This is a genomic window from Kitasatospora sp. NPDC023120, from assembly GCF_055560835.1.
Map to the genome: position 1 here is coordinate 1 of NZ_JBVHHY010000037.1, position 56,087 is coordinate 56,087.

The 56,087-nt window shown below is 70.6% G+C and carries 51 protein-coding genes and 4 pseudogenes (1 of these 55 running past the window's edge); 31 read left to right on the forward strand and 24 right to left on the reverse strand.

Annotated elements, in window-relative coordinates; all coding sequences use genetic code 11:
• Nucleotides 1–344 precede the first annotated feature (344 nt).
• Nucleotides 345–1,040 carry an alpha/beta fold hydrolase gene (locus tag ACZ3TI_RS35865; RefSeq protein ID WP_465733854.1) on the forward strand — a complete coding sequence of 232 codons (696 nt, stop codon included), beginning with the start codon at nucleotides 345–347 and terminating at the stop codon, nucleotides 1,038–1,040.
• 94 nt (nucleotides 1,041–1,134) lie between these two features.
• Here the strand turns inward: ACZ3TI_RS35865 and ACZ3TI_RS35870 are convergent, their stop codons facing one another.
• Nucleotides 1,135–1,638, reverse strand: a complete 504-nt coding sequence (locus ACZ3TI_RS35870) for a hypothetical protein (protein ID WP_465733857.1) — start codon at nucleotides 1,636–1,638, stop codon at nucleotides 1,135–1,137.
• A 451-nt stretch (nucleotides 1,639–2,089) separates the two neighbouring features.
• Here ACZ3TI_RS35870 and ACZ3TI_RS35875 point away from each other — a divergent pair.
• Nucleotides 2,090–2,902 (forward strand): annotated as a pseudogene (locus ACZ3TI_RS35875) (IS1634 family transposase); the annotation flags it as partial.
• A 597-nt stretch (nucleotides 2,903–3,499) separates the two neighbouring features.
• Here the strand turns inward: ACZ3TI_RS35875 and ACZ3TI_RS35880 are convergent.
• Entirely contained in the window at nucleotides 3,500–4,108 is a 609-nt protein-coding gene (locus ACZ3TI_RS35880) for a TetR/AcrR family transcriptional regulator (RefSeq protein WP_465733859.1), read from the reverse strand.
• 74 nt (nucleotides 4,109–4,182) lie between these two features.
• Between ACZ3TI_RS35880 and ACZ3TI_RS35885 the strand changes: the two genes are divergently transcribed.
• From ACZ3TI_RS35885 to ACZ3TI_RS35900, 4 genes are all read left to right on the forward strand, one after another.
• Nucleotides 4,183–4,764, forward strand: coding sequence for an RBBP9/YdeN family alpha/beta hydrolase (locus ACZ3TI_RS35885; protein ID WP_465733861.1), 582 nt, complete (start codon nucleotides 4,183–4,185; stop codon nucleotides 4,762–4,764).
• An 816-nt stretch (nucleotides 4,765–5,580) separates the two neighbouring features.
• Nucleotides 5,581–5,862, forward strand: a complete 282-nt coding sequence (locus ACZ3TI_RS35890; RefSeq protein ID WP_465733863.1) for a hypothetical protein — start codon at nucleotides 5,581–5,583, stop codon at nucleotides 5,860–5,862.
• Nucleotides 5,859–6,143, forward strand: coding sequence for a hypothetical protein (locus ACZ3TI_RS35895; protein ID WP_465733865.1), 285 nt, complete (start codon nucleotides 5,859–5,861; stop codon nucleotides 6,141–6,143). Before ACZ3TI_RS35890 ends, ACZ3TI_RS35895 begins: the two co-directional genes overlap by 4 nt.
• An 11-nt stretch (nucleotides 6,144–6,154) precedes the next feature.
• A complete protein-coding gene (locus tag ACZ3TI_RS35900; protein WP_465733867.1) occupies nucleotides 6,155–6,475 on the forward strand; it encodes a hypothetical protein in 321 nt (106 codons plus the stop codon).
• 36 nt (nucleotides 6,476–6,511) lie between these two features.
• On the opposite strand, the gene ACZ3TI_RS35905 is transcribed toward ACZ3TI_RS35900, so the two are convergent.
• Nucleotides 6,512–6,877: a hypothetical protein gene (locus tag ACZ3TI_RS35905; RefSeq protein WP_465733869.1), complete on the reverse strand. Its 366-nt coding sequence runs from the start codon at nucleotides 6,875–6,877 to the stop codon at nucleotides 6,512–6,514.
• 774 nt (nucleotides 6,878–7,651) lie between these two features.
• Between ACZ3TI_RS35905 and ACZ3TI_RS35910 the strand changes: the two are divergent.
• A pseudogene (locus tag ACZ3TI_RS35910) lies at nucleotides 7,652–7,756 on the forward strand (IS481 family transposase); the annotation flags it as partial.
• A gap of 429 nt (nucleotides 7,757–8,185) precedes the next feature.
• Here ACZ3TI_RS35910 and ACZ3TI_RS35915 read toward each other — a convergent pair.
• The 3 genes from ACZ3TI_RS35915 to ACZ3TI_RS35925 are packed head-to-tail and all read right to left on the reverse strand — an operon-like array spanning nucleotide 8,186 to nucleotide 11,074.
• The gene (locus tag ACZ3TI_RS35915; protein WP_465733871.1) at nucleotides 8,186–8,965 is read right to left on the reverse strand and encodes an SURF1 family protein; all 780 of its coding nucleotides are present in this window, start codon (nucleotides 8,963–8,965) and stop codon (nucleotides 8,186–8,188) included.
• Between the two features lie 33 nt (nucleotides 8,966–8,998).
• On the reverse strand, nucleotides 8,999–9,622 hold the full coding sequence (locus ACZ3TI_RS35920) for a TetR/AcrR family transcriptional regulator (protein WP_465733873.1): 624 nt from the start codon (nucleotides 9,620–9,622) through the stop codon (nucleotides 8,999–9,001).
• Nucleotides 9,623–9,655: 33 nt separating this feature from the next.
• Nucleotides 9,656–11,074 (reverse strand): MFS transporter, encoded by a 1,419-nt coding sequence (locus ACZ3TI_RS35925; RefSeq protein ID WP_465733875.1) that lies wholly within the window; start codon nucleotides 11,072–11,074, stop codon nucleotides 9,656–9,658.
• A gap of 376 nt (nucleotides 11,075–11,450) precedes the next feature.
• Here ACZ3TI_RS35925 and ACZ3TI_RS35930 point away from each other — a divergent pair, with 376 nt between their 5' ends.
• From ACZ3TI_RS35930 to ACZ3TI_RS35995, 14 genes are all read left to right on the forward strand, one after another.
• Nucleotides 11,451–13,700 carry an MMPL family transporter gene (locus ACZ3TI_RS35930; RefSeq protein WP_465733877.1) on the forward strand — a complete coding sequence of 750 codons (2,250 nt, stop codon included), beginning with the start codon at nucleotides 11,451–11,453 and terminating at the stop codon, nucleotides 13,698–13,700.
• A 171-nt stretch (nucleotides 13,701–13,871) separates the two neighbouring features.
• Nucleotides 13,872–17,513 carry an amino acid adenylation domain-containing protein gene (locus tag ACZ3TI_RS35935; protein ID WP_465733879.1) on the forward strand — a complete coding sequence of 1,214 codons (3,642 nt, stop codon included), beginning with the start codon at nucleotides 13,872–13,874 and terminating at the stop codon, nucleotides 17,511–17,513.
• On the forward strand, nucleotides 17,510–21,520 hold the full coding sequence (locus ACZ3TI_RS35940; RefSeq protein WP_465733881.1) for a non-ribosomal peptide synthetase: 4,011 nt from the start codon (nucleotides 17,510–17,512) through the stop codon (nucleotides 21,518–21,520). Before ACZ3TI_RS35935 ends, ACZ3TI_RS35940 begins: the two co-directional genes overlap by 4 nt.
• A gap of 66 nt (nucleotides 21,521–21,586) precedes the next feature.
• On the forward strand, nucleotides 21,587–22,714 hold the full coding sequence (locus ACZ3TI_RS35945; RefSeq protein ID WP_465733883.1) for an acyl-CoA dehydrogenase: 1,128 nt from the start codon (nucleotides 21,587–21,589) through the stop codon (nucleotides 22,712–22,714).
• A gap of 9 nt (nucleotides 22,715–22,723) precedes the next feature.
• Nucleotides 22,724–23,770 (forward strand): SDR family oxidoreductase, encoded by a 1,047-nt coding sequence (locus tag ACZ3TI_RS35950; RefSeq protein WP_465733885.1) that lies wholly within the window; start codon nucleotides 22,724–22,726, stop codon nucleotides 23,768–23,770.
• Nucleotides 23,767–25,008 carry an aspartate aminotransferase family protein gene (locus tag ACZ3TI_RS35955; protein ID WP_465733887.1) on the forward strand — a complete coding sequence of 414 codons (1,242 nt, stop codon included), beginning with the start codon at nucleotides 23,767–23,769 and terminating at the stop codon, nucleotides 25,006–25,008. Before ACZ3TI_RS35950 ends, ACZ3TI_RS35955 begins: the two co-directional genes overlap by 4 nt.
• The gene (locus ACZ3TI_RS35960) at nucleotides 25,005–25,460 is read left to right on the forward strand and encodes a type II toxin-antitoxin system RatA family toxin (RefSeq protein ID WP_465733889.1); all 456 of its coding nucleotides are present in this window, start codon (nucleotides 25,005–25,007) and stop codon (nucleotides 25,458–25,460) included. The genes ACZ3TI_RS35955 and ACZ3TI_RS35960 overlap by 4 nt, the downstream gene beginning before the upstream one ends.
• 28 nt (nucleotides 25,461–25,488) lie before the next feature.
• Nucleotides 25,489–26,025 (forward strand): flavin reductase family protein, encoded by a 537-nt coding sequence (locus ACZ3TI_RS35965; protein WP_465733891.1) that lies wholly within the window; start codon nucleotides 25,489–25,491, stop codon nucleotides 26,023–26,025.
• Nucleotides 26,022–27,671 (forward strand): condensation domain-containing protein, encoded by a 1,650-nt coding sequence (locus ACZ3TI_RS35970; protein WP_465733893.1) that lies wholly within the window; start codon nucleotides 26,022–26,024, stop codon nucleotides 27,669–27,671. Before ACZ3TI_RS35965 ends, ACZ3TI_RS35970 begins: the two co-directional genes overlap by 4 nt.
• A gap of 26 nt (nucleotides 27,672–27,697) precedes the next feature.
• The gene (locus ACZ3TI_RS35975) at nucleotides 27,698–28,429 is read left to right on the forward strand and encodes a thioesterase II family protein (RefSeq protein WP_465733895.1); all 732 of its coding nucleotides are present in this window, start codon (nucleotides 27,698–27,700) and stop codon (nucleotides 28,427–28,429) included.
• A gap of 56 nt (nucleotides 28,430–28,485) precedes the next feature.
• Nucleotides 28,486–29,814, forward strand: a complete 1,329-nt coding sequence (locus ACZ3TI_RS35980; RefSeq protein ID WP_465733897.1) for a salicylate synthase — start codon at nucleotides 28,486–28,488, stop codon at nucleotides 29,812–29,814.
• A gap of 51 nt (nucleotides 29,815–29,865) precedes the next feature.
• A complete protein-coding gene (locus ACZ3TI_RS35985; RefSeq protein ID WP_465733899.1) occupies nucleotides 29,866–31,527 on the forward strand; it encodes a (2,3-dihydroxybenzoyl)adenylate synthase in 1,662 nt (553 codons plus the stop codon).
• Nucleotides 31,509–32,738: a 3-deoxy-7-phosphoheptulonate synthase gene (locus tag ACZ3TI_RS35990; protein ID WP_465733901.1), complete on the forward strand. Its 1,230-nt coding sequence runs from the start codon at nucleotides 31,509–31,511 to the stop codon at nucleotides 32,736–32,738. The genes ACZ3TI_RS35985 and ACZ3TI_RS35990 overlap by 19 nt, the downstream gene beginning before the upstream one ends.
• Nucleotides 32,739–32,791: 53 nt before the next feature.
• Nucleotides 32,792–33,601 carry an MOSC domain-containing protein gene (locus ACZ3TI_RS35995; RefSeq protein ID WP_465733903.1) on the forward strand — a complete coding sequence of 270 codons (810 nt, stop codon included), beginning with the start codon at nucleotides 32,792–32,794 and terminating at the stop codon, nucleotides 33,599–33,601.
• 39 nt (nucleotides 33,602–33,640) lie between these two features.
• Here ACZ3TI_RS35995 and ACZ3TI_RS36000 read toward each other — a convergent pair whose 3' ends face one another.
• From ACZ3TI_RS36000 to ACZ3TI_RS36010, 3 genes are all read right to left on the reverse strand, one after another.
• Nucleotides 33,641–34,552: a M56 family metallopeptidase gene (locus ACZ3TI_RS36000; RefSeq protein WP_465733905.1), complete on the reverse strand. Its 912-nt coding sequence runs from the start codon at nucleotides 34,550–34,552 to the stop codon at nucleotides 33,641–33,643.
• Nucleotides 34,549–34,917: a BlaI/MecI/CopY family transcriptional regulator gene (locus ACZ3TI_RS36005; RefSeq protein ID WP_465733967.1), complete on the reverse strand. Its 369-nt coding sequence runs from the start codon at nucleotides 34,915–34,917 to the stop codon at nucleotides 34,549–34,551. Before ACZ3TI_RS36005 ends, ACZ3TI_RS36000 begins: the two co-directional genes overlap by 4 nt.
• A gap of 115 nt (nucleotides 34,918–35,032) precedes the next feature.
• Nucleotides 35,033–35,344: a hypothetical protein gene (locus ACZ3TI_RS36010; RefSeq protein ID WP_465733907.1), complete on the reverse strand. Its 312-nt coding sequence runs from the start codon at nucleotides 35,342–35,344 to the stop codon at nucleotides 35,033–35,035.
• 26 nt (nucleotides 35,345–35,370) lie between these two features.
• Here ACZ3TI_RS36010 and ACZ3TI_RS36015 point away from each other — a divergent pair.
• Nucleotides 35,371–35,475: pseudogene (locus ACZ3TI_RS36015) on the forward strand (IS481 family transposase); the annotation flags it as partial.
• Between the two features lie 47 nt (nucleotides 35,476–35,522).
• On the opposite strand, the gene ACZ3TI_RS36020 reads toward ACZ3TI_RS36015, so the two are convergent.
• The 3 genes and pseudogenes from ACZ3TI_RS36020 to ACZ3TI_RS36030 form a co-directional block, all read right to left on the reverse strand.
• Complete coding sequence (locus ACZ3TI_RS36020) at nucleotides 35,523–36,137, reverse strand: hypothetical protein (protein WP_465733909.1); 615 nt, start codon at nucleotides 36,135–36,137, stop codon at nucleotides 35,523–35,525.
• Nucleotides 36,138–36,459: 322 nt separating this feature from the next.
• Nucleotides 36,460–36,738, reverse strand: a pseudogene (locus ACZ3TI_RS36025) (transposase); the annotation flags it as partial.
• Nucleotides 36,739–36,941: 203 nt separating this feature from the next.
• On the reverse strand, nucleotides 36,942–38,192 hold the full coding sequence (locus ACZ3TI_RS36030) for an MFS transporter (RefSeq protein ID WP_465733911.1): 1,251 nt from the start codon (nucleotides 38,190–38,192) through the stop codon (nucleotides 36,942–36,944).
• Between the two features lie 267 nt (nucleotides 38,193–38,459).
• Between ACZ3TI_RS36030 and ACZ3TI_RS36035 the strand changes: the two genes are divergently transcribed.
• Nucleotides 38,460–39,377 (forward strand): recombinase family protein, encoded by a 918-nt coding sequence (locus ACZ3TI_RS36035; protein ID WP_465733913.1) that lies wholly within the window; start codon nucleotides 38,460–38,462, stop codon nucleotides 39,375–39,377.
• 195 nt (nucleotides 39,378–39,572) lie between these two features.
• Here the strand turns inward: ACZ3TI_RS36035 and ACZ3TI_RS36040 are convergent, their stop codons facing one another.
• The 3 genes from ACZ3TI_RS36040 to pdxR all read right to left on the reverse strand — a co-directional run bounded on the left by ACZ3TI_RS36040 (nucleotide 39,573) and on the right by pdxR (nucleotide 42,557).
• Nucleotides 39,573–40,151, reverse strand: a complete 579-nt coding sequence (locus ACZ3TI_RS36040) for a hypothetical protein (protein ID WP_465733915.1) — start codon at nucleotides 40,149–40,151, stop codon at nucleotides 39,573–39,575.
• A 48-nt stretch (nucleotides 40,152–40,199) separates the two neighbouring features.
• Complete coding sequence (locus tag ACZ3TI_RS36045; protein WP_465733917.1) at nucleotides 40,200–40,955, reverse strand: metallophosphoesterase; 756 nt, start codon at nucleotides 40,953–40,955, stop codon at nucleotides 40,200–40,202.
• A gap of 87 nt (nucleotides 40,956–41,042) precedes the next feature.
• A complete protein-coding gene (gene pdxR / locus ACZ3TI_RS36050; protein WP_465733919.1) occupies nucleotides 41,043–42,557 on the reverse strand; it encodes a MocR-like pyridoxine biosynthesis transcription factor PdxR in 1,515 nt (504 codons plus the stop codon).
• Nucleotides 42,558–42,707: 150 nt separating this feature from the next.
• On the opposite strand from pdxR, the gene ACZ3TI_RS36055 reads away from it, so the two are divergent.
• A complete protein-coding gene (locus tag ACZ3TI_RS36055) occupies nucleotides 42,708–43,577 on the forward strand; it encodes a class I SAM-dependent methyltransferase (protein ID WP_465733921.1) in 870 nt (289 codons plus the stop codon).
• A 584-nt stretch (nucleotides 43,578–44,161) separates the two neighbouring features.
• On the opposite strand, the gene ACZ3TI_RS36060 is transcribed toward ACZ3TI_RS36055, so the two are convergent.
• The 7 genes from ACZ3TI_RS36060 to ACZ3TI_RS36090 form a co-directional block, all read right to left on the reverse strand.
• Nucleotides 44,162–44,722: a hypothetical protein gene (locus tag ACZ3TI_RS36060; RefSeq protein ID WP_465733923.1), complete on the reverse strand. Its 561-nt coding sequence runs from the start codon at nucleotides 44,720–44,722 to the stop codon at nucleotides 44,162–44,164.
• 55 nt (nucleotides 44,723–44,777) lie between these two features.
• The gene (locus ACZ3TI_RS36065) at nucleotides 44,778–45,380 is read right to left on the reverse strand and encodes a hypothetical protein (RefSeq protein WP_465733925.1); all 603 of its coding nucleotides are present in this window, start codon (nucleotides 45,378–45,380) and stop codon (nucleotides 44,778–44,780) included.
• Nucleotides 45,377–45,691 carry a hypothetical protein gene (locus ACZ3TI_RS36070; protein WP_465733927.1) on the reverse strand — a complete coding sequence of 105 codons (315 nt, stop codon included), beginning with the start codon at nucleotides 45,689–45,691 and terminating at the stop codon, nucleotides 45,377–45,379. Before ACZ3TI_RS36070 ends, ACZ3TI_RS36065 begins: the two co-directional genes overlap by 4 nt.
• 154 nt (nucleotides 45,692–45,845) lie before the next feature.
• Nucleotides 45,846–46,388 carry a hypothetical protein gene (locus ACZ3TI_RS36075; RefSeq protein ID WP_465733929.1) on the reverse strand — a complete coding sequence of 181 codons (543 nt, stop codon included), beginning with the start codon at nucleotides 46,386–46,388 and terminating at the stop codon, nucleotides 45,846–45,848.
• 385 nt (nucleotides 46,389–46,773) lie between these two features.
• Nucleotides 46,774–47,742, reverse strand: coding sequence for a hypothetical protein (locus tag ACZ3TI_RS36080; RefSeq protein WP_465733931.1), 969 nt, complete (start codon nucleotides 47,740–47,742; stop codon nucleotides 46,774–46,776).
• A gap of 163 nt (nucleotides 47,743–47,905) precedes the next feature.
• Nucleotides 47,906–48,955 (reverse strand): serine/threonine dehydratase, encoded by a 1,050-nt coding sequence (locus ACZ3TI_RS36085; RefSeq protein ID WP_465733933.1) that lies wholly within the window; start codon nucleotides 48,953–48,955, stop codon nucleotides 47,906–47,908.
• A gap of 23 nt (nucleotides 48,956–48,978) precedes the next feature.
• On the reverse strand, nucleotides 48,979–49,776 hold the full coding sequence (locus ACZ3TI_RS36090) for an L-gamma-glutamyl-L-propargylglycine hydroxylase BesE (protein ID WP_465733935.1): 798 nt from the start codon (nucleotides 49,774–49,776) through the stop codon (nucleotides 48,979–48,981).
• A gap of 64 nt (nucleotides 49,777–49,840) precedes the next feature.
• On the opposite strand from ACZ3TI_RS36090, the gene ACZ3TI_RS36095 reads away from it, so the two are divergent.
• Entirely contained in the window at nucleotides 49,841–50,530 is a 690-nt protein-coding gene (locus tag ACZ3TI_RS36095) for a TetR/AcrR family transcriptional regulator (protein WP_465733937.1), read from the forward strand.
• A 177-nt stretch (nucleotides 50,531–50,707) separates the two neighbouring features.
• Here the strand turns inward: ACZ3TI_RS36095 and ACZ3TI_RS36100 are convergent, their stop codons facing one another.
• Complete coding sequence (locus ACZ3TI_RS36100; RefSeq protein WP_465733939.1) at nucleotides 50,708–50,929, reverse strand: DUF397 domain-containing protein; 222 nt, start codon at nucleotides 50,927–50,929, stop codon at nucleotides 50,708–50,710.
• Nucleotides 50,926–51,777: a helix-turn-helix domain-containing protein gene (locus tag ACZ3TI_RS36105; protein ID WP_465733941.1), complete on the reverse strand. Its 852-nt coding sequence runs from the start codon at nucleotides 51,775–51,777 to the stop codon at nucleotides 50,926–50,928. The genes ACZ3TI_RS36100 and ACZ3TI_RS36105 overlap by 4 nt, the downstream gene beginning before the upstream one ends.
• 362 nt (nucleotides 51,778–52,139) lie before the next feature.
• Here ACZ3TI_RS36105 and ACZ3TI_RS36110 point away from each other — a divergent pair, with 362 nt between their 5' ends.
• The 6 genes from ACZ3TI_RS36110 to ACZ3TI_RS36135 form a co-directional block, all read left to right on the forward strand.
• Complete coding sequence (locus ACZ3TI_RS36110) at nucleotides 52,140–52,685, forward strand: ATP-binding protein (protein ID WP_465733943.1); 546 nt, start codon at nucleotides 52,140–52,142, stop codon at nucleotides 52,683–52,685.
• Between the two features lie 351 nt (nucleotides 52,686–53,036).
• Nucleotides 53,037–53,585 carry a hypothetical protein gene (locus tag ACZ3TI_RS36115; RefSeq protein WP_465733945.1) on the forward strand — a complete coding sequence of 183 codons (549 nt, stop codon included), beginning with the start codon at nucleotides 53,037–53,039 and terminating at the stop codon, nucleotides 53,583–53,585.
• Nucleotides 53,582–54,136, forward strand: a complete 555-nt coding sequence (locus ACZ3TI_RS36120) for a dCTP deaminase (protein WP_465733947.1) — start codon at nucleotides 53,582–53,584, stop codon at nucleotides 54,134–54,136. The genes ACZ3TI_RS36115 and ACZ3TI_RS36120 overlap by 4 nt, the downstream gene beginning before the upstream one ends.
• Before the next feature lie 21 nt (nucleotides 54,137–54,157).
• Nucleotides 54,158–54,691, forward strand: a complete 534-nt coding sequence (locus ACZ3TI_RS36125; RefSeq protein ID WP_465733949.1) for a dCTP deaminase — start codon at nucleotides 54,158–54,160, stop codon at nucleotides 54,689–54,691.
• Nucleotides 54,688–55,173 (forward strand): cytidine/deoxycytidylate deaminase family protein, encoded by a 486-nt coding sequence (locus ACZ3TI_RS36130; RefSeq protein WP_465733951.1) that lies wholly within the window; start codon nucleotides 54,688–54,690, stop codon nucleotides 55,171–55,173. Before ACZ3TI_RS36125 ends, ACZ3TI_RS36130 begins: the two co-directional genes overlap by 4 nt.
• Nucleotides 55,174–55,261: 88 nt before the next feature.
• Nucleotides 55,262–56,087, forward strand: partial view of a UTP--glucose-1-phosphate uridylyltransferase gene (locus tag ACZ3TI_RS36135; protein ID WP_465733953.1) — the 5' portion only. 89 nt of this gene lie beyond the right edge of the window; the window shows 826 of its 915 coding nt (coding positions 1–826); the start codon lies at nucleotides 55,262–55,264; its stop codon lies off the right edge, out of view.

Consider the following 56,087-nt stretch of genomic DNA (forward strand, 5'->3'; position numbering starts at 1 on the left):
GCCGCAGGTCCCGCAGCGAGCGACGCGATGCGCAACCGCTACGCAACACGGCAGGCCATCCCCGCGGAAGAGGCGTAAGGCTGCTCGGACAGACTCGAGCCGGGCCGGGAAGGGCCGTACCCGATCCACCAGGCCGCACGACTCATCGCCGACATACGCCTGTCTCCCCGCTCCGCACCCTCCCCAGACCGTTGAACGGCCCAACCAACTGGGGAACCGAGAGCGGACCTGGTCGTTTTCGGGGTTCTGGCCGCGATTCCGTGAATGATCTTCGGCTCCCTGTCGTAACGGCGGCTACGTCTACCGTTGCTCGAAAGGCAGCCTAGGCAGACGTGGAGGCAGCAATGAGGGTCGTGTTCGTGCACGGGGCGTGTGTGCGGGACGGGTCGTGGTGGTGGCACCGCACCGCCGAGCTGCTGCAGGAGCGAGGGGTGCTGAGCGTGGCCCCGGCGCTGCCGAGCTGCGGCGAGGCGGGCCTGCCCGCAGGAGCCAGCGGTCCGGGGTTGCCCGAGGACGTCGCGGCGGTGCGGCAGGCGTTGCTGGACAGCGAAGAACCCACCGTTGTGGTCGCCCACAGCTATGGCGGCATCGTCACCGCGGAAGCCGCCGCAGGCGTCGGGTCGGTACGCCACCTGGTGCTGGTCTCCAGCTACCTGCCCGAGGTCGGGCAGAGCCTGTCGGAGTTCGGAGACGGCAGCCCCGCCCCGTTCCTCGACGTCGACCCCGACGCCGGCACCTTCGGGGTCCGCCCCGAGCTGCTCGTGGACACATTCCTGCAGGACTGCGACCCCGAGGTCCAGGCACAGGCAGCGGACCACCTCGCCCGGCAGAGCGTGCAGGTGACCGGGCGGCCAGTCGGGGCGGCCGCATGGCAGCAGGTCCCCTCGACGTACCTCATCTGCGCCCAGGACCGGGGCACCCCGCCGCAGCTGCAGCGCGAGTTCGCCCGCCGGGCCAACAGCGTTGTCGAGCTCGACGCCGGCCACCACCCGTTCCTGTCCCAGCCCGCCGCGGTCCGGGACCTACTGCTGAGCCTGTGACGGCAGTGACGAGATCATTCACGAAATCGCGGACAGAACCGTTTTCGGGGATCCTCATCACCCCGATCGGCCAACCACCCCGGCGGGCACCAGGTCACCGCCAGTCGAGACCCAGCTCCGCGAGCGCGGCCAGCTGCTCCCCGGTGAGCTTGGCCCGGCGGCTCTTCGTGTTGGAGATCCAGACCCCGAGCTTCACCGCACGCTCGCGCAGCTGGGCCTCCTCGCCCCGCTCGATCCGGGGCGGGGCCGCTTCCTCGGAGAGGAGGTCTCCGGAGTCCGCGAACCGCTGCTCGGTCACGGGGGTGACCTGGACGCCCCCTCGCGCCGATGCCGCCGCGAGGAAACGCCCGTCCGGGCGCAAGGCCAGCGCGGGGTATGTCCCGGAGTATCCGGGGTCCGGGGCGAGTTGCTCCGGGGCGGCCGGGTCCGTCGTGTTCCAGGCGACGAGGTAGCCGTCCCTTCCGCCCGCGACCAGGGTCCGGCCGTCCGGGCTGAATGCCGGGCCGTGGACGGTGCCGTGGTCCGCCGCGACGCGGGCGAGTTGCCGCGCCGGGCCTGGGCCGCTCGCCTCCCAGACGGTGACGCCGTGCTCGTCCACGGCGACCAGCTCGTTCCCGTGCGGCGACGTCCCAAGTCGGACAGTGCCGTCGGCGGCGGAGCTGGCCAGGGATTTCCCGTCCGGCCGGAAACGCTAGTCCCGTACTTCGCGGGTCGTTGAATCGGATGGAGTAGTGGGCTCGGCGGTATCCGGGGCGGGGTTGTGGGCGTTACTTGGGCGTGTCGATGACTTCCCGGTCCCCGCGGCCTCGGTCCCAGCGTCAACGCCTTGAGTGTGTGGTGACGTCTGTGGTGGAAAAGCGTCTGGGCGCTCTGCCTGTCGCTGCCGAGTTTCTGCGCCGCCTGGACGTGGCAGGGATCGTCGATGGACTGTGCCCCGGTGGTGCGAGCGCGCACCTGACGCATGGCCAGGTTGTTGAGGCGCGGGTGGCGAACCGGCTGACCTCGCCGGCGCCGTTGATGCGGGCCGCGGACTGGGTCGGACCTGGGCGATGGAGGAAGAGCTGGGCATCGAGGCCGGCCAGCTCAACGACGACCGCCTGGCGAGGGCTCTGGACGCGCTCGCCCCGAATCTGGAGCAGATCGCGGGCACGGTCGGGGCGCGGGCGATCACCGAGTTCGGTATCGATGTCTCCCAGTTGCACTGGGACATGACCTCGATGTCCGTCCACGGCGCCTACCGCGTCGAGGACCAGGACGAGCAGTACCCGGTCATCAAACACGGACATCCCAAGGACCGCAGGGTGGACCTGAAGCAGGTCCAGGCCGGGCTGGCGGTGTCCGGCGACGGCGGGATCCCGGTCCACGCCCGGGTCTTCGGCGGCGGCGCGGCCGAGGTCTCCCAGGTCGTGGGGGCGATGAGGGACCTGCGGAAGCTGGCCGGCGAGCAGGAGTTCCTGCTGGTCGCGGACTCCAAGCTGGTCTCCTACCCGAACGTGGCCGCGTTGCTGCAGGCCCAGGTGCCGTTCATCGCCCCGGTCCCCGCCGCACAGGTCAAGGACGGGTTCTATGCCGCTCTGGACCTGGAGAGGGCCACAGTCGTGGACTGGATCCCGGACCGCGACGCGGGCAAGGACCCCGGTCGGCGCGAGGTCTACCGGGTGCTGGAGGACGTTCACACCCTGAACGGCCCCCGCAAACGGGACCCGGTGCTGACCGTGCGCCGGATCCTGGTCCACTCCACCGGCAACGCCGCAGGCCAGCAGGCCGCTCGCGCCAAACGTCTCGCCCGCGCCACCGAGGACCTGGAGAAAGTCTGGCGCGGGGCCGGCGGCAGGTACTACAACACCCCGGAGAAGATCACCGCCCGCATCGCAGTGATCACCAAGACCCGCCGAGTCGCCTCCTGCCTGCGCACCGAGGTCGGCCAGGACGACACCGGGAAACCCACTCTGGCCTGGCACTTCGACCAGCAATCCTTCCCCGGCCGCAGCGCGGGCCAGCCCCTCCACGAGAGCCTGCTGCGGCGGCGGTTGAACGCGGTCGGCGTGAAGACCCGGCAGGGTCGATGCCGCGGCCATCCCGTCTTCCGGGTAGACCGCGACCGTCACCGCGGTGACACCGGGCCACACCGGCCCGAGCTGGACAGGGAAAGGCTGCATGCCGACGAGCTCGTCACGCAGGGTGCTGCGGAACTGAGCCAACTGCCCGGCGTCGAGGGCGTGGTGGATGCCCTGAACGGTGGAGTACAGCCACTGCTCCGGGATCACGCCGAGCTGCTCACCGTACTGGGAGAGCAGCTCGGCGTGGGCCCGGGCGTAGGCGCGGAACTCCTCGTACTCGCTCAGCAGGACGAGGACGTGCGGAAAGGGCCGCCGTTCCAGACCTTGGCAGAGGTGAAGAAGCTCTCCAATACGGTGTCCTTAACTGAGGCCTCACTGGGTTGGGTGTCCGTCGACGGCCTACCGGCTGTGCCGGGGGCGAAGACCGTGCAGCAGTTGGTCGACGTGGTCCGTGGCCTGGGCGGGTTCGAGCGGCTGGTGGCCGACCAGGAGGCGGTACCAGAAGAGGCCGAAGAGCTGGTCGGTTGCGGCGTCCAGGTCGGCGGTGGGCGGAAGTTCGCCGCGCTGCACGGCGCGGGCGAGCATGGTGAGCACGACGGCCCGCCTGCTCTCCACCCACTCCCGGAACGGCTCGGCGAAGGCGGGGTCGAGCTGGGCCTGCGCCATCAGGCCGCGCAGGGTCTGGAGTCGGAGCGGGTGTGTGGTGACGCCGTACAGGGCGGTGGTGAAGGCGGTCAGGTCGTCGGCGAGTGAGCCGGTGTCGGGTTCGGGCATCCGTTGTTCGACGGCCGTGCGGTAGGCATCCATGACCAGGGGCGCCTTCGACTTCCACCAGCGGTAGATGGTGCTCTTGGCGACGTCGGCGCGGGCGGCGATCCGTTCGATGGTGACGGCCTGGTAGCCGAGTTCCTCGACGAGTTCGATCGCGGCGGCGAGGACGGCGTCGTGGGCGTCCTCGCTGCGGATCCGGCCGCCAGTGCGGCGGGTTGGGGATTGTCCGGTGGGCACCCGAGAACGCTAGCAGTGTGCTACGTTCAATCGAAACGCGACGGATCGTTTTGATTTAGGGGAGTGGATCGATCATGAGCGAGATCGTGGTGTCGCACGGCTACGGCGCAAGCGACGACAGCGTCTGGTTTCCGTACCTGACCGAACGGCTCGCGGCTGTCGGGCACCGGGTCACCGTGCCCCGCCTGCCGCAGACCGCAGCCCCGCGGCTGGAGCCCTGGCGCAGGACCTTCGGCGAGGCCGCCCTGGCCGCCGGCCCCGCGGAGTCCACGGTGCTGGTCGGGCACAGCATCGGTGGTGTCAACGTGCTGCGCTTCCTGGAGCAGCACGATCCCGAGGTGGACGGGGTGTTCGCGGGCGTCCTCCTGGTGGCGACCTCCGCCCACGAGGTCGGCTACGACGAACTCGCCGAGTTCTTCGAAGGCGGCTTCGACTGGGCGCGGATCCGCCGCTCGGCCCGGCAGTTCCGGGTCCTCCAGTCGATGGACGACCCGGTCAACCAGCCCGACCCGACCGAGCACGTCCGACTGCTGGTCGACGGCCTCGCCGCGACCGCCGTGGTGACGCCGAGTGGCGCCCACTTCGGGGCCGCCCCGGACGACCACGTCGAGGTGCCGGAGGCCGTCCGACTGGTCACCGAGCTGCTCGCCGCCTGACTGGCCAGCACCCGAAGCAGGTAAGGATCCGCGTCACCCACATTCCGTGGGGCGCCCCGCTCGGGAGCGTCCCACGGAAACGTGCCGATGACGGCGACCCTTCGGGCCAGGGCAATGGCGGATCTCCGCCGCGGCGCCACGTCTGCCACGGAGTTCCCGGTTCACACGGCCCCTGCAGGTGCTGTCCGAACCCGTGAACATTTCGACTCACCCGCTGGCCTCAGGTGACTCCCGAAGCAGTGAACATCTGCTGTTCGTTCTCGTGGACAGAGCCACCCGCCGGTTCTGGGAGGGCGGCAACGCTGCACACTCCGCTGCGTGCCGGCAGGTGAACGCGCCGCCCATCGTCCCGGATGAGAAGGCCCGCACGGTGACCGCGCGACAGCGGTAGCCATCAGGGCATCAGCGTGTACGTCGCCGCCCGGTGAACCAGGGGCCGAGTCGAGGCTGCCGGAGAGGGACACTGGTACCGGTCCCGCCCATTCTGATCCCCGACTACCACGCCGCCTTACTCAAGCCGGTTGCCGCTCCTGGCTATGTCGGCAACGCCTGAATCTGCCCCATCTGATCCAGCAAGCAGGCCGACACAGTGCACCGAACCATATGGTGCACTGCTCGCACCTCCCGCGAGTGCGGGGCCCACCTACCAAAATTTGGTAGGTGGTGCGACCAGCACACGCACCGGCCGCCGCGCTCGGTCCCCAAGGAGGTCCACCGGCGGATCGTCGGTGCTGGAAGGACCCGGGTACCGGCCGGAGCCTTCGAAGGGGGACACTGGTACCGGTCCCGCCCGCACGAGACTTCCCGGAGGACACGGTGAGCGCAGCGCCCCTGCACGGCCACCACGACGGCAGCCAGCCCATCCCGCGTACCCAGGACGGCGTCGCCGCGGCGTTGCCGCCGGCGCAGCGGATGGAGTTCTACCGGGAGATGGGTGAGGCCGACGTCGAGACGATCGGCGGTGTGTTGAAGCGGTGGTGGCTGCGGGCCGAGCTGTACCGCGACCCGGAGGGCGACCGGATCCATGCCGCCGTCCAGGCCGGCACCGCACCCGGTACCTCTGCGTCTGCGGTTCTGCGTCGTCTCGGGGCCCTGTGAGCGACTACAGCGAGTACGAGGAGGATCCGCTCATCCTCTCCCCGGCTGTCGAGGAGTTCCTTGGTGACCCGGGAACGCCGGCCGACGTGTTCTCCGCTGTGGTGGCGATCTTGGTCGACCTGCGTGAGAACGCCTTCCCCCACCTGAGCATGCCGGTCCCGGGCCGGCCCGGGATGCACTCGGCGCCGCTGCGCCGGGATCTGGGGCTGGTGGAGTACGCCGTGAACGAGGATTCGGACCCGCCGCGGATCTATGTCTCGCGGATCCTGCGGGCGGACTGACCGTGCGAGGTATGACGGAGGTCCGGGACCTGCTGTACGGGCACACCCAGGTGCTGAACGCGATCCGTGAGGACCAGATCGAGCAGCGCCAGACGATGACGAAGCTGGCCGAGGCGGTCGGTGCGCTGGTCGTCGGGCAGGGCGAGCAGACGCGCGTTCTGGCGGAGCACGGCAAGGCCCTGGCCGAGCACACCCGGGTCCTGGAGAGCCAGGGGCAGGCCCTGGAGTCGCAGGGCCGGATGCTGGCGGCGCAGGGGCATGTCCTGGAAGGCCTGGTGGCCGGGCAGGCGGCGGTTCTGGAGGAGCTGCGCCGCTTGGGCAGGAAGCAGTAGAGGCAGAGTGTGGAGCGAGGCCGGCCTCGCTGTCTCTCAGCGTGTCCGCAGATGTTCCCGGCGGGTAGTGACGAGGGCGGTGTAGTCGAGCTGGCCCTGCAGCGCGTCGTCGGCCCACTGCAGCAGGCTGCGGCCGGTGATGATGAACAGGGCGTTCGGCATCAGCCACACCACCCGCTGGATCAGGCGCTCCAGGTCGCGGTGGGTGCGGTCGCCGGTGTGCTCGAAGGTGTCCAGCAGCACCACCGGCACGACGGCCTTCCTTGCGGGCAGCTGGTCGAGCTCGTAGGCGAGCAGGTGCGGGTAGAAGGAGAGCGCCTCGAGGTCCGGCTCCGCCTCCAGCAGGTCGGCGAGCCGGGGACAGTCGGCCAGGGCGCGGGCGGTGGTGCGGCGCCCGCGCACCGCGCGGACGACGGCGGGTGGTGACCTGTCCGACCGCGGAGCCGACCACGCCCGGCAGCGCGAGCTCCTCGGCGGCCTTCGACAGTGCCGCCTGCATCTGGCCGGGCAGGGCCTTCGCGAAGCGGCTCATCAGCCCGGCGCGGCGCAGGTACTCCTCCAGGCTCTCGCCGGGGTGGTTGTGCTCCCAGTACCGGCCGAGCGCGAGGTCGAACGCGGGCAGGGCGCGGTCCAGGCCGGCGAGTGCCAGGCGCAGGGTGAGGACGAGGCGTTCGAAGTCCGTCCCGGCGGAGCGGGCGAGGTCGATGCGGATTGGCAGCAGCCTGGGCGTGGCGGGCCAGGGGGGCTCGCCCCACTGCGCGGGCCGGGACTCGGCCGCGGTGAGCGCGGCTTCCAGCTTTCGCGACAACGTCGTCTTGCCGACGCCGCCGATGCCGTGGAAGACGAGCACGTTGCGCCGCGCCGCCTCGAGGTCCTGGACGTCGAAGCCGGGAGCGGCCACGTGGACCAGGTGCTCGGCGGGCGGGGTGAAGACGAGCTGGCCGGGCTGGAGCGCGGGCGGCAGCAGCGGCCCGGCGAGGCGGGTGATCGCGTCGACCTCCCGCCGGTACTGCGGCAGCGCTGTACGCAGCTCGCGTTGGCGGGCGAGGAACTGGCGGGCTTCCTGGTCGGTGTAGGGCCGTACCTGCCCCGCTCTGGGCCGCCGAGCGCTTCCAGGTCTCACCGACCACGGCCAAACGCTGGGCGGACCGCTACCGCACCGAGCAGGAACGACGCGACGCCTACCCCGCCTGGCTCCACACCGACAATCACCACCGCGGACACACCGCACTCGCAGGCAAGCCGCGCCGCGTCCCCAACCTCACGGGCCAGAACACCTAGCACTGCACGTCCGGTTCTGAGGGGGCCGGGTCACGGTAACGTGACCCGGCTACCCGACCATGGCGGGCATCAGGCTGGTACGGCACGGTGGCCCGCCGCGCCGTTACCCGGGCTGCCGAAGTCGGGGCCGACGTCGGGCCTGACGCACTCGCACTTTGCGCCTGGCGGATCCGTCTCCAGCCCGGCTTCGAGTTCCCGCTTCCGGAGGCCCCTTCCGGGGAGGGGCCACCCCGCCTCACAGGCCACCGCGGGGCCGGACCTGGCCAAGGGTCGTCCAGCCCGGATGGAAGGCCGTGCCGATCCCGGCCGCCCTCGGGCCCCTGCGTTGCGGTGGCGCAGGGGCCCAAGACCAGTACGCATGGCCGAACAGGTCCGGCGTGTAGCGGATTCGTGTCAACTGTCGTGCAGAATTGATATTCTGCTGGCTATTCAGGTCATCGGGGAAGGCCCCGCCAAGCCGAGCGCCCGGTCCCTGGTGACCTCGGCCTCGCGGAGTGCCAGGCGGAACGCCATGAAGATGATGAAGCCCGCGAAGACGAACCACTCCAGGGTGTACCCGAGGTTCTGGAAGGCGCGCAGGGTCAGCCCGCTGTCGTCCTGCGGCCGCAGGTCCGCCACCGAGGTGAGGCCAGCCGGTGCGGTCTCGGCCGCCACCCAGCCGTCGTACACCGGGTAGGGGAGGACATTGACCAGGGCGGCTGGGCTGATGGTGCCCAGTTGTCCGGGCGGCAGGCCCCCGGCGACCGCGCCGTTCTTGCCGCTGTTCTCCGGCGCCTGGAGGCGTCCGGTGACCGTGACCGGGCCGGTTGGTGCGGCGGGTACCCGGTCCGCGGCCGGGGGGCCGGGGGCCCAGCCCCGGACCACGGCGACGGCGGGGCCATCGGCGGTGCGGAGCGGCGTGAGCACGTAGTAGCCTTCCTCGCCCCCGAGGGGGCGCGACGGCACCAGCACCTGGTGTGCAGGGTCGAAGCTGCCCGTCGCGAGGACGGAACGTCCGACCGTGTCGGTGGTCACCATTGGCTGGTTCCCCGTCAGGACCTGGCTGAGGGGAATGGCCTCGGCGACCGGGAGGGTGGCGGCTCGGTGGGGCGCCAGCCGGTCCTGGAACCGGGCGAGTTGCCACGATCCGAGCCAGAGGCAGACCGTGACCGCCGCCAGGGCGACGACAACTCCTCCCAGCCAGCGCGGAGTCAGCAGGAACCGGTACACGGCGTCACCGTTCCTCTGCTGGTCCGCCAGCGCTCAGCCGGTCGGGCGGCGTAGCAGGGAGACGAGGGTCGCCTCCAGTACGTCAAGGGCCTCCTCGGAGGTGAAGTAGCCGGCCTCGACCTGGTCGCCTGCAGCCAGCACCAGGGCGTAGATGGAGCTGACCAGCCAGTGGGCGGGAAGGTCATCCCGGAACGTTCCTTCCTGCCGCCCTCGGGTGATGAGCTGTTCCATTGCCGACAGGATGCCGGTGTGGTGATCTTGGACGGCTTCGGCCGGCAGCGCGCGGCGGGCGGCGTGCAGCATGCGCAGGTTGCGGTCGAGCAGTTGCCAGGAGGACCGGATGAAGGCCAGGAGGGCCTCGTCGGCCGGGCCGTGGGCGAGGTCGGTGGCGTCGACCACTGTGGCGACCTCGGTCAGGGCGCGCTCCATCAGCTGGCTGAGGAGCTCCTCACGCGAGGAGAAGTGCCCGTACAGGGTGACCCTGCCGACCCCGGCGGCCGCGGCGATCTCAGTCATGCTCGCGTTGGGGTTCTTGCCGAAGCAACTGGCGGCGGCGGCGAGGATCGCGGCGATGTTGCGCTCGGCGTCGGCCCGGCGGGGGTGGGCGGAGCCGCCCCGCCGGGCCTTCGCGGCGCCGCTGTGGTGTTCGGATTCCATGAGACGGAGTCTAAAGACCGTGAGCGGTTCCTCTCAGTGGACGTGGACGCCTTCGGGGAGTTCGGCCTTGCCCCGGGGGATCACCATCAGTCCGATGACCGCCGCCACCGCCGCGCTCGCGGCCAGCGCGGTGTAGGCGTTGGAGAAGCCGGCGTCGGTGTGCTCCGCGATTCCGGCCGCCGCGATGGTCGAGACGGTCGCGGCGCCGATGGTTCCGCCGACCTCGTGGAAGGTGTTGACCACCCCGGAGGCGATCCCGGCCTCGTGGTGGGAGATGAAGCCGAGCGCCGTGGTGGTCGCGGAGACGAAGACGGGGATGATGCCGAGGGCCCCGATAGCCATCCCGATGACGATGCCCACGGTGCCGTCGACCAGGGACAGCACGAGGGCTCCGGAGGCCGAGACGAGCAGCCCGCCGGCCGCGACCAGGCGCGCGCCGGCGTGGGCGATGAGGTGCGCCGCGAGGTGGGCACCGATCGCGGTCGCGACGGCGACGGGCAGCAGCAGAGCGCCGGTGGACAGGGCGGACATGCCGTGCACGTTCTGGAGGAAGAGGGAGCCGAGGAAGACGTAGCCGAGCAGCAGGCCCGTGGCGACCAGCATCAGGAACGAGCCGGCGGCGACCGGGCGCTTGGCGAGGATACGCAGGTCCATCAGCGGCGAGGCGGTCTTCCGCTCGACCAGGGTGAACACGGCGTAGAGCACCACGGAGCCGATCAGCGGTAGCAGGGTGGTGGCCGAACCCCAGCCCGCGTCGCCAGCCTTGATCAGACCGTAGATGAGCGACCCAGTCGCCGCGGTGACGAGGACCGCGCCCGGCAGGTCGATCCGGCGGCCGCCGTGGGCGGGCGCGGCGGCGACGAGCCGGGGGATCATGACGAGGATGCCCAGCCCGACCGGGACGTTGATGAAGAAGACCCAGTTCCAGCCAGGGCCTGCGGTGAGCACGCCGCCGAGCATCGCGCCGACCGCGAAGCCGATGCCGCCGAGGGTGGCCCAGACGCCCAGGGCCTTGTTCCGCTCGGCGCCGTGGAAGGTGCGGGTGATCGTGGCCAGTGCGGCCGGCGACAGCAGCGCCGCGCCGACGCCCTGCCCGAGCCGCCCGCCGATCAGGACGGTCGCGTTCCCGGCGAGCCCGGTCACCAGCGAGGCGGTGGTGAACAGGACCAAACCGGTCAGCAGGAGCCGCCGGGCGCCGAAGGCGTCGGCCAGACGACCGCCCAGGAGCATCAGGCCGCCGAAGCAGAGGGTGTAGGCGGTGACCGCCCAGGTCAGGGTCTCGCGGCTGAGGTGAAGTTCGTCGCCGATGCTGGGAAGCGCCACGTTGATCACGGTCACGTCCACGATCAGCATGAACTGGGAGAGGCAGAGCAGGGTGAGCAGCAGCCAGCGCCGTGGGTCGGGCTCGGTTTGCGGATGGGCTTCTGGCGCGGTGTGCGTGGCGTGAGCCATCGGGGAACTCCTATCTCGTACATCTGTGTATGAGTTAGGAATACCGCAGAATCGATAAATTGAACAGCCCTGTATGAGTTACTGTCTCCCCCCGGAGAGTCCGGGTCTGGTGTCCGGGTGGATCGGCCTGGCAGGCATCCCTGTGCCCACGTGGTGTTTTGGCGCGCAGTCGACCCTTGACCCTAAGTGTCATAGTAGTTAAGTTAGACATCATGTTCGAGTTGACGGTCGGTCGGCTACGCATGTCGACCTGACATTGCACCAAACCGTTCGTCCAGCAGGGCCCTTGAGGACTCTCCGTCGCCTGGGCACATCCCAGCCCGGGTCTGCCGAGCCGCCCCCTGATCGTGGGGGCGCGTCCTTGTGAAGGAGCTTCGTGAACGTCATTGCCAGACTGGCCGTGGCCAGGAGAGGCCTGATCCTCGCTCTCACCGTGTTCGTCGCCGCGCTGGCGGGGTTCTACGGGGCGGGCGTCCAGCAGCACCTCGCCAATGGCGGCTTCCAGGACCCGTCCTCGGAGTCGATGCGGGTGGACGACACGCTGGCCCGCGACTTCGGTACCGGGGCACCGAACCTGGTCGTCATCGCCTCCGGCCGCGACGGGCGGGGCCTGGAGGATCCCTCCGTCGTGGACGCCGTCACCGGATTGGTCGGACGGATCCGCGCCTTCGACGGCGTCGTCTCGGCGGACTCCTACTGGACGTCGGGCCGGCCCGCATCGCTCCGCTCCAAAAATGGGGTGAGCGGGCTGGTCGTGGTCCGGCTCGGCGGGAACGAGGGCACCTACCAGGCCACGGCGAAGCGGATCGTGCCCCAACTCCACGACGACCGGCTGGACCTGAGGTTCACCGGCATCGCACAGACCTATGTCGACGTGGAACGCGTGTCGGCCGACGACCTCCAACGGGCCGAGCTGATCGTCGCGCCGATCACGTTGATCCTGCTGGTGCTCGTCTTCGGCAGCCTTGCGGCCGCGCTCGTGCCGCTGCTCGTGGGGGGGATCTCGGTGGTCTCCACCACCGCCGTGCTGCAACTGCTCACGGAGGTCACGCCGGTTTCGGTCTTCGCGCTCAATGTGACCACGGCGCTGGGGCTCGGACTCGCCATCGACTACAGCCTGTTCGTCATCAGCAGGTTCCGGGACGAGCTGGCCGCCGGTCGGGATGTCGGACAGGCCGTCCGGACGACGGTCCGGACGGCCGGCATGACCGTGCTGTTCTCCGGCCTCACCGTGGCCCTCTCGCTCTCGGCGCTGCTGGTCTTCCCGATGTACTTCTTCCGCTCGATCGCCTACGGCGGCATCGCGGTGGTCCTGGTGGCCGCGCTCACGTCGGTGGTCGCGCTGCCCGCGCTGCTCGCTCTGCTCGGCCACCGTGTGAACCGCTTCGACGTGTTCGGGCGCTTCAGGCGGCGCACGGCGAGCGGCTTCTGGCAGCGTCTGGCGCTGGGCGTGATGCGACGTCCGATCCCCATCATGACCGTGATCGTCGGGCTGCTGCTCCTGCTCGGCAGCCCGTTCCTGTCGGCCTCTTTCAGCCTCGCCGACGACCGGGTGCTGCCCGCGGACTCGCCGGCCCGGCAGGCGGCCCAGTACTTGCGGGACAACTTCGACGTGGGGGAGACCAACCCGATTCCCGTCGTGCTGCCCGGGCTGTCCGACGCCGACGCCCCGCAGGCGCTCCCGTCCTACGCTGCCAGGCTTTCCACGCTGCCGGGCGTCCAGCGAGTGGACACCTTGACCGGTTCCTATGCCGGCGGTCAGCAGGTCGCGCCGCCGACGGCCACGTCGGGCCGGTTCACCGCGAGGGCGGGAAGCTGGGTGTCGGTGGTGTCGCCGGTCGAGCCGTACTCACGGCAGGGCCGCGCCCTCGTGGCGGCCGTCCGGGGCGCGGACGGGGCGCCCGTCCCCGTCCAGGTCGGTGGGCAGGCCGCCCAGCTGGTGGACACCACGCACGCCACCGGCGGCACCCTGCCGCTGGCGCTGCTCATCATCGCGGTGATGACCTTTGTGCTGCTCTTCCTGTTCACCGGAAGCGTACTTATTCCGGTGAAGGCGATCCTCTTGAACCTGCTGAGCCTGACAGCTACTTTTGGGTCGATGGTCTACGTCTTTCAGGACGGTCATCTGAAATGGCTTGTCGGCGAATTCGCGACCACCGGTATGATCGACGCGACGATGCCCGTCCTGATGTTCTGCATCGCGTTCGGACTGTCCATGGACTATGAGGTCTTCCTGCTCTCCCGGATTCGCGAGGAATACTTGCGGAGCGGGGACAACACGCACTCCGTCGCGCTGGGCCTGGAGAAGACAGGACGTGTGATGAGCGCGGGCGCCGTACTGATCGGCACGGTGTTCGTCACCTTCGCCTCCTCCGGGCTCACCCTGCTCAAGCTGCTCGGGGTCGGTCTGGCCCTGGCGGTCGTCGTCGACGCGACCCTGGTCCGCGGCCTGCTCGTGCCCGCCTTCATGCGGCTGGCCGGGCGGGCGAACTGGTGGGCGCCCGGGCCGCTGCGCCGGCTGCACGACCGGTTCGGCCTGAGTGAGCATTCCGAGGAGATTTCGGACGCATATGACGGGGAATCGTCCCCGGCTGTGGAGCTGGCATCGGTAAAGCCTCTGGGCTGACCCGGGGCGGGCGGCGCCACGATTGTGCGATCCATTGGTTCCGGTGAAATAGTTTGACGCCGATCCGGGGTCTGTGTATGGTTCCGGCGATGTAAATTCCAGGGCATTTCAAATGGCCTCGAATTTCAAATTTGGAGATTTCGAAAAGTGTCATCACGGGGAGAATTCGAAATGCTGCGGGACCTGCTCAGAGAACTGCCCGGCGCGGGAGTCGAACTGCGGATCCCGAGCCGGGCGGCGGCCCCGGAGCTGCCGGCCGCGCCACACGCGGCGGTGGACCAGGCGCAAGCCGGGTCCACCGCCCACCAGGGGCGGGTCGGCCGGGAGACCTGGACGATCATCCGCCGCGAGGCGGAGCGCCGGGGGCTCGCCCCGGCGACCGTACTGATGACCGCATGTGCCGACGTCCTGCGCCTGTGGGCCCCACAGGGCGACTTCACGCTCGACCTGGTGCTGCCCGGTCAGGCGCCGGAGCTTCCGCTCACGTTCGAAGCACTCCCCGACGACTCGTTCGCGGCCCGCGCGCAGCGGCTCCAGCAGCAGCTCAACCAGGCCCAGGAGAGCGCCCAGGAGAGCGCGCAGGTGTCCGAGTCGGGTGAGCAGGCGCGATGTCGTCCGACCTGGAGCGCCACCGAGGAGGCGGGCGAACTCGTCTTCGCATGGGACGTCCAGGAGGCGCTGCTTCCCGACGGTCTGCCGGCCGACCTGGTGTCGGTCTGCGCCGCGACCTTCGACCGGCTGGCGGGTGAGGAGGGCGCCTGGGACAGCCGGGCGCGCCTCACCGTGCTGCCGGCCTGGCAGACCGCCGAGCGCACCAGCGCCAACAGCACCGCCGCTGACCTCCCCGTCACCACCCTCGGCCGCCTGGTCGAGGACCGGGCCGCCGAGCGACCCGATGCCGTCGCCGTCATCGCGGACGACGGACAGCTCACCTACGGCGAGGTCGTGGCCGACGCCCGGCGCCTCGCCCGCCGACTGATCGCGCTTGACGCGATGCCGGGCAGCCTGGTCGGCGTCGTCGTCGAGAAGAGCCGGGCCCAGGTGCCCGCCGTCCTCGGCGTCACCCTCTCCGGGGCCGCCTACCTGCCGGTCGACCCGCAGTGGCCGGCCGCGCGCCGGGCCCAGGTCATGGAGCAGGGCGGCGTCCGGATCGTGGTCACCACCCCCCGGCTGCGCGACGAACTGGCCTGGCCCACCGGCATCCGGCTGGTCACCCTGGACGACGCAGAGGTGCGCGAGGCGGGCGCCGAGCCGCTCGGCACCGGCCCCGCGCCGGAGGACCTGGCGTACGTCATCTTCACCTCCGGCTCCACCGGCCAGCCCAAGGGCGTGGTGATCGACCACCGCGGGGCGGCCAACACCGTCCAGGACATCAACCAGCGCTTCCAGGTCGGCCCCGACGACCGGGTGCTCGCACTGTCCTCGCTGAGCTTCGACCTCTCCGTCTACGACGTCTTCGGCACCCTGGCCGCCGGTGCTGCCGTGGTCATGCCCGCGCCGGGCCGGGCCCACGACCCCGAGCACTGGTCCGCGCTGGTCGAGCGGCACGGCGTCACCGTCTGGAACTCCGTCCCCGCCCTGATGCGCGTCTGGCTGGACGCCCCCGTCCTCGCCTCCACCCCGGCCCCCGCCGCGTCGCCCCTGAGGGTGGTCCTGCTCAGCGGCGACTGGATACCCGTCTCGCTGCCGGACGCGATCCGCGCCGCCCACCCCGGGGCACAGGTCATCAGCCTCGGCGGCGCGACCGAGGCGTCCATCTGGTCCGTCACCTACCCCATCGGCGAGGTCCCGCCGGAGTGGAGCCGCATCCCCTACGGCAAGCCGCTGGCCAACCAGACGCTCCACGTGCTCGACCGCCGGCTCGACCCGTGCCCGGTATGGACCACCGGGGAGATCTACATCGGCGGCATCGGCGTGGCGAAGGGCTACTGGGCCGACCCGGTCAGGACCGGTGAGCGGTTCATCGTCCACCCCGTGACCGGCGAGTACCTCTACCGGACCGGCGACCTCGGACGCTACCTGCCCGGCGGCGACATCGAGTTCCTCGGCCGGGAGGACACCCAGGTCAAGCTCAACGGGTACCGGATCGAACTCGACGAGATCGCGGCCGTGCTGCGCCGCCAGCCCGGAGTCGGCGAGGCGCTCCTCACCATCGACACCAACCCTGCCACCGACCGCCGGCAGCTCGTCGCCTACATCCTGCCGGACGAGCAGGCCGAGACGGCTGCCACCCCGGACAGTGGCCCCACCTGGTCCGCCGCGCTGGCGGCAGGGGAGAGCGAGCTCCGACAGGCAGCCGACGAACTCGCCCCCGCCATCGAGACGTTCGAGAACCTCTGGCAGCGGCTGGAGGCGCTAGCCCCGTCGGTCATGGCCCGCAGCCTCGCCCGGCTCGGCGCGTTCACCGCCGAGGGCGAAACCGCCACCGCCGACGAGATCATCGCCCGGAACGGCCTGCGCCCGCTGTACCGCGGCCTGGTCGCCCAGTGGCTCTCCGTCCTCGCCGGCGAAGGACTGCTGAGCGCCACCGAGGAGGCCGGCCGCTACCGCGCCGAGCAGCCGGTCGACGCGGACGCGCTGGACCGCCGCATCACCGCCGAGCTGGCCGCGTTCAGGGTCTCCGGCCCGGACCGGGTCCTGCTGGACTACTTCACCGACTGCGTCGACAACCAACTCCCACTGCTCCAGGGCAAGGTGCGTCCGCTCCAGCTCCTGCTCCCCGACGGCGACTGGCGGGTGACCGAGGCGCTGTACGCCGCGAACCCGGCCGCCCGGCTGCAGAACCGGATCGCAGCCTCCGCCGTGCGCGCCTTCGTGGAGCGGTTCCCCGAAGAGCGGAAGGTCCGGATCCTCGAACTGGGCGCCGGTACCGGCTCCACGAGCGACCAGATCCTCCCCGCGCTGCCCGCCGATCGTGTCCAGTACCACTTCACCGACCTCTCGACGGCCTTCACCACGTCGGCCCGCCGGCGCTACGAGGGCAGCTACCCCTTCGTCAGCTACGGCCTGTTCAACATCGACGAGGAGCCCGCCGCGCAGGGACCGGCGCCCGGCAGCGCCGACGTCATCGTGGCGGCGAACGTGCTGCACGATGCGAAGGACCTGGGACGGACCCTGGCTGGTGTCCGGGACCTGCTCGCCCCCGGCGGGCTGCTGGTCCTGATCGAGGGCACCGTCAACTCGCCCCTGAACATGATCAGTTTCGCCTTCCTGGAAGGCTTCGGGAACTACCAGGACCAGCGCGAGGCCACGCTGCTGTCGGTGCCCGAGTGGCAGGAGCAGCTGGGTGCCGTCGGCTTCACCCGGTTCGCCTCCGTCCCCGAGACCGGGCCGGCCGTGCGCGCGCTGATCCAGCACGTGCTGATCGCCGGTTCGCCCTCCGGCCGCGAGGCCCTGGACCCGGCCGCCCTGAACAAGGTGCTGGGCGACCTGCTGCCCGAGTACATGCTCCCGCACCACTACCTGGTCCTCGACCGGCTGCCGCTGAGCGCGAACGGCAAGGTCGACCGCTCCGCCCTGCCCTCGCCCTGGCGTGAGCTCGCCCCGGAGGACCGGACGGCGCCGCAGACGGCGCTCCAGCAAAGGCTGCTGGAGATGTGGATCGACGCGCTGGGCCGCGACGACTTCGGCGTCGAGGACAACTTCTTCGACCTGGGCGGCGACTCGCTGCACGCGGTGCGCATCATCGGCCGGCTCCGCACCGAGCTCGGCATCCGGCAGAGCGGCGACGAGGCCGTCGACCTGCTGTTCCAGGCCCCGACGATCGCGGAACTCGCGGCCGTGCTGGCCGGCCAGCTGGAGGCGGCCCGGTGACCCGTCACGAACCCTTCCCGCTGACCCCGCTCCAGGAGGCGTACCTGGTCGGCGCCTCCCGGCTGGTCGAACTCGGGGGCTTCCTGCCGAGCTACTACGTCGAACTGGACCTGGTCAACGTCGACCTGGCGCGGGCCGAGGATGCGCTGAACCGGCTGCTGCGCCGGCACGACCACCTGCGGACCGTGGTCGAGGACGCCGGTTCCCAGCGGGTGCTGACGGATGACGAGGTCCAGCCGGTCCGGCTCGCCGTGACGGATCTGACCGGTCTCGACGAGGACGCCCGGCAGGCCGAGCTCCGGCGGACCAGGGAGCGGATGTGCCGCGAGGGGGTGGACCCCACCCACTGGCCGCTGTTCGCGATCGTCGTGAACCGCCTGCGGCCGCACCGGGTCCGGGTCCACCTCGCGATGAGCCTGCTGCTGCTGGACGGCCGGGGAATCCGCCAGGTCATGGGCGAGTGGCGGGCGTACTACCACGACCCCGCCGCCGAGCTGCCGGCCCCGGCGCTGTCCTACCGGGACTGTCGGCTGGAACTGCTCGCGCACGAGAACAGCCAGGAATACCGGGACCAGTGGCACTACTGGGAGGAGCGCCTCGACCTGCTGCCGGACGCGCCCCGGCTTCCGATGGCCGTCCAGCCGGCGGCCATCGGGATGGTGCGCTTCACCCGCCGCACCCATCGGCTGACCCGGGAGCAGTGGCAGCGGCTGTCCGTCGCGTTTCGGCAGCACCGTGTGCTGCCGACCACCGCGCTCTGCCACGTGTTCGCCGAGGTGCTCGGCGCGTGGGCGGCCTCCCCGCACTTCAGCCTGAACCTGCTGCACCAGAACTGGGCGACCACCCGGCCCCACATGGCGGGCGTGGTGGGCCAGTTCGGCGCCACCCTCCCGCTGGAGGTGGATCTGCGGCAGTCCGGGGACTTCTGGGAGCGGGCCCGGCGGCTCCAGAGCCAGGTCTGGCAGGACCTGCAGAACGCCGACGTGGCCGGGGTGCGGATCACCCGCGAGCTGGCCGCGCGCCGCGGCTGGACGTCCCGCGCCGCGCTGCCCTACGTCTTCACCAGCATGCTGAAGGCCGGCACGGCGGCCGAGCAGCAGCCGCCGGCCGGCGGGGGCCGGGACCGCCTGGCCTGCCGGGAGGTGACCAGCGACCTGAGAACGCCCCAGGTACTGGTGGACAACCAGCTCCACGACGGGGCCGACGGCGGTGTCGACTGCGTCTGGGACGTCGTCGACGAGGCTTTTCCCCCCGGCCTGCCCGACCTCATGTTCGAGGCGTACGGGCGGATGCTGGACCAGCTGGCCAAGCCCTCCGGCGCGACGGCTGCGCCGGACCCGGTTCCCGCAGGGCACCACGCCCGCGTCGCCGAACTGAACGGGCCCGTCGCGGCCCCGCCGGCCGAGCGCCTGGAGGACGGCTTCCTGCGCCAAGCGGCCATGCGCCCGGCCGCCACCGCCGTCCTGACCGCCCACCGGGCGGTGACGTACGGCGAACTGGAGGCCCGTTCCCGGGCGGTGGCCTGCTGGCTCGGCGCCCAGGGATCCGGCCGGGGCGACGTGGTCCCGGTGGTCATGACCAAGGGATGGGAGCAGATCGTCGCCGTTCTGGGCGTGCTGCGGGCTGGTGCGGCGTACTGTCCCGTCGACGCCGACCTGCCGGAGGAGCGGATCGCCCACCTGCTGGAAGCCTGTTCCGCGCGGGTCGCGCTGGTCCAGTCCCCCAACGAGGCGCGCATCGGCGCGCTCGGCGAGCGTCCGCTGCTCTCCGTGGACGGCCTCGAACCGACCGCGGGCCGGACCTGCGCCCGGGTCGGCGATCCGTCCGACCTCGCGTACGTCATCTACACCTCGGGTTCGACCGGTCAGCCCAAGGGCGTCATGATCGAGCACCAGGCCGCGGTCAACACCGTCGAGGACATCAACCAGCGCTTGGGGCTCACCCCCGAGGACCGGGTCTTCGGCATCTCCTCGCTGAGCTTCGACCTCTCCGTCTGGGACGTCTTCGGTGCGCTCGCCGCGGGCGCGGCCCTGGTGCTCCCCGAGGCGAGTCACCGACCCGACCCGCTGGGATGGGCGGAGGCCGCGGTCCGGCACGGCGCCACGGTGTGGAACTCGGTGCCCGCGCTGGCCCAGATGCTGGCCGAGGTCGTGGAGCAGCGGCCGGAGGTCGGCCTGCCGTCGGTGCGTGCCTTCATGATGAGCGGCGACTGGATTCCCATCGGGCTGCCCGACCGCCTGCGGTCCCAGTGGCCGGAGACACGGGTCATTGCGATGGGCGGCGCGACGGAGGCTTCGATCTGGTCGAACATCTACGAGGTCGACCACGTCGACCCCGCCTGGCGGAGCGTCCCGTACGGAGTCCCGCTGCGCAACCAGACCATGCGGGTGCTCGACCACCGGCTGAACCTCTGCCCGCCGTGGGCGGTCGGCCGGATCCACATCGGCGGCGTCGGGCTCAGCCGGGGCTACTGGCGGGACGCCCAGCGCACCGACGAGCGGTTCATCCGGCACCCGGAGACCGGCGAGCGCCTGTACGTGACGGGTGACCTCGGCTGCTACCGGCCCGACGGCACAATCGAGTTCCTGGGCCGCGAGGACCGCCAGCTCAAGATTCAGGGCTTCCGGGTCGAGCCGGGTGAGGTGGAGACCGCGATCCGGGAACACCCCGCGGTGCGGGAGTGTGCGGTCGCCGGCGCGGACACGCCGGGCGGTCAGCGGCGCCTGGTGGCGCTCGTCGTCCCGGGGGAGGGAGAGGTTCTCGACAGCAGGGCCGTCCTCGCTCACTTGCAGACGCGGCTTCCGCATTACCTGATCCCCGGCCGGGTCCATGTCCTGGAGCGGCTGCCGCTGACGCCGAACGGAAAGGTGGACGTCGCAGGCGCGCTGGCCGCGCTCGCCGCGCAGGCCCCGCCGGCCGGGCAGACCGGCACCGCAGGGGTGGGCGCCGGTGGCGAGCTGGTGGAGCGGCTGTGCGTGCTGTGGTCCGAGTTGCTCGAGCTGCCCTCGGTCGAGCCGGAGGACGACTTCTTCGCGCTGGGCGGCAACTCGCTGATCGCGCTGCGGCTGATCAACCGCATCCGCGCCGAGCTGGGGGTCGAGCTGCAGTTCGGCCAGGTCTTCGAGGCGCCGACGGTGCGGGCGCTGGCCGGACGCATAGCGGAGCACGATCGGGTCGCCGGCTGCCGAGTCACGCTGTCCGGCGGTGCGGCCGGGGCCGGTGAGGCGGGTACGGCCGGGAACACAGGCAGGGAGCTTTTCCTGTTCCACCCGGTGGGCGGCTCGGTGAGCAGCTACACCACCCTGGCCCGGTCCTGGCCCGGCCCGGTCCACGCCTTCCAGAGCCGGGCGCTCGCCCAGGGCAGCACCGCCGTTCTCGACCCCGACGTGGAGACGATGGCGGCGGCCTACCGCGAGGAGCTCCAGCAGGTCTCGGCCGAGGGACCGTACCTGCTGGGCGGCTGGTCGATGGGCGGAGTGCTCGCGTACGAGGTCGGACGGCAGCTGGCCGAACGAGGCCATGACGTCCGGGTCTTCATGGTCGACAGCGACCTCACCGAGGCCCGGGAGACCACCACCGAGGCAGCCGGACACCTGGAGTTCATGGCCGACCTCGCCGGCGGACGCCTGCCCGAGGCGGCGCGCACCGCCGTCCTGAACGCACCGCCCGCCACGCTGACGCAGACGGCGGCGGAGGTATCGGTCACCCACGGCTGGTTGCCTACCGGTACCGACGTGCGGCAGTACGAGTTGCTGATGCGCGTCCACGCCCACAACCTGGCGGCCCTGGGCCGCTACCGGGCGGACAAGTCCGACGAGCCCACCCTCCTCTTCGTGGCCGGCGCGGTCGACCGCACCGACCCGGTCCCGGCCTGGCGGGACGTCTGCCCCGACCTCGACGTCGAGGTCTGGGACGAGGACCACTACTCGATCGTCGCCGGCGATCGACCCGCGGCGATCGCCGACCGGGTCACGGTCTGGCTTGGGGAACCGCGCACTCAGCGGTAGCCGGCCCACCTCTTTCTCGATCGGGTCCCGATCGAGCAGATCCACCTACGCACGGGGGACTTCACCATGCAGTTTTTGGAAACCGAACGGGCGACGCTTCAGCGCTTCATGCCCGGTCTTGACGACGATCTCGCCCGGATCCCGCTCGCGGATCTGGAGAAGCCCGGAAATCCCGCGCTGGCCCTGTTCAAGGCCGCGGGCGGCACGGGCCTGCTGATCCCAGCGGAGCAGGGCGGCGAGGGCGCCACCCCGCTGGAGGCGGTCCGCGTCCAGCGGGCCATCGGGGCCAGGTCGCCCTCGCTCGGGGTCGCCACGACCATGCACCACTTCTCCGTCGCCAGCCTGGCCGAGGCCAGCCTCGGCGACGGATGGGAGTGGATGCTGCTGGAGGGCATCGCGACCGGCCGGCTGCTGGTCGCCTCCGGCTTCGCCGAAGGCCGCACCGGAGCGGCCATCCTCTCCCCGGCGCTGCGCGCCGTGCAGCACGGTGACGGCCTGCTGGTGACCGGCTCCAAGAAGCCGTGCTCGCTGTCGCGCTCGATGGACCTGCTCACCGCCTCGGTGGCGGTCACCGGCGAGGACGGCCGCGACCGGATGGCCGTCGTGGTGGTCCCGGTGGACAGCCCCGGGCTGGAGGTCCGGCCCTTCTGGAACAACTTCGTCCTGGCCGGCGCCGAGAGCGACGAGGTGGTCCTCAAGGACGTCGAGGTGCCCGGCCGACTCGTCGTCATGACCGAGAACACCGAGGACCAGCAGCCCGACGCGCTTCAGACCAGCGGGTTCATCTGGTTCGAACTCCTCGTCACCGCCACCTACCTGGGCGCGGCGAGCGCCCTGGTGGAGGGCGTGCTGGAGGCCGGGAAGGCGGACGCCGTCGAGCGCGCGGCGCTGGCCATCGAGGCCGAAGCCGCCATGGCCATGCTGGAGGGCGTCGCCCGGGCCATGGAGGCCGGGGAACGGGGGCCGGACATGCTCGCCAGGGTCCTCTGCGTGCGCTACGCCGTGCAGGACGCCATCGGCCGAATCAACCGCAAGGCGGTGGAACTGCTCGGCGGGATGTCCTACATCGGATCGAGCGACGCGGCGTACCTGACCGCGGCCTGCGCCGGCCTGATGTTCCACCCGCCGTCCCGCACCCACATGTCCGGGCAGCTGTGCGACCACTTCGCCGGCCGGCCGCTGCGCATCGGCTGAAAGCGTCCCATGACTGTCACTGTGAAGCCCAGCCCCACCGTCCTGCTCACCGGAGCGAGCGGCGTCGTCGGCCAGGCGGTGCTGGAACGGCTGACCGACTGCACCGTCGTCTGCCTCACCCACAACAAGCCGGTGGCCGGCCCCCAGGTGATCGGCGTCCGCGGCGACCTGACCCAGCCGCACTTCGGCCTCGACCGGGAGGCGTACGAGGAACTGGCCGACCGCGTCGACGTGGTGGTGCACTGCGCCGCGATCACCGGGTTCAGCGTCGACGCGAGCCTGACCAACGACCTGAACGTGCGCGGCAGCGCGGCCGTCCTGGCGTTCGCCCGACGGGCGGGCGCGCCGCTGCACCACGTCAGCACCGCCTTCGTGTCCCGCCAGGACCTCACCCGAGACGGGCTCGGCGGCGCCCGGCCCGAGGTGTACCTGGACAGCAAACGCCTCGCCGAACGATCCATCCTGGACTCCGGCGTGGCCGCGAACATCATCCGCCCCTCGGTCGTGATCGGTGACGCCGTCACCGGACGGATCTCCCAGTTCCAGGGGCTGCACGCGATCGCCGGCGCGCTGCTGCGCGGAGCGCTCCCGATGCTTCCGCTCCAGCCGGACACCCGGGTCGACTTCGTCCCGCAGGACCTGGTCGCCGACGTAATCGTCGGCCTGGTCCGTGCGGGGACGACCGGCGGGGAGTACTGGGTGACCGGGGGCGAGGCCGCCCCGACCGCCGGGCGGATCGTCGAACTGGGCCTGGACCTGGGCCGGCGGTTCGGCCTGGAACTGGACACCCCGCGCTTCGTCTCCCACGACATGGTGGACCGGCTGATCCGGCCGGTCTTCATCGACTCGCTGCCGAAGGCCCAGCAGCGCCGGTTCGACGACATGCTGGCCATGACCGCCCTGTTCCAGACCGCCGAGCCGTTCCGCAGCAGCTACCACCTGATCCCCGGAATACGTCGACTCACCACCGAGGACCTGGAGGACGCCTTCACCGCGTCCATGCTCCACTACGCCCGGGTGAAGGACCTGATCCACCCTCGCGAGGTGGCCGCATGACCACACGCACCGAGCGGGCGGAGCCGGTCATCACGGATCTCTACCGCCGCCACCTCAGCAAAGGCCGGGCCAGTCTCGCCGGGCTGACCGGCGGCGACCAGGAGGTCTCCTCGCACGCCGCGCACGTCTTCGGCGCCGACGGACGACGCTTCCTGGACTGCGGCGGGTACGGCGTCTTCCTCGTCGGACACACCCACCCCGCCGTCGTCGAGGCCGTGGTGGCCCAGGCCCGGACGCATCCGATGTCGACGCGGCTGCTGCTGGAGCCCACCGCGGCCGTGGCCGCCGCAGCCCTGGCCGCCGTCACCCCCGCGGGCCTCGACCGGGTCCACTTCGTGAACTCCGGTGCCGAGGCGGCCGAGGCGGCCATCAAGCTGGCCCGGACGCACGGAAAACGGCGGCTGGTCTCCGCCACCGGGGGCTTCCACGGCAAGACCATGGGGGCGCTCTCGCTCACCGCCAAGGAGCTCTACCAGGAGCCGTTCCGCCCCCTGCTGGCGGACGTCGCGCACGTGCCGTACGGCGACGTATCCGCGCTGGCCGGCGTGATCGGCGCCGACACCTGCGTGGTCCTCGAACCCGTCCAGGGCGAAGGGGGCGTGATCATCCCGCCGGCGGGCTACCTCACGGAGGTCCAGCGGCTCTGCCGGTCCGTCGGCGCGTTCCTGGTGCTGGACGAGATCCAGACCGGGCTCGGCCGACTGGGCACCTGGTGGGGCGCCGACCGTGAGCGGATCAGCCCCGATGTGCTCCTGGTCGGCAAGGGCCTGAGCGGCGGCGTGGTGCCCGTCGCGGCCATGGTGGCCACCGACGCCGCCTACGAGCCGTTCAGCAAGGACCCGTTCCTGCACACCTCGACCTTCGCGGCCTCGCCGATCGCGATGGCCGCCGCCCGGGCCGCCGTCGAGACCATCGAGACCGAGGGGCTGGTCGAGCGCACCGCCGCGCTGGGCCGCACCCTGCTGGACGAGCTGACCCGGATCGTCGCCGAACGCTGTCCCGGCCTGGTCACCGAGATCCGTGGCGCTGGACTGCTCATCGGCATCGAGTTCAAGGACGAGCACACCGCGGGCGCCTTCGTCATGGAACTGCACGACCGCGGCGTCCTGGTCAACCACAGCCTCAACGCCCACCGGGTGATCCGCTTCACCCCGCCCGCCGTACTCACCCAGAGCGACGTCGACTGGCTGCTCACCGCCTTCGACGACGCGGCTACCACCTTGGAAGGAACGCTGTGACGCGACAGGTCACCCTTGAGGCATTCGTCCCGGACGCCGACGTCGACACGGTCTTCGCCCGGCTGTCCGACTTCGAGCGCTACCCCGAGTTCACCGACGCCGTCCGGGAGGTGCAGGTCACCCAGCGCGAGGACGGCGTCATCGACTCGGAGTGGGCGGTCAACTTCCGCAACGGCATTATGCGTTGGTCCGAGAACGAGATCATCGACCAGGCCACCCGCTCCATCACCTTCGCCCAGACGACCGGGGATTTCGCGTCCTTCGACGGGACTTGGCGGGTCGAGCAGGCCGACGACCGAGTGGTCATCCGGTTCGACGCCGAGTTCGACCTGGGCATGGCCAGCCTGGCGGCGATCCTCGACCCGATCGCCGAGCGCGCCCTGGTCGAGAACCTCCAGCGCATCCTGGCCGGCCTGAACGGACCGGCGACCACCTTCGGTGGGCGGGCGTGACCGGGCCGCGCGAACTCCCATGACCGACGTGGACAGCCGTCGTGCCTTCCGCGATCTGCTGGGCGCACTGCCGGCGGGCGTCTGTGTGATCACCACGGACGGTCCCGCCGGCCGGGCCGGCATGACGGCGAGCAGTCTCTGCTCGCTGTCGCTGGACCCGCTCCTCCTGCTGGTCTGTCTCGGCAACCGGTCCGAGACGCTAAAGGCAATCCGCCGCAACGGCCGGTTCGCCGTCAACCTGCTCGCGGAGGGCCAGACCGAGACATCCGTGGTGTTCGCGTCCGACCGGTCGCCCGAGGAGAAGTTCACCGCCGTCGGCCACGACCTGGTCGACGGCTCCCCGGTGCTGCGTCAGGTCATGGGCTGGCTGACCTGCGAGGTGTACTCGACGGTCCCCACCGGTGACCACACGATCGTGGTCGGCGAGGTCCTCGACCTGTCCCGGGCCGAGGGTGCACCCCTGGTCTGGCACCGCGGCGGATACGGACTCCGCCGCGGTGCCCGACAGAACCGTCCGCAACCGACCCATCCATCCGATGCCGCACACGCTATGGACCGCCCATGACTAGAACGACCCCTGAGCCCCCCGACGCGGACCTTTCGCGGGATGACATCCGGCACACGGTGGCCGGCCTGCTCGGCGTGGAGGCCGACACGATTCCCGACGCGGACAATCTGATCCGTCACGGGATGGACTCCATTCGCATGATGAAGCTGGCAGGCGGCTGGCGCCGCACCGGGGCGGACGTCACCTTCCAGAAGCTGGCCGAGAACCCCACCGTCGAAGGCTGGCACGCCCTGCTGACGGCCCGCCCGGCCGCCGAGGCCCCGTCGGCCCGGACGGTGGTGGACGCCCGGGCTGCCTTCGACCTCACGCCGGTCCAGCGGGCCTACTGGATCGGGCGCGGCGACGAGATGACCCTCGGCGGCGTCGGATGCCACGCCTACCTGGAGTTCGACGGCAGCGCCGTCTACCCGGACCGGTTGGGGACGGCCGTACGGCAGGTCGCCGCCCGGCACGAGATGCTGCGCGCCAGGTTCCTCGACGGCGGACGGCAGCAGATCCTCGACGACAGTCCTTGGGCCGGCCTCACCGTGCACGACTTCCGCGCGATGGACGAGGCGGCGCTCGAGCAGGGTTTGGAGGAGGTCCGGGCTGGGCTGTCGCACCGGCGCCTCGACGTCGCCACCGGCGAGGTGTTCGACGTGCGGCTCTCGCTGCTGCCCGGTGGTCGGACCAGGATCCACGTCAACGTCGACCTGCTGGTCGCGGACGTCGCGAGCATCGAGGTGCTGCTCACCGACCTCGCCAGGGCCTACCAGGATCCGGACCAGCCGGCCCCGGCACTCGAGTACGGCTTCGCGCAGTACCTGGAGGACTACCGGACCTGGAGCGGAGACCCCGCCACCGCCGACAGCCCGGCGGCCGTCGCTCGGGCGCACTGGGCCGATCTGATACCCGAACTTCCCACTACCGGACCGCAGTTGCCGCTGGCGAAGCACCCCGAAGAGGTCACCGAGACCCGCTTCTCCCGGCGCAGCTTCGTCCTCGGCGCCCAGGAGTGGGACCGCATCACCAATCGGGCCCGCGAATACGGCCTCACCCCCGCCATGGTGCTCGCCACCGCCTACTCGGAGGTTCTGGGCACCTGGAGCACGGAGCGCAACTTCCTGCTCAACGTGCCGCTCTTCGACCGCCAGCCGCTGCACCCGGCCGTCGGCGATCTGGTGGCCGACTTCACCAACCTGGTCCTGCTGAACGTGGACCTGCGCCGGCCGGTGCCCTTCGCCGAGCGGGTCCGAGGCCTACAGCGCCAGGTCCAACAGAACGCCTCGCACGCCCAGTACTCCACCCTGAACGTCCTGCGGGACCTTCGACGGGCCAACGGCGGCCGGCGGGTCGGTGCCCCCGTCGTCTTCGCCTGCAACCTGGGCTCCGACTTCGTCGGGCCGGAGTTCCGCTCGGAGCTGGGCGAGCTGACCTGGATGCTCTCGCAGACGCCCCAGGTCTGGCTCGACCACCAGGTGTACCGGACCGACGACTCGGTCCAGCTCGCCTGGGACGCCGTCGACGAACTCTTTCCTCCCGGGCTGCTGGACGACATGCTGGGGGCCTACCAGGATCTCCTCAACTGGCTCGGCGCAGCCGACAACCTGTGGGACCGACCCGCGGACGTCCCCACAGCCGTGGCGGCAGGGGCCGGGCGATGAGAGCCGTCGCGACGGAGTCCCGGTGGGTGAAACGCTTCCACGAGGCCGAGGACGCCCCGGTCCGCCTGGTCTGCCTGCCGCACGCCGGCGGCGCGGCTGGCTTCTGGTTCCCGATGTCCAAGGCGCTCTCCCCGACGGTCGAGACGCTCGCCGTGCAGTACCCGGGACGTCAGGACCGCAGGGCCGAGCCGGGCCTCGACGACATCGGGGACCTCACCGACGGGATCGTCCGGGCCTTGGCGCCGCTTCTCGACGGGCGCCCCCTGGCGCTGCTCGGACACAGCATGGGCGCCGTCCTGGCCTACGAGGTGGCCAGACGGCTGGAGCACGAGGCTGGCGCACCGCCCGCCGTACTGTACGTCTCCGGCCGTCGGGCCCCCTGCCGGGTCCGGGAGGAGACCGTGCACCTCAAGTCGGACCAGGCGCTGTTGGCCGAACTGCGTGAGCTCGGCGGCACCGACCCCGAACTGCTCGACGAGCCGGACGTGATGCGGCTGCTGCTGCCCGGAGTACGCCGCGACTACCGGGCGATCGAGACGTACCGGCACCAGCCGGGGCGGGAGCCGAGCTGCCCGATCACCGTCCTGACCGGCGCGGACGACCCGAGGACGACCATCGCCGAGGCCGGCGACTGGAAGCGCCACACCACGGGTGCCTGCACGCTGGAGGTCTTCCCCGGCGGGCACTTCTTCCTCAGCGAGCACACCGCCGAGATCGCCCGGCTGGTCACCGCCCGGCTCCTCCCGTCCAGCCGGTAGCGCACCGCTCTTCCCACCACACCGTGCCCGTACAGGCACCGAAATCGAGGCACACCATGAACCCGTACCAGGACACCACGCTCACCGGACGGTTCGACCCGCTGGTCGCCGCCACCACCCTCGCCCGCGCGGGGCTCTTCGATCGCCACGTCGTCTACGAACGCGAACAGGAGTGGTGTTACGCCGCCGGCGCGCTCGGCGAGCTCGTCCTCTACGCCCACGAGCTGAGAGTCCGCTGGGGCGGCGAAGAGACCGTCGAACTGCTGGGAGACCGCCCGCTCGCCCAGGTGGCGGCCGCCCTCGGGCGCCTTCCGGTCACCGACTGGAACGTCTACGGATGGGCGGCCTTCGAGCTCAGCTACCTGGCCCGCCGCCGGGCTGACGCGCCGTCCGGCACACCGCTGCTCCACCTGATCGTGCCGCGCACCGAGGTCCGGCTGCGGGCGGACCGGGTCGTGATCCGGGCGGCCGAACAGGCCTCGGCCGATCTGGTCCGCGAGATCCTGGAGTCCCCGCAGCCCGAGACGGACGCCACGCCGACCCCGGTGCCGGTCGACACGTACGGGGCGGAGATGTATCAGAAGGCCGTTGCCGTCGCGGTGGACGACATCCGTCGGGGCGAGCTGCAGAAGGTGATCCTCTCGCGGCCGGTACCGATCGCCGGGCCCGTCGACGTCCCGGCGACCTACCTGCACGGCCGTCGCCGCAACACCCCCGCACGCTCGTTCCTGCTCGACCTCGGCGGCTGGCGCGCGATGGGTTTCAGCCCGGAGACGGTGGTCGAGGTCGACGCCTCCGGGGCGGTCTCCACCCAGCCCCTGGCGGGTACCCGCGCGTTCGGGCTCGGCGCCGAGCAGGACGCCCGGTTGCGGGCGGAACTGCTCTCCGACGCCAAGGAGATCCACGAGCACGCCATCTCGGTGAAGCTGGCCCATGAGGAGCTGCTCACGGTCTGCGAGGCCGGCTCGGTCGTGGTCAGCGACTTCATGGACGTCAAGCCGCGCGGCAGCGTCCAGCACCTCGCGTCACGGGTGATCGGACAGTTGGCACCGGAGAAGACCGCCTGGGACGCGCTGGAGGCGCTCTTTCCGGCGATCACCGCGTCCGGCGTGCCGAAGGAGGCCGCCTACGACCGCATCGTCCGGCTGGAACCCAGCGTGCGGGGGCTGTACTCGGGAGCCGTTCTCACCGCGTCCAGCGACGGCTCGATGGACGCGGCGCTGGTCCTGCGCGCGCTCTACGAGCAGGACGGCCACGCCTGGCTGCGTGCCGGTGCCGGCCTCGTCGCGGACTCCGTTCCGGAGCGGGAGCTGGAGGAGACCCGCGAGAAGCTCTCCAGCGTGGCTCCCCATGTGATCGGCGCCGACTCGGCGGACGTCCGCTGACGCACGACCCGCGACGACCTGACAGACCACCGAGAAGAGGGAGCCGAACAGATGCTTGCGGGTTTCGAGCCGTGGCCCGAGGAACTGGCGAAGAAGTACCGGGAGGAGGGCTACTGGCAGGACGTCACCATCGGTGATCTGCTGACCGCTTGGGCGGACTCCTACGGGGACAGCGTGGCCGTCACCGCCGGCGAACGCCGGGTGACGTACCGGGAACTGGACGCCTGGGCGCACCGGCTGACCGGCGGGCTGCGCCGTCTCGGCATCAGCCCGGGTGACCGGGTCGTCCTCCAACTGCCCAACGTGGTCGAGTTCCTGCCGGTGTTCTTCGCCCTCTGCCGGCTCGGCGCGCTGCCGGTGCTGGCGCTGCCCGCCCACCGGGAGCACGAGATCGGCGCCCTGAGCGCGCTGACCGAGGCGAGCGCCTACATCATCGCCGACCAGGACCTCGGCTTCGACTACCGGGAGTTGGCGCGTCAGGTCAGGCGGACCGTGCCGGGCCTCAAGCACGTCATCGTGGCCGGTGACGCGGCCGAGTTCGTCCCCCTCGCGGAGCTCGACGTCCCGGACGACGTCCCGTCGGAGGTGACGCCGCCGAACTCCGAGGACGTGGCGTTCTTCCTGCTCTCCGGCGGCACCACCGGGCAGCCGAAGCTCATCCCCAGGACACACACCGACTACGCCTACAACCTCCGCGCCAGCGCCGAGGTCTGCCAGCTGGACCGAGGCACCGTGTACCTGACCGCCCTGCCGGTCGCGCACAACTTCGCGCTCGGCTGCCCGGGCGTGCTCGGCACCCTGCACGCCGGCGGCCGGGTGGTGCTCACCACCGACCCGAGCCCGGACCACGCCTTCGCCCTCATCGAGAGGGAGGGCGTGACCATGACGGCCCTGGTACCGCCACTGGCCTTGTTGTGGATGCAGGCCGTCGACTGGCTGGACGACGACCTGTCCACGCTCCGCCTGGTCCAGGCCGGCGGCGCCAAACTGCCGGCCGAGGCCGCCCGCCGGGTGCACGAAACCCTGGGCTGCCGACTCCAACAGGTCTTCGGGATGGGCGAGGGACTGCTCAACTACACGCGGCTCGACGACCCGGACGACCTCGTCGCCACCACCCAGGGCCGGCCCCTGTCGCCGGCGGACGAGCTCCGGGTGGTGGACGAGAACGGCCGCGAGGTGCCGCCCGGAGAGGCGGGACAGCTGCTGACCCGTGGCCCGTACACCCTGCGCGGCTACTACCTGGCCGGGGACCACAACGCCACCGCCTTCACCCCGGACGGCTTCTACCGCACCGGCGACCTGGTACGGCTCCTCCCGAACGGCTACGTGACCGCCCTGGGCCGCACCAAGGAGGTCATCAACAAGGGCGGGGAGAAGGTGGCGGCCGAGGAGCTGGAGAACGAGCTGCTGGCCCACGCGGCCGTGCACGAGGTCGCCGTCGTGCCGATGCCGGACCCGGACTTCGGCGAGCGGATCTGCGTGTTCGCCGTCACGCGGGAAGGCGGGCTGAGCCAGGCCGAGGCGGTCGACTTCCTCGTCGCCAGGGGTCTGGCCACCTACAAGCTGCCCGACCGGGTGGTGTGCGTCGACGCACTGCCGCTCACCACGGTGGGGAAGGTCGACAAGCGGGCGCTGACCGACCGGATAGCGGCCTTGGTGGGGCGCCCGGCAGAGCCATCGGAAGGGGACACCTCATGTCATCCCTTCCGATGAACGACCCGGGCTTGTCGGTCGCCGACGAACCCCTGGTCTGGGACCTGCTGCCCGCCGAGCAACAGCCCTGCTGGCGCGACCACCCCGCGTACTCGGCCACCCGGCGCGCACTGCTCAAAGCCGCGCCGTTGGTGCTGCCCTCGGAGGTGGCCGAACTACGCCGGAGCCTGGCGGTGGTCGCCGCCGGCGAGGCCCGTCTGCTCCAGATCGGCGACTGTGCGGAGAGCCTGGCCGAGCAGAGCGCGGAACACCTCACCGGCAAGGTGTCCGTGCTGGACGCGCTGGGCGACCTCCTCGCCGCCCGGACCGGCCAGGAGGTCGTCCGGGTCGGCCGGCTCGGAGGGCAGTTCGCCAAGCCGCGCTCCGCGCCCACGGAACGCCACGGGGACCTCGAACTCCCTGTCTTCCGAGGGCACCTGGTCAACTCCGAGGAGCCCACGCCGGAGGCCAGACGGCACGACCCGCAGCGGATGCTGCTGGCCCACCAAGCCGGCGCCCGGGTGTTCGACCACCTCCGCCGCCTACGGCGCGAACGCGCCACGGTGGGCGCCCACCGGTTGGCGTCCGGGCCGTGGGCCAGCCACGAGGCGCTGATCATCGACTACGAGGGCCCACTCGTGCGCCCGGCTCCCGACAACGGAGCCGAGTACCTGTCCTCGACCCACCTGCCCTGGATCGGCGAGCGCACCAGGCAACTCGACTCCGCGCACGTCGAGATGCTGGCCGCCGTCGCGAACGCGATCGCCTGCAAGATCGGACCGACCGCCCGCCCCGGTGACGTCGTCCGGCTGTGCGAGCTGCTCGACCCGGAGCGCACGCCCGGCCGACTGACGCTCATCCTGCGGTTCGGCCGGGCCCACGCCACCGATGTCATGCCGGACCTCGTCGACGCCGTCCACCGGGCCGGCCACCCCGTCATCTGGCTGACCGACCCCATGCACGGCAACACCGTGCGGACGGCCGACGGGACCAAGACCCGGCAGCTGCGGGCCATCGCGGAGGAGGCCGCCGGATTCCTGCGGGTCCTCGAACGGCGCGGGCTGCACGCGGGCGGCCTGCACCTCGAAACGGCGGCGACCGACGTCACCGAATGCCTGGGCGGGAACGTCCGGGACGAACCGGCCCTGCACCGCCGCTACGAAACCCTCTGCGACCCGCGTCTCAACCCCGAACAGGCCCACGACCTCATCGAGACGCTCTTCCCGTCCTGACGGCGCTGAGCGGTCCGGACGACACCGAGCAGGAGACGGCCGAGGTGGCAGACATGACACAACAGGTGGGAACGGTCGGGGCGCTCTGGCGCTACCCGGTCAAGTCGATGCTCGGGGAGGAACTGACCGCCGCCGACGTCACCGAACGCGGCATCGACGGGGACCGGCGGTTCGCCCTGCTCGACCCGGAGACCGGCAAGGTGGCCAGCGCGAAGAACCCGCGGCTCTGGCGGCGGCTGCTCACGCTCTCGGCAACGACGGCGGACGGCGGCGTCCGCATCACAGGGCCGGACGGCGCGGAGCTCGGCCGGGACGCGTTGACGTCTCTGGTCGGACGCCCGGTCACGCTGACCGCCGAGCCACCGCCCGGCGCCTCGCTCGACCGAGCCGACCCCGAGGAGGTTCTACACGCGGGACCGGCTGCCGACGTCGCGGTCCACGCCATCGGGCTGCCCACCGGCACATTCTTCGATTACTCCCCGCTGCACTTGCTCACCACCGCCACGCTCGACCGGATCGGTGAGCTGAGCACGCGCGGGACCGTCGAGGTCCAGCGCTACCGACCGAACCTCGTGATCCGCACCGAGGGCGTCGGCGGCTTCGTCGAGAACGGCTGGATCGGCCGGGACCTGACGATCGGCCAACAGCTGCGTCTGCGGGTCACCGTCCCCACCCCGCGTTGCGCCGTACCGACCCTCGCCCACGGCGCACTGCCCCGGGATCAGGAGGCCCTGCGCGTCCCCGCGCGGCACAACCGGCTGGAGCCGCTGGCCGGCATGGGCCCGCATCCCTGCGCGGGCGTGCACGCCGTGGTGCTCAACCCTGGTCGGATGGCCCGGGGGGACATCGTGCTGCTGCACTGAGCGGGGCCCGGGCGGATCAGCCCAAGACGGTCCTGCGGGTCACACCGGCCCGCAGGTGATGAAGTAAGGGAGCAGGGAGGCGGCGACGCCAAGCAGCAGGATGGCGCACCGCGTCGCCGGATGGAGCGGCGCGCGCGGGCGCACAAGCCGCCGGACGCGCGCCAGTACGGCCGCACCGCCGGCTGCGAAGGCCGACTGCGGCGTGCCACCGACCGCGACCTCGCACATCGCGTCCGCCAGCGCCCGGGCGGAGGTGGTGCGCACGGCACGGTCGTCGCAGACCATCTCCAGCAGCACCGCGGTGCGTTCACGCGCAGCACGGGCAAGCGGCACGATCCGGTAGGCACGGGCGAACGCCTCGGTGGCTGCCGAGACCAGATGGTGGCGGCCGGTCAGGTGCGCGCGCTCGTGGGCCAGCAACGCCTCCAGCTGTTCACCGGTCAGGGACCGTACGGCCGCACTGGTCAGGACGACGCGGGACGATCGGCCGGGCAGGCAGTAGGCGGCCGGGACGTCATGGTCGAGGATGACGGCGCGCAGCTCGGGATCGGGCCGGCCGACCAGGTCCAGCCCGTAGGCGTGGCGCCGTCGGCGCCGGTGGGCCTCGACGGCGACGGCGACGAACCGGGCGGCCGGCCAGAGCAGGGTGAGGCCGATCGGGACCAGCAGCCCCAGGCCCTCCGCGTCGCCCCCGGAAGCGACATCGCCATCCGGTCCCGGTTCGTGGCCCCATCGTTCGGCCGCGCCGAGGAACCCGTGCAGATGCCGGCCGGGAACGGTCAGGTGATACCAGGTGAGTGCGAGGGAGACGACGAACGACACCATCAGCGCCTGCCAGAGCAGCAACGCCGTCCTGGGGGAGCGCAGCGGCCACTGCGCCCGGGCGAGCAGCGACGGCACGACGCAGCCGATGACCGCCGTGTACCCGCCCAGGACGAGGGCCCCGATCACTCCTGCTCGTCGCTGGTGAGTGAGCGCAGGGCTTGCCGGAGGGCGTCCTGCTCGTCCGGGGTGATCTGTCCGACGAAGTGGGCCAGTGCGCTGGAGCGATCGGTGGTGACGGCGAGGGCGTCCTGCATGAGGGCCGCGGTGTACGACTCGCGGCTGCAGGTCGGCTCGTAGAGCCAGGCCCGCCGTTCCTTCTCCCGACGCAGCATGCCCTTGCGGTGGAGGATGTCGGCCACGGTCATCACGGTGGTGTACGCGAGCGAGCGGGTCCGGTTCAGGTCGTCGACGAGTTCGCGGACGGTCGCGGGGTAGCCCCAGCTCCAAAGGCGGTCCATGATCTCCGCCTCCAGCTCCCCAAGCCGTCGCACGCTCACTGCTTCCCCTCCTGGCCACTCACCTTCGATGTTCATCGTAGACGGTGTGGTTCGCCCCTGAAAGGGGGACCAAGGCGCTAGTGTCCTGAGTCTCAGAAACGCTTCATAACTATGGCTTGGGCTCTGGCAGGCGGTTCAGGTAGCCGGCGAGGCGTTCGAAGATCTCGTCGGCGGACTTGGTCCAGGTGAACGGCTTGGGGTTCTCGTTCCAGTGCGCGATCCAGTCGCGGATGTCCTTCTCGAGCGCCTGGACGTTCTTGTGGACGCCGCGCCGTATCTGCTTGTCCGTCAGCAGGGCGAACGAGCGCTCGACCTGGTTGAGCCAGGATGGTTGTACTGACCACGGAGGTTGGTGACGGGGCTCACGACGTGGTGATCTTGAAATGAGTGAGGCCTTCTGGCTCGGTGTGGATTGCGACATCTGCACCGACACCCAGAAAGGCCCTCATGCCACACCGTAACGCACCGCTGACCGAGACCGGACGCCTGCGCCTGGCCCGCTGCGTGGTCGACGACGGCTGGCCGCTGCGTCGGGCCGCCGAGCGGTTCGAACGGGGTGGTCGACTCCATCTCGTAGCAGCCCGGGGGCGCTCGGCGTGCTACTTGACGTAGATCTCGTCGAGGGTGTCGATGGCCCCCGCCGCGTTCAGGTGGTAGCGGAAGGGCAGGCCCTTGTCCGGGTGGGTTTCCAGCCACCCGGTCAGCTCGCTGGTGGAGATGGGCTTGCCCATCACCTCCGAGGGGAGGATCGGTGCCGTCGCGGTGATCTTGGCCTTCTCCGAGATCGGGATGTACGTCCACGCGCCCGACGGTTCGAAGCGCCCGGGGCAACCGTACGTGCCGTGCTGGACGATGAGACTGGTCATACCGCCCTCGGGCGTGTAGCGGTGCACGGCGATCGTGTCGGGCGAGACTGGCATCCTGTGGTCGGCGCCGCAGGTCGGCGCGGGGGGCGGGGCCGGGGCGGGTGGATTCTTCCCCGCCGGGGTGGCGGTCGCCGAGGGCTTGGGCGCCGCGCTGGTCTTCGAGGGGGCCGGCACGGCGACCGTGGCGCTGGCGGTGGGCGGGGCCGGTGCGGTGGGCGGGGCCGGTGCGGCCGCGGTGAGCTTCGCGTCCGGCGCGGCCAGGTCGTCGCCGTTCTGACAGGCGGTGAGCGCCAGCACGCCGCACACCGCCAGGGCGGCCATGGCCGCCTGCCTCCGAACCGCTCTCATGGTCTTCTTCCTCTCCCGGATTCCGGCGTCGCCGCCGCACCGTAACCCCCGGGATCCAGCCGGGGCGACGGCCGGACGCGGTTCGTCACCGGGCCGGGACCCCGTTGTTGCGGAGTGCGGACCTCCGCCCCCGCCCCGCGGACGCCCGTGACCGCCCACCGGTCGGGGTCAGGGGCCAGGCGGCCCTAGAGCTTCTGGGAGAGCGCGGCCAGCGGCATCCGGATGCCGGCGGCCACCTGGGCCGAGGTCTGGGAGCCGGCCAGGTCAGCCGCCTCCTTACCTACGAAGACCTGGCCTTCCGCACCCCCCGGTTACCTACTACTCAGGTTGAACTCGCGATGTCGGTGGTCAGCCCGGTGGCGGCCAGGCAGCCGTCGATGAGCTGAGGTCGGTACTGGATCTTCCGTAAGCCGCGCCTGACCGTCCTCACGAGGTGGTCCGGGTCGGCGAAGGCGACGTTGGCCAGGAATCCGCGTCGCAGGAGCGACCAGATGCCCTCGACCGGGTTGAGGTCGGGCGCGTATGGGGGCAGCTGGTAGACGGTGAGCCAGTCCTGGGCCGCGATGAACTCCTTTATGTCGGCGGCCAGGTGGGTGTTCAGGATGCCCCTATGGTTCGTCAAACTGCCGAAGGAGTGACTGGACTCGCAGAAGGCCGGATGTGCCGGTAGAGCTCTCGGGTGACGTAGCGCTTCAGGCAGCGGATGATCTCCTCCGCCGGCGCCCTGCGCCCGCTGCGCGACCCGGACGCGCCGGAGCTGGACGAGGACGACGAGGTAGAAGGCTTCTGACACCTAACTCGCGGTCATCCCGTCACTTCCGCAGCAACACCTGGTTGCGGCCGGGTCCGCATGCCCCAGCGGGCAAGAGATGGACCGACAGCGCCCAGTGCCGCGAAGAACACCGCCAGCAGCAGCCAGCCTGTCGTGCCGAGGCCGAGTACCACCGTGGTGAGGATCGCGGGGGCGAGAGCCTGGCCCGCGCTGAAGCCGAGACCGAAGACACCTTGGTACTGGCCCTGTGCGTGGTCGGGAGCAAGACCGAAGCCCAGGGCGAAGGCCGCCGATGACTCCCAAACCTCTCCCAGACTGTGGACGAAGATCGCGGCCAGGACCAGTCCCGCCGCCGCCCAGACAGGGGTGTACGCCGCCAGTGCCATCATCGGGCAGCTGACGAGGAAGAGCAGCCCCGCCGTGCGAAACGCCAGGCCGCCATCGTGCGGGGTCTCGATACGCGAGCCGATCCTGGTCTGCATCAGCACACAGAACAGGGAGTTGACGGCGAACAGCGCGGCCACCGTCCAGCGCGGCGCCTCGGTGTGCTCGGAGATCCAGATCGGTAGGAGTAGTGAGACCACCGGGTACTGCAGTCCCATGGCCCCGTAGAGGGCGGTGAACGCGAGGAAGGGACGATCCGCGAGGACGGGCCAGCGCCGCTGTTGCGGTGGTGCTGCCAGTACCGGATAGCGGGGCAGCAGGAGCAGAAACACCGCGCACAGGGCGAAGCTCGCCGCGTCGCCGAGGATCAGCGTGACATAGGCGCCGCGGGTGTTCGCGGCCAGCGCCAGCCCCGCACCCACCGTTCCCAGGACGACGCCCAGGTTGACGAACGTGCGCAGCTTGGCACGGAACAGGGCCGGGCGCTCACCCCCGACCCGGACCACCAGCGCGCCCCACGCCGCCCCACCAGCCGCTGCGGCGATCTGGTCGACCGTCGCGATGATCGTGAGCGCGGCCCAGCTCTCGACGAGGACGAGGGCCGCCATCGACACGGCCTGGACCGCGAGGGCCAACATCATGATCGTGCGAGCCCCTCGCCGATCTGCGAGATGCCCGCCTGGTATCCCCGCGCACAGACCGATCACTCCGGCGATGGTGAGCGCGGCACCGACCTGCACCGCAGGCAGGCCCACGACCAAGGTGAAATAGAGCGCTGACGCCGCGTTGAACAGACCATTGCCGACTCGGTTGACGAAACTGGCGGCGACCAGCACGCGCTCCGGCCTACTGTCCCCCGCCATCCGGCCTATTCGACCCGCTAAGTTGCCCTTGATCATGGATGGCACGCTAACAGCGGTCGCTGATCCAGCGGAAGTAGCACCAAGATCACGTGCTCTGGTTCCGCCAGGGGCCCGAACCAGGACCGCGCCACCCCCGAGGAATCTGTCATCAAACGATCGTTTGACGACAGGCAGGCGGCACGTCCAATGAACCCGTGCAATTCGGGGGTCGCGGCGGCGCGAATCCAATCAGATCCGATGGTGATTGCTGACAGGGTTTGACGACAGATAGGGTCCGATCCTCCGTCCGGAAGGGGCCCACGAGTGGCGAACCTGGTCTACAAGCGCGTCTCGACCGACCAGCAGTCCACCGCCCGCCAAGACCTCGTCCTTCACGAGGCCGGGATCGAGGACCCCGTCGTCTTCGAGGAGCCCCCGGGCACCTCCAGCCGCCTCCACCCCCTCCAGCGCCCGAAGTTCCGCGAACTGCTCACCTACGCGCGGCCAGGCGACACCGTGCACATCTCCGAGGTGTTCCGCCTCGTGCGCGGCACCGGGCACATCCTCGACGTGCTCGACGTCCTCCACCGCGACCACCTCGCGCTGCGCATCCACGACGGCGCGTTCTCCGCGATGGACCTCACCGCCCGCCACCCGCGCACCGGAGAACTGCTGTCCACCGTGAAGTTCATGGTGCAGACCCTCGCCGCCGCGGGCGAACTCCAGCGCGACCTCCAGCGCGAGCTGAGCTACGACGGACTGCGGGCGGCCGAGGCCAAGGGCAGCAAAGGCGGACGCCGCCCGGCAGTGGTGGCCTCGAAGGCCGATGACGTGCGCGCTGCGTACCTGGAAGGCCGCTCGATCGCTGCACTCGCCCGCGACCACCGGGTCAGCCGCGGCGCGATCCGCACCGCCGTCGCCGACCTCCTGCCCAACCACACGGCCACAGAGGAGGACGCGCCGGCCTCGGAGGAGCCGGTCGCCCTAGACATGCCGGGCAAGGTCGCCGACTACCTCCGCACCACCGAGCTGGAGCCCGCCGAGCGGGCCGCGCTCGACCAGGGGGTGGCCGTACGGCGCGGCCAGGGCTACACCCTGCGCGTCAGCGCCGTTCCCGCCGTGCACCGTCAGCTCCTCGCCCGCTGCCAGCCGCTCGACGGCGGCCAGGGCATCCCCGCAGTCCCGGCACAGCGCAAGGCCCGCCGTGAGTACGAGAACCGGGTCAGCACCCTCACATCCTGACCAAGATCGTTCTCACCGATAACCGCTGTACCGATGTTCCCCGAGGCCGGCTTCGACCCGGCGGAGATGAGGGATCCCCTGCGGGACACGGTCCTCGGCATGGGATGGACTTGGCGCGGAGCCTTCAGGTTGTGCCCGGCCTGCGGGCCAGGGCCTGTCCGAGACGTCAGGGGGCGACGGCGAGCGCGGCCGGGTTCACCGGGAGGTCCCCTGCGGCGTGGCCGCGTGCCGGGCGCGGGCGATCTCAGGGTAGCGGACGGTGAACATGACCGGGAGGGCGAACGCGGCCACCGCGAGCAGGGTACGGGCGCTGCCCGCGTCCGGCTGGTAGTGGCGCAGCAGCGCGCCGCCGATGCCGGAGAGTGTGAACGCGGTGGCCCACACCGTGCTGATGACGCGGTTGACCTGTAGGAACAGCAGGTTGTGCCAGAGGTGTTCGGGTACCTGGGTGCGGGCGATGCCGAGGGTGAAGGGGCGGCCGACCACGAGCGAGCCCCAGGCGGTGGCCGCGAGCCAGAGCGAGGAGAGCGGCGAGCCGTAGTGGGCGACGGCGGCCGAGTCGGGCGCGGCGAACGCGGCGGCGGTGTAGGCGGCGAAGAATAGAACGGCGCTGACCTCGATCACCTGGGCGTCCCATCCACGGCCGGCGCGGCGCTGGCCGGCGACGAGGCCGACAGCCAGCAGGAAGCCGGTGAGCGCGGCCCAGCGGAGGTCGACCGTGCCGGTGAGTACGGCGACGGCGATCCACGGGAGAAAACTGCGGATGTAGCCCATGGCGGTGTTGGTTCCTCAGGTCGTGGGTGGATCGGCTGCGGTCACTCGTCAGGCGACGACGCTGCGGTAGTGGCTCGTCAACCGTCCCGCGTCGTCCACGACGTGGAAGACGAGCGCCGGCGGCTGGTCGAGGTGGACGTGGTCGGCCGGGTGGGCGTACTGCTCCCACGGGAGACGAAGAGTCGAGACCACACCGGGGGCGACGACCAGGGGCTTCCCGGCGAAGGTGGTCGCCGCCGCGGTGTGGGCGTGGCCGCAGACGAGGGCGGCGATGTTGGAGTGACGGTCCACCAGGGCGGCGAGCCGTTCCTCGCCGAACTGCCGGAGGCCGTCGATGTAGGGGCTGTGCAGCAGGGCCGGCGGGTGATGGAAGCCGACGAGAACGGGCACGTCGCTCGGCGTCCCGGCGAGAACCTCCTCCAGCCAGAGCAGCGTGTCGTCCTCGATGAACCCTTCGTCCTTCCCCGGTACCGAGGAGTCGCACAGGGCGATGGCGAACCCGGCCGTTCGATGGACCTGGTTGACGGGAGTCGTCGAGGCGGCCTCGCCGAGCAGGAACCTTCGGAAGGCGGTGCGCTCGTCGTGGTTCCCCGGGCACACCAGCACCGGGTGTCGGGACGCCAGCAGCCGCCGGGCCTGCTCGTACTCCTCCGGCAGCCCGTGGTCGGCGACGTCTCCGGTCACCAGCACGGCGTCGAGGTCGTAGGGAAGGGCGTCGAGGTAGTCCATGACTGCCTTGGTGCGGTCGCTGCTGCGCTGGCGGCCGTCGATGTGGGTGTCGCTGAGGTGGGCAATCACGATCACGGTCGTACGTGGTCCTTCCGAGAGTCGACCCGGGTTCGGTGGGGAGGCGGGCGTTCGGCTCACCGTCCCGTCATGGCTTCGGCGAGCCTAGTCGGCCACTGGACCACGGGTTAGATCCAGTTCGGTGTCTTCCTTTTGGTCCAGTCCGAGCCGCAACGGCCGTGCCGTGCCGGCGGAAGGCCGCTGTCCTGCCGGAGCACTGCCACGACCATCGGAGGCGAGGGCGGCGAACAGGGCGTCGAGGGCGGCAGGGTAGGCGCGTTCGGACGGGGCGGCGAAGCCGATCAGGAGGCCCGGCGGCCGGCCGGCGGGGTCGTGGTGAAGCGCGGTGAGACCGCGCAGGGCGACGCCGTGGTGGGCACATCCGGCCAGGAGTCGCTGTTCGGTGGGGCCGTCGGGAGGGAAGGTGACAAGGGTGTGAAGGCCGGCGGGAACTCCGTGGACCACGAGGTCGGGGTGGGCGGTCATCCGGCTGAGGAGGAGTTCGCGGCGGCGGCGACAGCGCAGCCGACCGGCGCGGATGTGGCGGTCGTAGGCGTGGGTGGCGATCAGGTCGGCGAGGACCAGCTGGCCCAGGGTCTCGGTGTACTGGTCGGCCTGCTGCTTGGCCCGCACCATCGGTTGCACCAGGTGGGGCGGTAGGACCATCCAGGCCAGGCGAAGGGCGGGGGCGAGCGTCTTGGACGCGGTGCCGCAGTAGACGACGTGGTCGGGAGCGACGCCCTGGAGGGCGCCGACGGGTTGGCGGTCGTAGCGGTACTCACCGTCGTAGTCGTCCTCGACAATCAGGCCACCCGTGGAGCGCGCCCAGGCGCACACCGTCTGACGGCGGCTCGGATGCAGCGGAACGCCGGTCGGGTACTGGTGCGAGGGAGTGAGGAACACCGCTCCCGTACGCCCGGTCAGTGCCTCCGTGCGGGCGCCGTGGCCGTCGACGGGCAGGGCGAGGGTGGTGAGCCCGGCGCGCCGGACGACTTCGCGGTAGAGGTTGTGTCCCGGGTCCTCCATGGCCGCCGTGCTGATGCCGCTCGCGGCCAGTGCGCCACTGAGCAGGACCAGGCCCTGGTAGTAGCCGGAGATGATCACGATTCGGTCCGGCGTCGTGAGCACGCCGCGGGTGCGGCCCAGGTAGTCGGCGAGGGCCTCGCGCAGTTCGAGTCGGCCCTGCGGGTCTCCGGCGCCGAAGACCTCGGGACGGGCGCGGGCGAGCACGCGGCGGGTGGAGGCGAGCCAGGCCCGGGTGGGGAAGGCGCTGACGTCGGGGAGTCCGGGGCGCAGGTCGTGGAGGGGAGGTGTCGGTGCGGGGACGGGGCGCGCGGAGACCCGGGGGGGCGGCGGGACCTCGGCCACCCTGGTGCCCGACCCGGGGCGCGTGGTCAGGTAGCCCTCCTCGACGAGTTGGTCGTAGGCGGCGGTGACGGTACCGCGCGAGAGTCCGAGGTCCTGGGCCAGCCCTCGGGTGGACGGCAGGAGCGTCGCGGCGGGCAGGCGTCCCCGGCGGATCGCCTCCCGCAGCGCGGACTCCAGGCCGGCGCGCCGCCCGCCGGCGGCGTCGAGGGAGAGGTGCAGGTCGAGCCGGGAACCGGACCAGGAATTCGACATGGAACCGGATCTTATTCATGGTCCGGTTTCCCACTACCTTCGAGGACGGCGGCCCGAACGGAAGGGCGCGTGAGCGTGAAGCGGATCGCTGTCCTCGGGCCCGGCCTGACAGGCCGACTGGAACCACCTACTCACGAATTAGGAACCACCATGAATGACGGACAGCGCCTCACCGACCAGCGCGAACCCGACCACACCGCCGTGCGCGTCGCCCTGTGGCGCGCCCTTCACGTCCAGGCCGACGCTCCGCCCCACGTGCTCGCCGACGAGATCGGGCTCGAACTCGCCGACCCCGGGCCGACCTGGCGTGAGCGCGGTGACATGACGATGCCGGGCATCTCCGGTGTCCGCGCGTCCATGGTCGCCCGCGCCCGCTTCGTCGAGGACCTCGTCGCCGAACGCGCCGACGCCGGCGTGACGCAGTACGTCATCCTCGGCGCGGGCCTGGACACCTTCGCCCAGCGGCGGCCCGAACTCGGTTCCCGCCTCGGCGTTTTCGAGGTCGACCAGCCGGGCACCCAGGCGTGGAAACGGCAGCGCCTGGCCGAACTGGGCCACGACATCCCGTCCTGGCTGACCCTGGTGCCCGTCGACTTCGAGGCCGGCGACTCGTGGTGGGAGCGGCTGACCGCGGCCGGGTTCGATCCACGCAAGCCCACGGTCGTCGCATCGACCGGCGTCAGTATGTACCTCACCCACGAGGCCAACACCGCGACGCTGCGCCAGGCAGCCGCTCTCGCACCCGGCTCCGTCTTCGCCACGACGTTCCTGCTGCCGCTCGACCTGCTCGACCCGGACCAGCGGCAGGTCCAGGAGTTCTCGATGCGGGGCGCCGCCGCGTCGGGCACCCCGTTCATCAGCCTCTACTCGCCCGACGACCTGCGGCAGGCAGCCCTGGAGGCGGGGTTCACGAAGGTCGTGCACGTGTCCCCCGACGACCTGGCCGCCCGGTACTTCGCCGACCGTCCCGACGGCCTGCGCCCGCCCCGGGCCGAGCAGTTCCTCGTCGCCGAGGTGTAGCCGGGATCCACGGCGACCGCTCGCGGCGTCCGGTCGGTTCCGATCTGCCCGACGATGACCTGCCCGGTAGGGGAACCGGACAGAGGACTCGACCTGGCCGCCATGACCTCGCCGACCTGCGCCGCTGCAACGAAGCGGTGCTGATTCACCGTGCCCGTCAGGGCCTTCCCCGCTCTCCCGGCCTCCGCGCCGTCCCCGTCCCCGGCCCCGGCCGGGGCCGCGGCCACCTCGCCAACCGTCGTGGCCGCCGCCTTCCCGGCGGTGCAGAGCGGACTGTGGGATATCCCGTGGGTTCCGCCATCCGCAGTCACCTCGTTGTCCCAGGTAAACGCTGGTGACGACAGCGGATGGACCGGTTCGATCATGATGGTTCTTCAGGATTCCCGAAGAACCATCATGATCCACCGCCGGACAGCACGGGCAGAGGACCGCAGGCCACCTTCGGATCAGTTGGCGAGGCCAGCGCGGGCGACCTCGTTCGTAATGCCGCTGCAGCAGGTCGCGGAGTCGATCCGGCTCCATGTCCCCCGACCCACCAACAACGTAGGACCCAATCAAGTTCAGTAGCCTCACCTCTTCCTCGCCTAAAAGGGTCCGAGGCGCGGCGGGAATTCGACTGTTCTCACGACGTGGGCGCGAATTGGGAGAAGCCTGCCCCTGGAGTCTCGCTGCCACCATCGACCTAGCGCGTCGCGGAACTCCAATTCTATTGGATCCCGTATGACAATCTCTTTCACCGTGACCTCCACCTCATGCGCGCTGAAATTTACCACTCCAGTCGGCGTCACCTGGATCTCTAGCGGCGTCGGATTGACGGAAAGCTCGAAGGTTGCGGACGCCCGTGCCTGCAACTCTGGTAGCGAGATATCTCGGGCCTCGCTGGGGCGCACCGTAAGTTCATAGACAGGCGCGTCGCTAGCGTTACTCACAAACAGAATTCGTTTCTGATCGCCAGAGTCATATGTGATGCTGATCCAGGCAGCCACCTTGCTTGCCTGTTCCCGCTCCTTATCATGAACGCTACGCCGATAGGAAAAGGCGGCGATCAGAGCGGAGCCGCTGGTGACCACGGTACCGACCCATGCGGGGACAGTTCCCCAGTCCCACCCCCACCAGCCATTTGCGATCGACTCACCAAGGTTCACGGTGTGCCCCTACTTGGCATGCAACGGCGGTTGGCAAGAAAAGATGGACTCTGAACTAACTGGTGCTGGTCGAAGGTGCGGCAACCTGTGGTCTGGGGATCATCCGGAGCCACCAGCCGAGCCGGTCACCGGGCGCTCCGCGGGACACTTCGACGAAATGAGATCGAGTGAGCATCTTCTGGCTGTGCTTATTCCGGTAGTCCACTTGACCCCAGACGTAAACAAGCTGGGCATTCGGTTCGCGATCGAGTACATCCCACAGGGCGTGTGCTACCACCGTGTCGGCGAAGCCTGTGCCACGTCGCCACAGTGCGATACCAAGGAAGCAAATCTCCCGCTCGGCGACGCCGACTGGAACGGTCACGCTGGGATGGCGCTTAGGCGGTGCGATTCGCTCGTGCGTGTAGGCCGCAGCGATTCCGTGGCTATCTTCGGCAATGATCAGCCGTCCGTCCCGTCCCTGGTCGCGGCTGCGGTTGATGGCCGCGATGGCGTGCTGTCGCAGGTGACGCTGGACTTCGTCCTCATAGAATGGCGGCCACTTAGCCCCGTGACGTGCACGGGTGCACGTGAATCCTCGTAAGGGGACGGTGTCGCGCTTCTTGACTGCTAACCGCCAATCCACGTCATCTGGCCGCCAAATCACGTCGTCGCTCATGGCCGTGGCGGTGGCGGGTAAAGGGGTGGGTTCGGCCCCAGGATGATCGCATTCGCATTGTCGGCCGCCTCCACAGGCATGGGCTTGCTGAAGTCTTTCAGCGACTTATCAAGGCGGGCGTTGCGGGCCCGCTGCTCATGCTTGCGGTGCACCTCCTGCACGACCTCCTGCACGCGCTTACTGATCTTGAGCGGGTGCTTTGGCGAGCCCTTCTTGCTCTTCAGGGGCTTCACCTTGGCTGTGCTGGTGGCGCGGCCGCTGTCCCCTCCGCCCGCTGCAGAGGGTTCTGCATCTTTGCGCCGTCCGGTCATGACCTCAGGCTAACCGCTCATGCGCGGCGCGCACGTAGTCGCGGCCGGTGCGGCCGGCCGCGGCGGGGATGCGCTCAGCCGACCCCTCGGCCACTGCGGCCGCCAAGCCGTCGAGTTCTCACCTCTTATGTGGGATATCCCGTGGCTTCGGACATCACTGGTACACCGTGGGCACTGCGGCGAGCATGACGCCGGCGGTCACCAGCAGCAGGCCCCAGGCCTGGTAGAAGAGGCCGCCGATGGCGACCTGCCGGGTCCGCTGACGCAGCTGCGCGTTGGTGCGGTCGAGATCCGCCTGCAGATGGCTCCACCGCATCTCGGCGACCTGGGCGTGCTGGCCGACGTCTTTAGTCAACGCCTCCACCTTCTGGTGCAGCCAGGCGATCTGGGCGGCCACCGGCTCGCTTGGCATGCTGCCAGGCAGGAACGCGATTCCGGTGGAGGCGACCGTCCCCAGCGGGGCACTCGTGGCGAGCCGACCTCGGCGACGTTCGGTCAGCTTCAGGGACAGCCGGACCGCCGTCTTCCTGAGCGTGGCCACGGTCCTCGTCGCGGCTCGGCGGAGCCACTCCCATTCCGGGACCAGGACGACCCACCAGCGGCCGCCTTCGTTCTCGCGGTAGGTCTTCCGGATGCCGAGTAGCGCCACGGCGGCTCCGATGACCTGCAGGGTGGTGCCAGCGGCCACGTAGCCCATGGAGCCACTACATCGGTCTCGGAGTGAAGCCGGGGCCAGGCGCGCTGGCAGGCGAGGCCACTCCGCCCGCACGGACGACGACCGGGCAGTCCGTCGTCATGCCTGGTTTTTGGCCTCGGATATGGCAACGGGCATTTCTGGTCCCGCCTGGGGGATACCCCGTGCTTTCCGATCAGCCACTCGACCCTTGCGCAGGGGTGTTGGTCATGTGGCCTGCGGTCCTCTGCCCGTGCTGTCCGGCGGTGGATCATGATGGTTCTTCGGGAATCCTGAAGAACCATCATGATCGAACCGGTCCATCCGCTGTCGTCACCAGCGTTTACCTGGGACAACGAGGTGACTGTGGATGACGGAACCTACGGGATATCCCACACAGGGCAGGAGGTTAGCTGTCGGCGATCCTGCGGAGCTGCTCCATCACCGGTAGCGGGCGGGAGCCGCGGGTGCGAGCGGCGTTGATCCGCTCGGCACCGCGGTCGTATGCCCGCCGCAGGCCCTGCGGTTGGAGTGGCATTCCGGCGGGCCGCAGCGGCGTGCCGCCTTCGACGCTGGGGCGGCCGCCTGTGTGGTTCGGGTGCAGCGAGACGAAGAGATGGTGGTGGTGCGGGCGGACGTCCTGGTCCGGGTGCCGGGCCGCCCACGCCTGCAGCTCGTCCACCAGGCGCGCGCGAATCGGCCGGTAGCGCTCGAGGGAGTCCAGGGTCACCGGGTGGAGCCTGATCGGCTCGGTGAGGATCCGCTGGGGACCGGGGCGCCGCTGGGGGTTGAGGCGAAGCCGCGCGGCCGTGAACGGCTTGGCACGGCCGTCCTCGGGCTCGATGGTGGTGATGTCGGTGGTGAGCATCGCGGCAAGCTCGCCGGATCGTGCGCGGGTGTCCAGGACCAGGCCCATCACCAGCAGGATGCGGGCGTGGTCGTCGTCCAGCAGCGGCTTCTCGTTGGCGGTCTTGAGGTAGCGGCGCAGCGCGCGTGCTTCCCGGCTGGTGGTGCCGCGCTTGGGGCCGGGGGCGTTCACGCGGTGTTCGAGGTCCAGCGGGCGGCCGGCCAGGGCGGAGAGGGCGTTGAGGCATCCGACGCGCACCCGGTTGGTGACGGCCGCGGTTTCCCCGGAACCGCCGGGGGCCGTCCGGTAGAGACCGTCCTCGGCCGCGCTGAGGAAAGCCTCCAGGGCGTCGGCCGTGAGCAGGCCGTCCGGCACCGTGTGCTGCCGGACGGCCTGCTCCAGCTCACCCATCACGGTGTTGTACTGCCGGGCGCGTTCCGGTGTGACGTCGGGTCGGCGAAGTAGGGCACCGTGCGCCCGGCGCAGGTCGTCAACGGTCGGAGGGGCGAGGGGGAGCAGTGCGGGTGCCACGACGGTTCTACCCTCCGAGGTGAGTCCGATTGAGATGTCACGATATTAACGGGCCCGGCATGTCTGCTCTGAACAGGACAAATACCAAGCTCTTGCTTCCCGGGGCCAGGGGCCTTCGAGCGGTAGGTGGAGGGGCAGCCCCAGCTGCCCCTCCACGTTCTGGTCAGCCCTGGGGCTCGAGGAGGGTGGTGACGTCGGTGTTCGAGCCGCAGAGGACGACGCAGACCTTTTCCCCGGGGGCGGGCCGGTAGGTGCGGCTCGGCCCGGTCGGTCGGGTGGGCAGGTCGCGGTCCGGGCTGTGCCGGTCGGGGCTGGTGAGGGCGGCGAGTGCGGTTGCGGCGCCGTGTTCGACGGCGACGCCGCGGTGGTCCCACAGGGCCTGGCGGGCCCTGGTGATCTCGCTGTCCGGAACGAGGACGGAGTGCACCGTGTGCTGCTGGGCGGCGCGCAGGGCCATCACGGAGGTGCGGCGGGCGCCGAGGGAGTCCGCGGCAACGGAGTCGACGGTGACGTCGACCGGGTGTCCGGCGGCCAGTGCGGCGTTCAGCGCGCAGCAGTTCTCCGGTTCGACGGCGACGACGCGGATGCCGTGGTGGCGGGCGGCGGCGGCCACGCCAGCGAAGAGGCCTCCGCCGCCGACGGCGACGACGACGGTGTCCAGGTCGGGGATGTGCTGGTGGATCTCCTCCAGCAGGGTTCCGGCGCCGGCGGCGATGAGCGGGTGGTCGTAGGCGTGGGAGGCGAGCGCGCCGGTGGCGGTCGCGAACTCCTCGCAGGCGGCCAGGGCTTCGGCGTACTCGGTGCCGACCAGGCGGACGTCGGCTCCGTAGGCGCGGAGCTTGTCAACCTTGACCGCCGGGGCCGTGGTGGGCAGGAACACGGTCGCGAGGACGCCGTGCTGCTGGGCGGCCCAGGCACAGGCGAGGCCGGCGTTGCCGCCGGAGGCGATCGTGATCCCGGTGTCGGGCAGGGTGCCGGCCTCGGCGTGGCCGAGCAGGAAGTTCTGCGCACCGCGGGCCTTGAAGCTGCCGGTGTGCTGCATGAACTCCAGCCCCAGCCACACCTGGCACTGGTCGGCGGGCCGGTCGTCCAGGGGGTCGCGGTGAGCGGTGCGGATGGCGCCCCGGTCGACCTGGGCCAGGGCGACTGGGCGCACGCGGCCGGAGATTCGCTCGGCGGCCGCCTTGACGTCGCCGTACTCGAGTTGGTGCACGGTGCTGCTCCTGTGGGAGTGGGTCACGACCAGGCGGTGAGCTGGCCGGTGGTGGTCAGGCCGAGGAAGAACGCGAAGGCAACGCGGCGGCCGGTGTTCGGTTCGACGGAGTGGAAGTTGGCGGGGTTGAACAGCAGCGCGTCGCCGAGCTGTGGGGTGAGGCTGACGGGCTGGGCGTGCTCGACGGCCTCGGGCCGGTAGCCGTAGGCCTGGCGGTGCTGTTCGTCGGCGGGCTCCCAGCGGTGGCGCCACACGGTGGTGGCCCCTCCCTTGAGCGGGGCGGCCACCCAGACGTTGAAGGCGAGCTGGGCGACGACCTCCTGGTCGAACAGGCCCGCGGGGAACTCGCGGTTGATGTCGTCGTAGTGGATCAGGGCCCCGGCGTTGATCTCCCGCAGGGTGCCGCCGAAGACGGGGCGGCCGCCGATGGTGGCCGGCAGGACGGCGGCGCCCCACGCGGATGCGAGCCGGCCGAGGGCTATCGCGACCGGGTCGGGACGCAGTGCGGCGTGCTGCCAGGTCTGGCGGGCGGTGTCGGCGGCGGGCCAGTAGCGGTTGGTGTCGAGGGTGGCGTGCGGGGTGCGGTAGTCGTTGAGGGCGGGGCCGAAGCGGACGATCGGGGTGGGGACGCGGGTGGGGTCGTAGTCCGCGGTGGGCAGGCGGTCGAGCGCGGCCATGGCGGCCTGGCAGTCGGTGGGGGTGAGGAAGTGGGGGACGCGGACGGCCGCGCGGGTGCCGGCGATGAGGTTGGCGAGGTGTCGTTCGGTGAAGCGGTCGCTGTCGGTGGCGACGAAAAGGGGGTCGAGCGCTGTGCTGGTCATGGTCACCCTCCGAGAGGTTGTATGAGCCTGGCGTAGCGATACGCCGTATCGTACGCTGTATCGCATGTCTGGACAATCTGCTGCTCTTGATCGCGCCACGCCGCAACGGATCGCGGAGACCGCGCTTCTGATCGTTGATCAGGACGGGCCCGGCGGCCTGACCTTCCGGACTCTGGCCGCGAGGCTGAAAATCTCGGTCGGGTCGCTGCAGCGCCGCTGCACCAGCCTCGCCGGACTGCTCGACCTGGTCACCGACCACCTCGCCGCCCGGCTGCCGGAGATCGAGCCGGGCACCGCGTGGGCGGAGGCCACCGAACTGCGGTTCCGCGCGCTGTACGAGGTGCTGACGGCGCATCCGGGCCTGGTGGCGCTGCGCGGCGCCCGACCGTGGATGAGCCCGCAACTGCTCAAGCGCCTGGTGGAGCCGCAGCTTGCTGCTTCCCTGGCCGTCGGAATGAGCCCTGGGGAGGCCATCGCCGTCTACCGGCGGCTGTACCTGCTCACCCTCGGGGCCGCGTCCTTCGTGGACCACCACGAGCCGAAGGCCGCGCAACTGCTCACCCGACAAGCGTTGGCGGCGCTGGACCCGGAGGAGTTCCCGACGTTGACCGGGCACCTGGACACAGTGGTGGCCGCGGTGGTCGACCACGCGGTCTACTACGACGCCCTGGCCGCGCTCGTGTGCGCCGCCGACCCAACCGGAGCTGGTTTCGGACGGCCAGGTGGAGGCGAGACAGCGGCCGTCCGGACGTAGCCAGAGGTCATGACCGTGCGTACCATCAACGAGCGCGCTGTTCCTGCGGCCTCGACATCCGCTACGGGAGTGTCGAGGCCGCAGGCCGCGAGGTCGGTCGTGAAGCCGCTCGGCAAGGCGGCGAGCGACAGTTGTCTGCCAGGCCGGCACGCTACGGGAGTGCCGGTCCAGTCACGCTCAGACCTTGACCGGCACCAAGGCGTCGGCGGCAACGGCCTGGATGAAGGCGGCGAACGCCTCCGGCTGGTGACGCAGTGCGGGGCCCTCGAGGTTCTTGCTGTCCGCGATCACGACCTCACCGGCGAGGCTGCCGACGACGACACAGTCCGCGCTCTGGTTGGAGTAGGACGACTTGCGCAGCGTGATGCCCAGGGCCGCCGCGTTCGGGTAGTGACTCACTTGATCTTGTCTCTCTGTTCGGTGATGAATGCAAGCGACCGGTCCAGCGGCAAGGCCTCGGCCGTGATCTTCTGGAAAGCCGCGTGATAGACCCCTACCTGCTCTCTTTCCTCGACCCACAGTTCGGTTGCCTGAGCGGCGACGAGGACCACATCGAGCGTCGGACGGTAGGGGAATCCGAGGATGGTGAAGGCGCCGTCCATTCCGGGATGGAGCGCACAGTCCATCGGCATGACCTGGATGTTGACGTTGGGGAGGCGGCTGAGCTGTATCAATCGCTCGAGCTGAGCGTGCATGACGTTGGGGCTGCCAGCCTTCACATTCAGCGCCGCTTCGTGAATCACGGCCCAGACTTCCGGTGCCTTCGGGCGAGTCAGCACGGACTGCCGCGCCATCCGCACCTCGACTTTCGCCTCCGCGTCCCCGTCCATGTAGCCGCCGAGTTCGGTGAAAATGGCTCGCGAGTAGTCGGGAGTCTGGAACAGCCCGGGGATGAAGGCCGACTGGTACGTCTTGACCGCCGAGGCGTCGGATTCCAGGGAGGCCATGCTGACGGTCTGATCGTTCACGACGTCGGCGTAGCTGACCCACCAGCCCTGCTTGCCAGCGTTCTTGGCGATGTCGAGCAGGCCGGCCTTCACGTCGTCGTCGACCTCGTAAAAGTCGAGGATCTGCGCGACCTCGTCGGCCTTGACCGCGCCCTTGGCTGTCTCGGCGCGGCTGATCTTGTAGACGCTCCAGTTCGGCAGGACCTTGCTGACGTCTTCTGCGGTCAGCCCCTTGTCCTCGCGGATCCGGCGGAGCGCAGCGCCCAACTGCATGCGCCTCACGGTCTGGACGAATGCCACCCCTTGCCCCCTCCTTCGGAGATCGTGAGCACAGTGTGCCCCTCCGCAGGACATGCGCGCCACCGCCCTGGAGCGGCATATGCCACTACATTGCGGAGATTCGTGCAAGCTTGCGCGTTGTTCACAAGAGGTTGCGCTGCTTCGTGCCAGCGTCCATGCTTTGCGTAACGAAAGGCGAGCGCTCCGTTGGGAGTTGCGCGGCTCGCTTTGCCTTCGCTGCTCTCTCGCAACGATCTTGATCGACCGTCAGACCAGGGCTTACCGCAGGTGGGCCGAGTGCCGGACGGCCATTGCGACCGCCTCGGCCGCTTCCCCGGAACCACCCCCCACCGCTGCCGCAGCGGCACCCCGGAGGAACAGTCATGTCCCTGGTTGAGTTCAGAATTGGCGCTAGCGCCAGAGGAGTTCGGGAGATTCGCCACCGGCTGGTGAACGGACTCCGGGGCGTGGGTCTGTCGCCGAGTGAGGTCGACAATCTTGGCATCATGTCGTCCGAGCTGGGCACCAACGCCTTTGTCCACGGCACCGACGGGACGGGCAACCAGGAGCTGCACGTCATCGCTGTTCGCACCCTCAGTGGCCGTATCCGGGTGGAGGTGACGGACCCGGGCACCGGGACCGTGCGCCTGGGCCGGGGCCGCTCGGCGTCGGAAGGCGGCCGCGGTCTACTGGTCGTACGTAGCCTGGCCGCGGCGCACGGGCTGCACCGGAACAAGGCCACCGGCGCCCGAACCGGATGGTTCGAGATGGAGGTCGAGGTGCTCCGGCCGACGGACGACGAGCCGACCGCGGACGTCACCTCGACGCAGGAGACCTCACGTCCGGCCGATGCGGTCGTGTTCGACGTCCGTGCTCGCTCGGCTGTGGCCATCGGCGCGACCGGCCCCTGGCCGCTGCGCGCAGCGTAGACCCCGGCGGCCCGGGCTACGGGACCAGGGCCGCCGGACCAATCCCCCACCCCCGCAGCGCCGTCGCGTGCAGGTCCAGATCCCGTCGGCCATGCGTGTGGTGATCACACCGAGGCCGGCGGACCGTCCGGGCGCCGAGCTCGATGCCTCTTCCCCCGGGAGGCGCGAGGGCGCCAGGACAGGGTGGGTGGCCGAACCGGTGCGGCCACCCACCCGGATATCGACTAGCCACACCGCCTTCGCCCAGCGACGCGGCAAAGGTGCAGGCCAGCAGACAGACCCACCGCCCCAGCCCAAGGCAGGAACGACTTCGGGCCCCGGGGCGCAGATTCCCGAGGAAGGGAACGGCAGATGAAGCGCATCGCTACGTACGGCAGGCCCGGCGCGGGGAAGTCGACGTTCACCGGCGACCTGGCCGAGGAGCTGACCAGCCGCGGCTTCACGGTGGTCCGGCTCCGCCTGGCCGAGCCCCTGTACGAGCTGCAGGGCGTGGTGTACGCGACCGCGGGCCGACCGCTCGCCGACAGCCGCGTCCAGGACGGGCAGCTCCTCAACGCGCTCGGTCACCACCTGCGCCGCATCAACCCCGGCGCGCTCACCGACCGCTTCACCTGGCGCGTGCAGGAGGTACCGCAGGACGCGGTGGTCCTCTGCGACGACATGCGCGCCCCCGACGTCGACGCCCTCGCTGACCTCGGCTTCACCATGATCCAGGTGTGGGCGCCGGACGACCTGCGCCGCCTGCGCAAGGAGGGCCGAGGCGACCTCAGCCCCGGCGACGAGTCGCACCCCACCGAGGCGGAGATCGCCATCACGCCGCACCACAGGGTGGAGAACACCGGCTCCCGGGAGATGCTGCGCGCCCGGGCCCGCCAGATCGCAAACGAGGTGCTCGCGTGATCCTCACGGGCCCCGAGATCGCGGAGCAGAGGGCGGCCGGCCGGATCACCATCGAACCGTTCCTCAAGGAACAGGTGAACCCGAACTCCTACAACTACCTCCTCGGCCCCACACTGGCCGTCCACCGCACCCACGCCATCGACGCCCACGACGACCACCCCCTGGACGAGTTCACGATCCCGGTCGGCGGGGCCCTGCTCCTGCCTGGCCGGATCTACCTCGGCACCACCGTGGAGCGGATCGGCAGCGCGCACTTCGTCACGAGCCTGATCGGCCGATCCTCCCTCGGCCGCCTCGGCGTCTTCACCCAGTACTCCGCCGACATGGGCAACCTCGGCCCCGAACACCAGTGGACGTTGGAGATCGAGGTGGTCCAGCCCACCGTCGTCTACGCCGGAATGAAGCTCGGACAGGTCACCTTCTGGGTGCCAACTGGCAAGAAGCAGCCCTACGCGGGGCACTTCGGCTGCATCAACCAGGCGACGGCGCCGCCGCCGCGGCTCCTCGCCGCCAACTCCACCCCGCTGCCGGCGCTCACACCTGCCGCCTGACCCACGAAAGGAAGCCGAATCGTGGCCATCCTCACCGGCCCGGAGATCGTGCGCCAGCGAGGCGCCGGGCGCATCCGGATCGAGCCGTTCGACGAGCAGCGGGTCAACCCGAACTCCTACAACCTCACGCTCGGCAACGAACTCCTCTACTACACGGGTGCCGTCCTCGACACCCGCCGCCCGAACCCGTACGAGGTGGTGGAGATCCCTCCGGAGGGGTTCGAACTGCAGCCCGACCGTATCTACCTCGCCGCCTCGGTGGAGGTGGTGGGCAGCGAGTACTTCGTCCCCACCATGGGCTCCCGTTCCGGCTCCGCCCGGCTCGGTGCCTTCTCCCACGTCACCGCCGACCTGATCGACCAGGGCTCCTTCGGCCAGCTCACCCACCAGCTGCGCGTGGTGCAGCCGCTGAGGATCTACGCCGGGGACTCCCTCGCGCAGGTGCGTTTCTGGGACGCCGTCGGCGAAGCCCTCCTGTACACGGGCAAGTACCAGGGCAGCCGCGGACCGATGCCGTCGCAGATCCACCACGACCACGACGGGGCGCAACGGTGACGGCCGACGTCTCCCCGGTGTTCGAGGTCAACCCGGCCTACCGCTGCTCGGACCCGGGCGCGGCCCGTCTGGTCGCCACCGCGTTCGAGACGATCCGAGCGCGGTACCGGGAGGGCGTGCACCAGATCGGGGCGGCGATCATCGCCGAGGACGGGAAGGTGTGGGTGGGCGTCCACCTGGAGGCGATGGTGGGCCGGTACAGCGTGTGCGCGGAGATGGTCGCGCTCGGGATCGCCCGGCTGAACACCGACCGCCGTCTCCTGGCGGCCGCTGCCGTGCGGTACCCGAAGCCGTCCGAGGGCGGTCCGGCGCGGATCGTCGCCCCGTGCGGTGGCTGCCGTGAAGTGCTGCTCGACCACGCGCCGGACATGCAGGTGGTGATCCCGCAGGGCGAGCAGGGCCTCCTCGTCTCGCTGGACGGCCTGCTCCCGGCGAAGTACGTCGGGACGAAGTGGGCTCAACTCCCGGGCCAGCAACGCTAGGGGATCACATTGTGATCGTTGGTAGCGTCCGCGTGATCCGCCGGGCCGCCCGTCGGCCCGGCACCGACCTCCTACCCGAGAGGACCCCATGACCAGGACGATCCGCCGAGCCGTCATCCCCGCCGCCGGCCTCGGCTCCCGCCTGCTGCCGCTGACCAAGGCGACCCCCAAGGAGATGCTGCCCGTCGGCGACAAGCCGGTGATCGAGCACACCGTCCGCGAGCTCATCGCCTCCGGGATCACCGACATCACCATCGTCGTCTCCTCCGGCAAGAGCCTCATCCAGGAGCACTTCCGCCCGAACCCCGTCTTGGTCGACCAGCTGCGCGCCGACGGGAAGACGGCGTTCGCCGATGCGGTGGAGGAGATCGGAGAGCTCTCCCGGCTCGGCCACATCACCTACCTCGACCAGCACGGCCCGTACGGCAACGGCACTCCCGTCCTCAACGCCGCGCGGAACTTCGGTGACGAGGCGTTCCTGGTCCTGTGGCCCGACGACGTCTTCGTGGCTGCCGTTCCGCGCGCCCAGCAGCTGATCAGCGCCTACGAGGCCACCAACTCCCCGGTTCTCGCGCTCATGCCCATGGACCCCGCCGACTCCCACCGCTACGGCGTACCCGTGGTGAAGGAGGACCTGGGCGCCGGGCAGCTGCGCATTACCGGCCTGGTCGAGAAGCCGAACCCGCAGGACGCGCCGTCGGCGTACGCCGCGATCGGCGGCTACGTCATCACCCCCGGCATCGTGGACGAGATCCGCGAACAGGTGAAGCGCTGGGAGAAGGACGCGGGCGGCGAGATCTACCTCACCGACGCCATCAACGCCTACGCCGCCACCCGTGCCGTCTACGGACAGGTGATCGAGGGGACCTGGTACGACACCGGCAACCCCTCCGCCTACCTGCGCGCCCAGTTCG

What these genes read in the sequence shown, in the direction of transcription:
- ACZ3TI_RS35865 (WP_465733854.1), top strand. Translation starts at nt 345, where the DNA reads ATGAGGGTCGTGTTCGTGCACGGGGCGTGTGTGCGGGACGGGTCGTGG.
- ACZ3TI_RS35885 (WP_465733861.1), top strand. Translation starts at nt 4,183, where the DNA reads ATGAGCGAGATCGTGGTGTCGCACGGCTACGGCGCAAGCGACGACAGC.
- ACZ3TI_RS35900 (WP_465733867.1), top strand. Translation starts at nt 6,155, where the DNA reads ATGACGGAGGTCCGGGACCTGCTGTACGGGCACACCCAGGTGCTGAAC.
- ACZ3TI_RS35920 (WP_465733873.1), bottom strand. Translation starts at nt 9,622, where the DNA reads ATGGAATCCGAACACCACAGCGGCGCCGCGAAGGCCCGGCGGGGCGGC.
- ACZ3TI_RS35925 (WP_465733875.1), bottom strand. Translation starts at nt 11,074, where the DNA reads ATGGCTCACGCCACGCACACCGCGCCAGAAGCCCATCCGCAAACCGAG.
- ACZ3TI_RS35935 (WP_465733879.1), top strand. Translation starts at nt 13,872, where the DNA reads ATGCTGCGGGACCTGCTCAGAGAACTGCCCGGCGCGGGAGTCGAACTG.
- ACZ3TI_RS35945 (WP_465733883.1), top strand. Translation starts at nt 21,587, where the DNA reads ATGCAGTTTTTGGAAACCGAACGGGCGACGCTTCAGCGCTTCATGCCC.
- ACZ3TI_RS35950 (WP_465733885.1), top strand. Translation starts at nt 22,724, where the DNA reads ATGACTGTCACTGTGAAGCCCAGCCCCACCGTCCTGCTCACCGGAGCG.
- ACZ3TI_RS35955 (WP_465733887.1), top strand. Translation starts at nt 23,767, where the DNA reads ATGACCACACGCACCGAGCGGGCGGAGCCGGTCATCACGGATCTCTAC.
- ACZ3TI_RS35970 (WP_465733893.1), top strand. Translation starts at nt 26,022, where the DNA reads ATGACTAGAACGACCCCTGAGCCCCCCGACGCGGACCTTTCGCGGGAT.
- ACZ3TI_RS35980 (WP_465733897.1), top strand. Translation starts at nt 28,486, where the DNA reads ATGAACCCGTACCAGGACACCACGCTCACCGGACGGTTCGACCCGCTG.
- ACZ3TI_RS35985 (WP_465733899.1), top strand. Translation starts at nt 29,866, where the DNA reads ATGCTTGCGGGTTTCGAGCCGTGGCCCGAGGAACTGGCGAAGAAGTAC.
- ACZ3TI_RS35990 (WP_465733901.1), top strand. Translation starts at nt 31,509, where the DNA reads ATGTCATCCCTTCCGATGAACGACCCGGGCTTGTCGGTCGCCGACGAA.
- ACZ3TI_RS35995 (WP_465733903.1), top strand. Translation starts at nt 32,792, where the DNA reads ATGACACAACAGGTGGGAACGGTCGGGGCGCTCTGGCGCTACCCGGTC.
- ACZ3TI_RS36010 (WP_465733907.1), bottom strand. Translation starts at nt 35,344, where the DNA reads ATGTCGCAATCCACACCGAGCCAGAAGGCCTCACTCATTTCAAGATCA.
- ACZ3TI_RS36020 (WP_465733909.1), bottom strand. Translation starts at nt 36,137, where the DNA reads ATGAGAGCGGTTCGGAGGCAGGCGGCCATGGCCGCCCTGGCGGTGTGC.
- ACZ3TI_RS36030 (WP_465733911.1), bottom strand. Translation starts at nt 38,192, where the DNA reads ATGATCAAGGGCAACTTAGCGGGTCGAATAGGCCGGATGGCGGGGGAC.
- ACZ3TI_RS36040 (WP_465733915.1), bottom strand. Translation starts at nt 40,151, where the DNA reads ATGGGCTACATCCGCAGTTTTCTCCCGTGGATCGCCGTCGCCGTACTC.
- pdxR (WP_465733919.1), bottom strand. Translation starts at nt 42,557, where the DNA reads ATGTCGAATTCCTGGTCCGGTTCCCGGCTCGACCTGCACCTCTCCCTC.
- ACZ3TI_RS36055 (WP_465733921.1), top strand. Translation starts at nt 42,708, where the DNA reads ATGAATGACGGACAGCGCCTCACCGACCAGCGCGAACCCGACCACACC.
- ACZ3TI_RS36065 (WP_465733925.1), bottom strand. Translation starts at nt 45,380, where the DNA reads ATGAGCGACGACGTGATTTGGCGGCCAGATGACGTGGATTGGCGGTTA.
- ACZ3TI_RS36070 (WP_465733927.1), bottom strand. Translation starts at nt 45,691, where the DNA reads ATGACCGGACGGCGCAAAGATGCAGAACCCTCTGCAGCGGGCGGAGGG.
- ACZ3TI_RS36075 (WP_465733929.1), bottom strand. Translation starts at nt 46,388, where the DNA reads ATGGGCTACGTGGCCGCTGGCACCACCCTGCAGGTCATCGGAGCCGCC.
- ACZ3TI_RS36090 (WP_465733935.1), bottom strand. Translation starts at nt 49,776, where the DNA reads ATGACCAGCACAGCGCTCGACCCCCTTTTCGTCGCCACCGACAGCGAC.
- ACZ3TI_RS36095 (WP_465733937.1), top strand. Translation starts at nt 49,841, where the DNA reads ATGTCTGGACAATCTGCTGCTCTTGATCGCGCCACGCCGCAACGGATC.
- ACZ3TI_RS36110 (WP_465733943.1), top strand. Translation starts at nt 52,140, where the DNA reads ATGTCCCTGGTTGAGTTCAGAATTGGCGCTAGCGCCAGAGGAGTTCGG.
- ACZ3TI_RS36115 (WP_465733945.1), top strand. Translation starts at nt 53,037, where the DNA reads ATGAAGCGCATCGCTACGTACGGCAGGCCCGGCGCGGGGAAGTCGACG.